At 35.5% G+C, this 51,390-nt stretch carries 39 protein-coding genes, 3 tRNA genes and 5 pseudogenes (1 of these 47 cut by a window edge); 29 read left to right on the top strand and 18 right to left on the bottom strand.

The genetic code is table 11. From position 1 onward, the window contains the following. The 3 genes in view from BOQ64_RS21890 to BOQ64_RS21900 are tightly spaced (at most 1 nt apart) and all read right to left on the bottom strand, a layout consistent with a single transcriptional unit that may run on beyond the window. A protein-coding gene (locus BOQ64_RS21890; RefSeq protein WP_185147095.1) for a hypothetical protein crosses the window boundary here: on the bottom strand, nt 1-1,118 show its 5' portion. The gene continues 1,138 nt to the left of window position 1, outside the view; 1,118 of the gene's 2,256 nt are visible here — the first part of the coding sequence; its start codon is at nt 1,116-1,118; its stop codon lies beyond the left edge, outside the window. Nucleotide 1,119: 1 nt separating this feature from the next. Beyond that, entirely contained in the window at nt 1,120-2,070 is a 951-nt protein-coding gene (locus BOQ64_RS21895; RefSeq protein WP_129058746.1) for a bifunctional metallophosphatase/5'-nucleotidase, read from the bottom strand. Beyond that, nucleotides 2,070-2,828 (bottom strand): 5'-nucleotidase C-terminal domain-containing protein, encoded by a 759-nt coding sequence (locus BOQ64_RS21900; protein WP_129058747.1) that lies wholly within the window; start codon nt 2,826-2,828, stop codon nt 2,070-2,072. The genes BOQ64_RS21895 and BOQ64_RS21900 overlap by 1 nt, the downstream gene beginning before the upstream one ends. 194 nt (nt 2,829-3,022) lie before the next feature. On the opposite strand from BOQ64_RS21900, the gene dapA reads away from it, so the two are divergent. The 4 genes from dapA (at nt 3,023) to BOQ64_RS21920 (ending at nt 5,787) form a co-directional block, all read left to right on the top strand. Then, nucleotides 3,023-3,895: a 4-hydroxy-tetrahydrodipicolinate synthase gene (gene dapA, locus BOQ64_RS21905; protein ID WP_129058748.1), complete on the top strand. Its 873-nt coding sequence runs from the start codon at nt 3,023-3,025 to the stop codon at nt 3,893-3,895. 74 nt (nt 3,896-3,969) lie between these two features. After that, a complete protein-coding gene (locus BOQ64_RS21910; protein WP_129058749.1) occupies nt 3,970-4,473 on the top strand; it encodes a GNAT family N-acetyltransferase in 504 nt (167 codons plus the stop codon). Nucleotides 4,474-4,766: 293 nt separating this feature from the next. Further along, nucleotides 4,767-5,348, top strand: coding sequence for a helix-turn-helix domain-containing protein (locus BOQ64_RS21915; RefSeq protein WP_129058750.1), 582 nt, complete (start codon nt 4,767-4,769; stop codon nt 5,346-5,348). Continuing rightward, nucleotides 5,341-5,787: a response regulator gene (locus tag BOQ64_RS21920; RefSeq protein WP_129058751.1), complete on the top strand. Its 447-nt coding sequence runs from the start codon at nt 5,341-5,343 to the stop codon at nt 5,785-5,787. Before BOQ64_RS21915 ends, BOQ64_RS21920 begins: the two co-directional genes overlap by 8 nt. Nucleotides 5,788-6,380: 593 nt before the next feature. Here BOQ64_RS21920 and recG read toward each other — a convergent pair. The 9 genes and pseudogenes from recG to BOQ64_RS21965 all read right to left on the bottom strand — a co-directional run bounded on the left by recG (nt 6,381) and on the right by BOQ64_RS21965 (nt 18,351). Further along, nucleotides 6,381-8,468 (bottom strand): ATP-dependent DNA helicase RecG, encoded by a 2,088-nt coding sequence (gene recG, locus BOQ64_RS21925; RefSeq protein WP_129058752.1) that lies wholly within the window; start codon nt 8,466-8,468, stop codon nt 6,381-6,383. Between the two features lie 124 nt (nt 8,469-8,592). Continuing rightward, nucleotides 8,593-9,129: a thioredoxin family protein gene (locus tag BOQ64_RS21930; RefSeq protein ID WP_317127671.1), complete on the bottom strand. Its 537-nt coding sequence runs from the start codon at nt 9,127-9,129 to the stop codon at nt 8,593-8,595. Between the two features lie 42 nt (nt 9,130-9,171). Continuing rightward, nucleotides 9,172-10,652: pseudogene (locus tag BOQ64_RS21935) on the bottom strand (peptide MFS transporter). A 43-nt stretch (nt 10,653-10,695) separates the two neighbouring features. Then, entirely contained in the window at nt 10,696-11,367 is a 672-nt protein-coding gene (locus tag BOQ64_RS21940; RefSeq protein ID WP_129058754.1) for a PDDEXK nuclease domain-containing protein, read from the bottom strand. Between the two features lie 58 nt (nt 11,368-11,425). Further along, complete coding sequence (locus BOQ64_RS21945; protein ID WP_129058755.1) at nt 11,426-13,180, bottom strand: peptide MFS transporter; 1,755 nt, start codon at nt 13,178-13,180, stop codon at nt 11,426-11,428. A 131-nt stretch (nt 13,181-13,311) separates the two neighbouring features. Continuing rightward, on the bottom strand, nt 13,312-14,967 hold the full coding sequence (locus BOQ64_RS21950; RefSeq protein ID WP_129058756.1) for a peptide MFS transporter: 1,656 nt from the start codon (nt 14,965-14,967) through the stop codon (nt 13,312-13,314). Between the two features lie 128 nt (nt 14,968-15,095). Further along, nucleotides 15,096-15,899, bottom strand: coding sequence for a hypothetical protein (locus BOQ64_RS21955; RefSeq protein WP_129058757.1), 804 nt, complete (start codon nt 15,897-15,899; stop codon nt 15,096-15,098). Between the two features lie 8 nt (nt 15,900-15,907). After that, nucleotides 15,908-18,037, bottom strand: a complete 2,130-nt coding sequence (locus BOQ64_RS21960) for a S9 family peptidase (RefSeq protein ID WP_129058758.1) — start codon at nt 18,035-18,037, stop codon at nt 15,908-15,910. An 89-nt stretch (nt 18,038-18,126) separates the two neighbouring features. After that, nucleotides 18,127-18,351 (bottom strand): bacteriocin-like protein, encoded by a 225-nt coding sequence (locus BOQ64_RS21965; protein WP_129058759.1) that lies wholly within the window; start codon nt 18,349-18,351, stop codon nt 18,127-18,129. 128 nt (nt 18,352-18,479) lie between these two features. Here BOQ64_RS21965 and BOQ64_RS21970 point away from each other — a divergent pair, with 128 nt between their 5' ends. Next, complete coding sequence (locus BOQ64_RS21970; protein WP_129058760.1) at nt 18,480-18,953, top strand: hypothetical protein; 474 nt, start codon at nt 18,480-18,482, stop codon at nt 18,951-18,953. Between the two features lie 11 nt (nt 18,954-18,964). After that, a pseudogene (locus BOQ64_RS24270) lies at nt 18,965-19,129 on the top strand (DUF6496 domain-containing protein); the annotation flags it as partial. A gap of 90 nt (nt 19,130-19,219) precedes the next feature. On the opposite strand, the pseudogene glgP reads toward BOQ64_RS24270, so the two are convergent. Beyond that, a pseudogene (gene glgP, locus BOQ64_RS21980) lies at nt 19,220-20,886 on the bottom strand (alpha-glucan family phosphorylase). A gap of 202 nt (nt 20,887-21,088) precedes the next feature. Between glgP and BOQ64_RS24275 the strand changes: the two are divergent. The 6 genes and pseudogenes from BOQ64_RS24275 to BOQ64_RS22005 all read left to right on the top strand — a co-directional run bounded on the left by BOQ64_RS24275 (nt 21,089) and on the right by BOQ64_RS22005 (nt 27,818). Continuing rightward, the gene (locus tag BOQ64_RS24275) at nt 21,089-21,574 is read left to right on the top strand and encodes a hypothetical protein (protein WP_228448524.1); all 486 of its coding nucleotides are present in this window, start codon (nt 21,089-21,091) and stop codon (nt 21,572-21,574) included. A 65-nt stretch (nt 21,575-21,639) separates the two neighbouring features. Further along, nucleotides 21,640-21,885 (top strand): hypothetical protein, encoded by a 246-nt coding sequence (locus BOQ64_RS24280; protein ID WP_228448525.1) that lies wholly within the window; start codon nt 21,640-21,642, stop codon nt 21,883-21,885. 160 nt (nt 21,886-22,045) lie between these two features. Continuing rightward, nucleotides 22,046-24,148, top strand: coding sequence for a T9SS type B sorting domain-containing protein (locus BOQ64_RS21990; protein WP_129058762.1), 2,103 nt, complete (start codon nt 22,046-22,048; stop codon nt 24,146-24,148). Between the two features lie 96 nt (nt 24,149-24,244). Then, complete coding sequence (locus BOQ64_RS21995; protein WP_129058763.1) at nt 24,245-24,835, top strand: DUF1572 family protein; 591 nt, start codon at nt 24,245-24,247, stop codon at nt 24,833-24,835. 66 nt (nt 24,836-24,901) lie between these two features. Beyond that, nucleotides 24,902-26,247: pseudogene (gene mtaB / locus BOQ64_RS22000) on the top strand (tRNA (N(6)-L-threonylcarbamoyladenosine(37)-C(2))-methylthiotransferase MtaB). A gap of 53 nt (nt 26,248-26,300) precedes the next feature. Then, entirely contained in the window at nt 26,301-27,818 is a 1,518-nt protein-coding gene (locus BOQ64_RS22005) for an FMN-binding glutamate synthase family protein (protein WP_129058765.1), read from the top strand. Between the two features lie 232 nt (nt 27,819-28,050). On the opposite strand, the gene BOQ64_RS22010 is transcribed toward BOQ64_RS22005, so the two are convergent. After that, entirely contained in the window at nt 28,051-28,794 is a 744-nt protein-coding gene (locus BOQ64_RS22010) for a hypothetical protein (RefSeq protein ID WP_129058766.1), read from the bottom strand. 55 nt (nt 28,795-28,849) lie between these two features. Here BOQ64_RS22010 and BOQ64_RS22015 point away from each other — a divergent pair, with 55 nt between their 5' ends. Beyond that, the gene (locus BOQ64_RS22015; RefSeq protein ID WP_129058767.1) at nt 28,850-29,287 is read left to right on the top strand and encodes an RNA-binding S4 domain-containing protein; all 438 of its coding nucleotides are present in this window, start codon (nt 28,850-28,852) and stop codon (nt 29,285-29,287) included. A gap of 12 nt (nt 29,288-29,299) precedes the next feature. On the opposite strand, the gene BOQ64_RS22020 is transcribed toward BOQ64_RS22015, so the two are convergent. Continuing rightward, the gene (locus BOQ64_RS22020; RefSeq protein WP_129058768.1) at nt 29,300-29,815 is read right to left on the bottom strand and encodes a shikimate kinase; all 516 of its coding nucleotides are present in this window, start codon (nt 29,813-29,815) and stop codon (nt 29,300-29,302) included. A gap of 115 nt (nt 29,816-29,930) precedes the next feature. On the opposite strand from BOQ64_RS22020, the gene BOQ64_RS22025 reads away from it, so the two are divergent. From BOQ64_RS22025 to BOQ64_RS22035, 3 genes are all read left to right on the top strand, one after another. Then, nucleotides 29,931-30,003: transfer RNA gene (locus tag BOQ64_RS22025), tRNA-Lys, on the top strand. Nucleotides 30,004-30,038: 35 nt separating this feature from the next. Further along, a tRNA-Leu gene (locus BOQ64_RS22030) sits at nt 30,039-30,121 on the top strand. A gap of 55 nt (nt 30,122-30,176) precedes the next feature. Next, nucleotides 30,177-30,249: transfer RNA gene (locus BOQ64_RS22035), tRNA-Lys, on the top strand. Nucleotides 30,250-30,485: 236 nt separating this feature from the next. On the opposite strand, the gene panC is transcribed toward BOQ64_RS22035, so the two are convergent. Then, nucleotides 30,486-31,334, bottom strand: a complete 849-nt coding sequence (gene panC, locus BOQ64_RS22040; RefSeq protein WP_129059859.1) for a pantoate--beta-alanine ligase — start codon at nt 31,332-31,334, stop codon at nt 30,486-30,488. A gap of 171 nt (nt 31,335-31,505) precedes the next feature. Between panC and BOQ64_RS22045 the strand changes: the two genes are divergently transcribed. The 8 genes from BOQ64_RS22045 (at nt 31,506) to BOQ64_RS22080 (ending at nt 41,785) form a co-directional block, all read left to right on the top strand. Then, nucleotides 31,506-32,276, top strand: a complete 771-nt coding sequence (locus BOQ64_RS22045) for a glycogen/starch synthase (protein WP_068939743.1) — start codon at nt 31,506-31,508, stop codon at nt 32,274-32,276. A gap of 13 nt (nt 32,277-32,289) precedes the next feature. Beyond that, entirely contained in the window at nt 32,290-33,918 is a 1,629-nt protein-coding gene (locus BOQ64_RS22050) for a DUF4270 family protein (protein ID WP_129059861.1), read from the top strand. A 32-nt stretch (nt 33,919-33,950) separates the two neighbouring features. Further along, complete coding sequence (glmS, locus tag BOQ64_RS22055; RefSeq protein ID WP_129058771.1) at nt 33,951-35,804, top strand: glutamine--fructose-6-phosphate transaminase (isomerizing); 1,854 nt, start codon at nt 33,951-33,953, stop codon at nt 35,802-35,804. A gap of 108 nt (nt 35,805-35,912) precedes the next feature. Next, the gene (gldK, locus tag BOQ64_RS22060; RefSeq protein WP_129058772.1) at nt 35,913-37,334 is read left to right on the top strand and encodes a gliding motility lipoprotein GldK; all 1,422 of its coding nucleotides are present in this window, start codon (nt 35,913-35,915) and stop codon (nt 37,332-37,334) included. A 61-nt stretch (nt 37,335-37,395) separates the two neighbouring features. Next, complete coding sequence (gldL, locus tag BOQ64_RS22065; RefSeq protein WP_065396532.1) at nt 37,396-38,088, top strand: gliding motility protein GldL; 693 nt, start codon at nt 37,396-37,398, stop codon at nt 38,086-38,088. Nucleotides 38,089-38,141: 53 nt separating this feature from the next. Continuing rightward, on the top strand, nt 38,142-39,734 hold the full coding sequence (locus BOQ64_RS22070) for a GldM family protein (RefSeq protein WP_129058773.1): 1,593 nt from the start codon (nt 38,142-38,144) through the stop codon (nt 39,732-39,734). Nucleotides 39,735-39,754: 20 nt separating this feature from the next. After that, nucleotides 39,755-40,693, top strand: a complete 939-nt coding sequence (gene gldN / locus BOQ64_RS22075) for a gliding motility protein GldN (RefSeq protein WP_129058774.1) — start codon at nt 39,755-39,757, stop codon at nt 40,691-40,693. A gap of 54 nt (nt 40,694-40,747) precedes the next feature. Next, nucleotides 40,748-41,785, top strand: coding sequence for an NAD(P)/FAD-dependent oxidoreductase (locus BOQ64_RS22080; RefSeq protein WP_129058775.1), 1,038 nt, complete (start codon nt 40,748-40,750; stop codon nt 41,783-41,785). A gap of 71 nt (nt 41,786-41,856) precedes the next feature. Here BOQ64_RS22080 and BOQ64_RS22085 read toward each other — a convergent pair whose 3' ends face one another. After that, nucleotides 41,857-42,288, bottom strand: a complete 432-nt coding sequence (locus tag BOQ64_RS22085; RefSeq protein WP_129058776.1) for an META domain-containing protein — start codon at nt 42,286-42,288, stop codon at nt 41,857-41,859. Between the two features lie 42 nt (nt 42,289-42,330). After that, on the bottom strand, nt 42,331-42,723 hold the full coding sequence (locus tag BOQ64_RS22090; protein ID WP_129058777.1) for a hypothetical protein: 393 nt from the start codon (nt 42,721-42,723) through the stop codon (nt 42,331-42,333). 611 nt (nt 42,724-43,334) lie between these two features. Here BOQ64_RS22090 and BOQ64_RS22095 point away from each other — a divergent pair. The 5 genes and pseudogenes from BOQ64_RS22095 to BOQ64_RS22115 all read left to right on the top strand — a co-directional run. Then, entirely contained in the window at nt 43,335-43,721 is a 387-nt protein-coding gene (locus BOQ64_RS22095; protein WP_129058778.1) for a hypothetical protein, read from the top strand. 146 nt (nt 43,722-43,867) lie between these two features. Beyond that, nucleotides 43,868-44,949 (top strand): annotated as a pseudogene (locus BOQ64_RS22100) (efflux RND transporter periplasmic adaptor subunit). Nucleotides 44,950-44,970: 21 nt separating this feature from the next. Further along, nucleotides 44,971-48,162 (top strand): efflux RND transporter permease subunit, encoded by a 3,192-nt coding sequence (locus BOQ64_RS22105; RefSeq protein WP_129058780.1) that lies wholly within the window; start codon nt 44,971-44,973, stop codon nt 48,160-48,162. Further along, nucleotides 48,134-49,591, top strand: coding sequence for a TolC family protein (locus BOQ64_RS22110; RefSeq protein ID WP_129058781.1), 1,458 nt, complete (start codon nt 48,134-48,136; stop codon nt 49,589-49,591). Before BOQ64_RS22105 ends, BOQ64_RS22110 begins: the two co-directional genes overlap by 29 nt. 271 nt (nt 49,592-49,862) lie before the next feature. Then, nucleotides 49,863-51,390 (top strand): T9SS type A sorting domain-containing protein (locus BOQ64_RS22115; RefSeq protein ID WP_164975866.1); only part of this gene is annotated, 1,528 nt, incomplete at its 3' end.

Consider the following 51,390-nt stretch of genomic DNA (forward strand, 5'->3'; position numbering starts at 1 on the left):
AGGGTTCCGGTAAAAGTTTTAAAGTAAGAAGGATAGATCCATTCTGCACCATTATAATAATAAAAACCTGGTTTTTTCGGGTTTATTACCGGTGTGTTATATCTTTCAGCTCTTGCTCCAGTGGAAACCAATAACTGATTATTATCGTATGTACTAATTTTATAAGCATAATTAAACTGTGGTCCGGATGGTTTGTAGCTGTGATTGCTTTCATCCTTTATTCCTGATAATACAGTTCCACCATATAGTTTTCCACTTGCCATGGTAGCAGTATTACACTGCTCTCCAAAATCTACAGCACTGGAATTGGTCCCATTAAGTCCAAAAGTATATACTCTGCTGTCTGTAACAACAACATTACTTGTGGTTACAACAACATCCTGAATATTTCCAAGACTGACAGGAAGCTGAATAGGAGCACCATTATTATAGACAAATGCAGCAGTAGCAGAAGAAAATGCTAATTCTGATTCTGAATCAATATGTTTGAAGGCTCCGGGAATTTCGGTTGTCCATGTAGAAAATACAGGAAACGTAGTATTCATTTCATGGCTCTTTAAGCCGGTATTTGTTACAGAATATACTTTGTTTCCAAATATTGTAGCTTCATTACTTGCTTCGTATACTCCACCGGTAAGAAAGAAGGCCGAGTCTCCAAATTCTTTTTTCTTTATATCGAATATAGATACCCCGTAACCTACAGAAATTACAGCTTTTTCTCCTGTTATAGAGATGTGGTTAATTTTTTTGTTTCCATTATATCCGGCAGCAATAGGAATGTCAATAATATACTTAACTTCATTGGGGGTAACTACATCTATTGCTCCGTTTTCATAACCAATAACTCCGGTTTTGCTTTTGGGATCATAATCGAAAGCTGTTATTCTTATATTATGAAGCCCGTTTGCTTTAGATAACTTCGTAATTTCTCCTGTTGATATTGTATAATAGAATATCCCGTTTTCTGTTGCAGCCACTATTCTTCCATTGTCTTCCTTCATGGCTAAGACATTGTTGTAGGAAAAGAGATCTGCCCATTTTTTTGATGAAATGACCTGAGCTTTTGTAAACTGCAGGGAGGCTAAAATACCAAGAGAAATTAGAGAGAGTTTTTTCATGTTATGCTATTATGCTGCTGTCTATTGCCTGATTGTTCCAGGAAATATGCTGTATGTTTTTGTTTGAATCAAAATAAAAATCTATTCTACCTAATAGAAGCCCTGCCCATCCCACCTGATTAACAAGAACGTTTTTGCCTTGTCTGTTGGTGAATGTCTGAGGTTCCGGTAAAAATGTATGAGTATGTCCACCCAGAATAATATCAATATTTTCTGTGTTGGCGGCTAAAATTTTATCGCTTATCTTATTCGGTTCATCATGGTAGTCATATCCTATATGTGAAAGACAAATGACAAGATCACATTTCTGGTCTTTTTTCAAGAACTCTGAATAGTGCTGAGCTGCTTCAATTGGATCAGAATACACCGTCTCTGCATATTGTTTCTTACCTACAAGACCGTCCAACTGAATTCCCACTCCAAAAATTCCAACCTTGATTCCATTCTTGTTGAAGATTTTATAAGGAGATGTTTTTCCATCCAGAATTGTATTCTTAAAATCATAATTGGAACAGATAAAAGGGAACTTCGCATTCGGAAGAACCTTTAAAAACCCTTCAAGACCATTATCAAAATCATGATTTCCCATGGTGGAAGCATCATACTTCATCATGGACATTAATTTGAATTCCAGTTCACCACCAAAAAAGTTAAAATAAGGAGTTCCCTGGAAGATATCTCCGGAATCAAGAAGAAGTACATTGCTTTCCTGATTTCTGATTTGCTGAATTAAGCTTGCCCTTCTTGCAAAGCCCCCTTGATTGGGATTTTTTGTATAGCTTGCATCAAAAGGCTCTATTCTGCTGTGCTGATCGTTAGTATGAAGGATGGTTAGTTTATTTGCGGATTTTAAATCAAGAATTTTTAACTCTTCCGCCATCATCATATTGGGAGCTAAAGCCATTGCTAAAGATCCACCACCTATTGCTTTTAAAAAACTTTTTCTATCCATTACTTCTTACCGATAAAATTTAAACGAACATCCGTAGGAGAAACTATTTCAGGATTTCTCTTGAAATAATCAATATATAAATCTCTAAGCTTAACTCCCGTAGGAATTGATTCACCTTTTGAAAAGAATTTCATATTATCACCACCTAAAGCCAGATAATCTGAGGTTGCAATATAGTAATCTTTGTTAGGATCTACTTCTTTCCCGTTAATTAAAGATTTGGATAGTTGTCCGTTTTTTGTTTCAATATATAAATGGGAGACTGGATTGTTGACCTGTGTTTTAGCATAGTATTCAAAAAGTCCCGGTAAATCTGCGCCTTTCATTTTTACAATAATCAGTTCATTCTCAAAAGGCATTACTTCGAAAAGGTTTTTCAGCATAATATCACCTTTTCCAATTGTAGTACGGATTCCACCAATATTGATTAGCGCAGCGTCTACATTTTGTTTAAGATGAGTTTTCGTCCATTCATCCCCGCCTTCAAGAGTATAATCTGCTAAAAGATTTCCCAGGTTGCTGTTATCTCCCTGCTTTGTAAGGTCTGTATTGGTGTGAGAGATTTTCTGATTCATCTCTTTATCCAATTTCTTCTTATAAGGTTCAATAAATTTTACAAACTCATCATCATTCTTTAGCTCATTATTAATAGAAATGTTTTTCTGGGTCTTTACATTCACAAGCTGCGGCGCAGAAGCCGTTTTGCATGCAGTAAGAGATGCCAGAGCAATTCCTAATAACAAGAATTTATTTTTCATATGCTGTAAATTATTTTTGTAAAGATCATATGCAATCACTGATTACTTCGGTGTTTTTGTAAACAATTTCTGTTATAGTAATTTCATAATATCTTTTAGTATATGCAAATATAACTATATGTATAATAAAACATTATTATTTATTATAAATTCTTATTGTAAATGATTAAATTTGGCAAAAATAATTCGAACAGATGAGCATTTTAAAAGGAGTAGGTGTTGCGTTGGTAACACCCTTTAATGAAGATTTATCCGTTGACTTCGACAGTTTAACAAAACTTGTTGAATATAATATTGAAAACGGAACCAATTATTTGGTAGTATTGGGAACTACAGCTGAGGCTGCAACGCTTTCTGATGAAGAGAAGAAACAGGTAATTGAGCATATCATTAAGGTGAATAATAAACGTCTTCCTTTGGTTTTAGGAATTGGCGGTAACAATACTCTTGAAGTCAAGAAACAGATTGAAGAAGCAGATCTTTCTGCATTTGAAGCGGTACTTTCTGTATCTCCATATTACAATAAACCTAATCAGGAAGGTCTTTATCAACATTATAAAGCCTTAGCTTCTACAGGTAAAAATATTATCATTTATAATGTTCCGTCCAGAACCGGGCAGAATGTTGATGCAGATACGACACTTCGTCTTGCAAAGGAATTCCCGAATCTATTCATGATTAAAGAGGCATCTCCAAATATCTTACAGTATTTTGATATCCTTAGAAAGAAACCGGAAGGATTCTCTTTGGTTTCAGGTGATGACGAATTCACTCTTCCTGTAACCTTAGCAGGTGGTGATGGCGTAATTTCTGTAATAGGGCAGGGGTATCCGAAAGAATTCTCTACTATGGTGCAATTGGCCTTTGAAGGAAAGGTAAAGGAAGCGTATGAGATTCACAATAAATTGGTGGATATTACCCGTCTTATTTTTGCAGAAGGAAATCCTTGTGGTATTAAAGTCGTGTTAACAGAAAAAGGAATCATTAAGAATTATCTGAGACTTCCTTTAGTTCAGGCATCAGAAGGACTTTATGCTAAAATTAAAGCTGAGATGGCTAACATTTAATTATTAAACATCATACAATACAAAAAAGTGAAAAGTTCAGGCTTTTCACTTTTTTTAATCATAATCCATAAAATATGAAATTAATACAAGCAACAGGAAAGGATATTCCCCTGATTCAGGATCTGGCAAGAAGATCATGGGAAAATGCCTATGCAGAGATCCTTTCCGAAGAACAAATGGAGTATATGCTTTCCGAAATGTATTCGGAACAGGAAATTGAAAGTCAACTCCAGAATCCTGATTACCACTATTATCTGATTGAAGATGAAAATAGTAACTCTTACGAAGGATTTATCGGGTACGAACACAATTATGAAGGTAAAACTACAAAGCTGCACCGCATTTATCTTGTTCCGGAAAGTAAAGGGAAGGGATTTGGAAAAGGGGCACTTCTGTTTTTAAATAAAAAAGTATCTGAGAATGGAAATAATAGAATTATCCTTAATGTGAATAAAAATAATGCTGCCAGAAATTTCTATGAATCTCAAGGCTACAAGGTGTATGATGAAGGTGTTTTCGATATCGGAAACGGATTTGTGATGGATGATTTTTTAATGGAATTTCTAATTCACGGGTAATTGACTTAAAATTTTGTAACTTTATCACGTAATTCTATAACAGGTGATTTCTTTTTTTGAATCATCTTTGTTTCAGAACCAAATCACTTATAATAATACATTCATATGCTTGGTTTTGAGCTGACATAGCTTTTTATCAGTATATTTTTTTCATCCTTAGTGTTTAAATTCCTGTATTTTCGGATACAGGAGTTTTTGCGTATATATGTTATGTTAAAAAAATATCTCCTATTTCACATTTAATTGAAATAAATTATTATATTTACTAAAAAAATAGGCTTACTTATACCAGGATGAAAATGTACGTTAAATTTGATTTCAATGCTCTTTGTAAAAAGGTATTGGACGAAAAGCTGAAGGAGCACGGGCTGAAATACCGGTTGCTGAACTTCGGTGAGGTGGAGTTCTATGAACCTTTTACTCAGGAACAGCATAATCTATTCAAGAAAAATCTTGGGGATTATGGTATTGAGATCATAGAAAGCCAGAAAACGGCTTTGGTACAGAAAATAAAAGATACTATTGTGGAGCTTGTCTTTTCTGAAGAGATAATTCCCGTAAAAGCATCCATTTATATTTCTGAAAAACTGAATCACAGCTATGGATATCTTTCCAATCTGTTTTCAGAGGTTGCTTATACTTCTATTGAGAATTTTATTATTCTCCAGAAAATAGAGCATGCAAAAGCTCTGATTATTAGAAATAAGCAAAGTCTTACCGAAATTGCCCATAAACTGAATTATTCCAGTGTGGCGCATTTAAGTACTCAGTTTAAAAATACGACAGGAATTACTCCCTCACAGTTTCAAAAGATCATAGGAAAAAGAAGAAGAGCCCAAAGCATGGTAACAAACCCTAAAATGCAGTATGAATAAAGAATTTCTGAACGTAATTATAACAGATAACGATGAAAACACCTTAATTTTTTTTAAAAATATATTCAAAGAGCTGAAGATCTCTATAAAAGTTCAATGTTTCAATAATGGAAAAGGTTTGATGGAGTATCTCAATAACAATGATGCTGTAGTTCCCGAAATTGTTTTTATTAATTATACTATTCCCGGAAAAAAGAGCATGGAATGTATTGATGAACTGAAAGCCAATCCAAAGTTCAGTAATATGGTGACTGCCATTTATAGTGAAGAGATCTCCGAAAATGAAATTGAAGAAGCCTTTGTAAGAGGAAACAATATCTGTATAAGAAAACCTTCCGATTTTGGAACTTTAAAAAAAGTACTTACGGAAGTTATTACCATCAATTGGCAATATCATACCTCTGGTTTGAATAAAGAGAATTTTATTCTAAAGATTTGATTAACATGTTGTTTTAAACTTTCATTTTAAAAGAATGAAATGTTATTTATTGTATAATATTCACATTAAAGTGAAAATTTTATAACTAATAACTGAAATAATATAAAAAAGAAGACAGGTAATATGCAGACATTTGTAAATGTAAACCTAGTGACACAAATTAGATTATATACATGAAGATACAGATGAATGAGAAGTAATTGTTTCTACAGTAAAAATATATAAATCACGATGTAAACAAAATGGGTTATATTCATTTCCAATTTTAAAGCATAGAAGATCTTTAAACAAAACGGTACAATCATGAAAACTCGAAATAGTTGGAGATATTTTTATTCGTTTCATTCCCTCATCTCCACTAGACACAGTTAGTTTTTATAATAAGCAAGTTGGAAAAATAATTCATTTTGTTTTTTTATAATTTATTTTAATAGTGATGACTTATCTTCAAATAATATATAGATATTTTCACACCACATCACAAAATATTAAGTATAAGCTATTAAAATAAATTTTTAAAACAGACCAAAAGTAATTTCTTCTAAATAACAGTTTTATAAGGGGACCGCAGGAAGTTTTTTTCTGCGGTTTTTTTATGAAATTTTACTCCATTTATTTTTCCCTTTATAGTACTTTATATAGTAATTTTTAATAATCAGATTGTCTTGTCTGGACAGCATAGGATCAGCTTCAAGGATTTTATCAACTGTATTTTTAGTTGTCTTAATAATAGCTGAATCATTTACCAAATCCAGTCTTTTAAAATCAACCACACCACTTTGTTGGGTTCCTAAAATATCACCGGGACCACGAAGCTGCATATCAACTTCAGAAATTTTAAAACCATCATTGGTTTCAGTCATTGTTTTAATACGGGTTCTGCTTTCCTTGGATAGCTTATCGGAAGTCATCAGAATACAGTAGCTCTGTTCAGCACCTCTTCCTACACGTCCTCTGAGCTGATGAAGCTGTGAAAGGCCAAACCTCTCAGAACTTTCAATAACCATTACTGAAGCATTCGGAACATTTACCCCTACTTCAATAACAGTAGTAGCCACCATAATTTCAGCTTTTCCTGAGGCGAAATAAGCCATAGCAGCATCCTTTTCATCCGGTTTCATCTTTCCATGGAGCATGGTAACATTGTAATCTGAAAAGAAATCCATAACGTGTTCCAATCCTTCCATCAGATTTTTGTAATCCAATGTTTCAGATTCTTCAATCAACGGATAAACAAAATACACCTGTCTTCCTTTTTTGATCTCATCCTTGCAGAAATTATACACATACAGCCTGTCTTTTTCACGTCTGTGAGCTGTGATAATTGGTTTTCTTCCCACAGGCATTTCATCAATCACAGAAACATCCAGATCAGAATAGAAACTCATTGCCAGTGTTCTGGGAATAGGAGTTGCCGTCATCACCAGAATATGAGGTGGAATTTTATTTTTAGCCCAAAGTTTAGCCCGTTGTGCCACTCCGAATCTATGCTGTTCATCAATAATAGACAACCCAAGATTCTTGAATTTAACCTTATCTTCCAAAACAGCGTGAGTCCCTACAAGAATAGAAAGTGTCCCATTTTCCAGCTCTTCGTGAATAATTCTTCTTTCTTTTGCTTTGGTAGAACCAGTCAGTAACCGGACATTGATTCCTGTTTTTTCCAGTAAATCTTTTATTCCATTATAATGCTGCTGGGCAAGAATTTCAGTAGGTGCCATCATACAGCTCTGAAAACCATTATCCATAGCAATCAGCATCGTTAATAAAGCTACCATTGTTTTTCCGGAACCTACATCTCCCTGTAAAAGCCTGTTCATCTGAATCGGCCTTTTCATATCCATCCGGATTTCTTTTAAAACTCTTTTTTGAGCACCGGTAAGTTCAAACGGAAGATGATTTTCATAAAAATCATTAAAATGATCCCCTATAATAGGAAACGGGTTGCCATAAGACTGTGTTTTATGATGAAGTTTTTTTAAACCATATCCTAATTGAAAAAAGAAAGATTCTTCAAATTTCAGTCTGAAATCTGCCTTATCAAAATGTTCCTGGTCCTTAGGGAAATGTACATTCAGAAAAGCATGCTGTCGTGGCATAAACTTAAAAGTCTTCATCAGATATTCAGGGAAATTTTCCTCAATAAGATTTGGAATTTCTCTGCAGATATTTCTTAAAGCATTTTGAAAAAACCTTTGGTTAAGACCTCTTTTTGTCAGTTTTTCAGAACTTGGATAAATGGGTTTTAAACGGGTTTCTCCTTCTTTCTTTTCCTCAGCCTCAATTTCAGGATGTGGCATGGAAAATTGGCGGTTAAAAACATTGATTTTCCCGAAGATATAAACTTCGCGATTAATAGGAAGCTGTTCTTTCAGCCATTTTGAATACTGGAACCATACAAGATCCATACTTCCTGTATCATCATTGAATTTAGCTGTTAATCTCTTTGTTTTTCCAGTCTGAATTTCCTGAACCTGGGTAATCCTGCCTTTAAACTGAATTTCCTGACTGGTTTCCTCATGAAGCTGAGAAACTTTATAGATTTTACTTTTATCCAGATAGCGGATAGGATAGAAGTTCAGCATATCTTCTACAGTGGATAATCCTAACACACTTTTGATGAGTTTGGCTCTTTCCGGACCTATTCCTTTTACATATTCTATGGAAGTTTCTAAAGTCATTTCTTATCTCAGATTCGGGAATCGAATATAGTATGAAAAACAAAAGTCCGAATTTCGGTAAAATAAAAAAGACTTCCAAAAAAATTGAAAGTCTTAGTTTATATCGGTATTAAAACCTGAAAATTTAATTACTCTTTGATTTTAGATTTGAACTTTTTCTGATAATCTTCCCACTGTTCTCTGGTACGGATCTTTTTAAAGAGATCCTTTGAATCATTTCAAGGTAAGGTTCCAGCTCTTTCGCAGATAACTCTCCCTGAAGAATGGTGATTGGTTCACCATGTTCATCCAGAAATACAGTACTTGGAACAGCACCTACATTCATATATTGAGTGAATTCATGTAAAGAATTTCTCCCTTTTTTATGTTCTGTGTTAGGATTGGAAAATTTTCTTCCAAAGATTTCAATACTCTTTTTTTCTTCTGCATCAAATTTCACAGGATAGAAATTTTCATTTAAAATCTGTGAAAGTACCGGATGTCCGTAAGTTTTTTTATCCATAATCTTACAGGGGCCACACCAGTCTGCATAAAAATCAATAAGAATCTTTTTAGGATTTTCTTTCTGCGCTTTTAGAGCCTCTTCAATAGTCATCCATTTAGTCTGTGCAAAACTAAAATTTAATAATAATAAGAGTACTATGCTTAAAATTTTTTTCATAATTTGATATTTACGTAAAAATAAGCATAATAACTTATTTTTTTATTTTACATCCTGCATTAATTTTTTCACCAGTGAAGAAAGCAATATTAATACCACTCCTGCAATTAATGCATAAATACCCAGTGTTTTATATCCGTCAGTATAAGCAAGTAGCTTACTCATATTGGTATTTCCTGTATTGGCTTCAGATAAGCTTGCTCCAATTTTTCCTGCAGCAAACTGCCCAAATGCACTTGCCAAGAACCATAGCCCCATCATCATTCCGAACATTTTTTTAGGAGATAATTTGGTGATGATAGACATCCCGATTGGGCCTAAGCATAACTCACCAAAAGTAATAACAAGCCATGTGAAGGTAAATAAGTTAAGTGAAGATTTTCCATCTGCACCAGCAAAATATCTTAAACTGTAAAATAAGAAGAATCCTCCTGCCAGGAATAAAAATCCAATTCCGAATTTATTAATGGTATTAGGTTCAAGTTTCTTTTTGTTTAAACCAACCCATGCTAAACCGATCAGTGGACTGAAAATGATGATAAAGAATGAATTAGCACTGTTGTTAATGACATTTGGATCCATACCAAATCCCAGTAAATTGTGTACAAGGTTATCTTTAGCAAATAAAGATAGAGATCCACCACTTTGTTCATATATGGAATTGAACACGAAGTACATGAATATAAATATAAATGCTGCGATCAGTTTCTTTTGATAAGAGGAAGTCTGTTTTAAAGTTTCCATGATGAAATAGCCTACAGCAGCAATCCCAATGAGATACATGAAATAATCTGTAAAGCTTGTGTTTTTAACCATGATGAAAATAAGAGGCATACTTAATAATGCTCCAATGTATACCAATACTTCACGTAAAGTTCTTTTTGATTTAGGAATAAACTGTAATGGAGAGTCTCCGATAGGTCCCAATGTTTTTCTGGTAGCAAAAAAGTAATCAGACCTAAAATCATTACAATGGCAGCTGCTAAGAAACACCATGACCAAGAATGATATTTTCCAAGATAAACACATAAAGCTCCACCTAGAAGTCCTCCAATATTGATTCCGGCATAGAAAAGACCATACCCTGCATCTCTTCTTGGATCATCCTCTTTATAAAGTTCCCCAACCATAGAGGAGATATTAGGTTTAAAAAATCCGGTACCTATAATGGAACAGGTAATCCCGAAATAAAAGAAGTCATGGGGAGAAAGGGCAATAATTAGATTACCAACAGACATAATAATACCACCAAAAACTAAAGATTTTTTAAAGCCTAAGATTTTATCAGCAAAAATACCTCCTATAAAAGTAAAAGCATAAATAAAAGCCTGTATGGCTCCATATTGTAAATTTGCTTTGTCTTCTAACAGTCCCAATTGATCTACCATGAAAATGGTAAGAACACCTCGCATTCCATAAAAGCAGAAACGTTCCCACATTTCTACGGTGAATAAAGTCCAAAGCTGTTTTGGATACTTTCCTTTAAAGTCTTGTATTTCTTCTAGAGTTAAGCTCATAACGATATATGATTGTTTTAATTAAGGGTTTTTATTATCCTGATCCAGTTCAAAACGAATTCTGTTCTGATCGATGATTTGTTTTAATTCTTCTTCTTCTTTTGGGAGATACAGCAGGTGTTCCAAATTCCAGTAAAAACTTTTGAATATGGTCAATAATGGCAGTTTCAATTTCTTTTTCAGAAAACTGTTCATCAGCTTTTATACCAAGAAATTCAAAAATGTAGGGATCTTTTAAAACACTGTGGATATTTTCGGGTGTAGATTCTTTGTGTTTTAAAACTCTTTCGTAGGCTAGTGAGTTCATCTGCCTTTTTAGATCTCTTGAACTCCAATTATTTTGAATGGTTTCATCTATATAATAATTGATTTTCTGAGTATTATCTATTTTGAATAAGAGCCTGTAATGAGTCCAGCTCAATTCGTGACGCAGTGCGTCACATATTGGAAATGTCTGATAAAATGAGCGCATATTTCTCAAATTATTTTCGTCAAACCCTTTTCCAAACTCTAAAGTAAGCTTCTGAGAAAGATTTTTTAAGGTGTATTTTCCGTATTCAGCACGTTCTTTCCCTTGTTGTTCATCTTCAACAATAAGTTTTCCAATCTGCCAGTAAGTAAGCAGTAGTGTAGAATTCGCAATTCGAAAAACCTTTTCGCGCGACTGTCTAATGATCTCCTTTACGGATTGGAATAAAGAATCTTCGGAAATTTCCATCATACGAAAATAAAAAAACCTCTGACTTAGCAGAGGTTTTATTCATATTTTGTTAATGCAATCAGTTTACACCGTGCATCATTTTCTTTAAGATAGGTGAAAGTAGACCTAAAATTACAGAAGCAATACCACAAAGTACAACGAATACCATGAAGAATTCAAATAAATTGTGAATCTCAAATCCTACGAAAGTAGGGTTGTGTAATGGTAATTGAGCTTTTTCGAATGCAGCAACCTGCTCCGTAGTTAAAGTTACTTTTTTATCTAAAACATCCTGTAAGTTTACTCCAATTTCCTGAGCTTTTTTGAATTTATCACCTGTAGCAGGGATAAGAGCTCCTAATGAACCTGCTAAAGCATATCCGGCAGCATTAGAAATGAAGAAAACACCATATAATAATGAAGCAAATCTTTTTGGTGCTAATTTACCTACCAGAGAAAGTCCGATTGGAGATAAACAAAGCTCACCACAAGTTTGGATAAAGTATAAAAGCATTAACCATTTGATAGCTAATAAACCTGAACTTCCAAGATCTTTTACATTGTGTGCAATGATGAAATAAGAAAGAGCTATTAATGCCAGCCCCATTGCTTGTTTGAATGGAGATACAGGCTCTTTTCCTTTTGCTCTTAATTTATCCCAACATAAACTGAAAGGAACAGCCAATAGAACTACGAAAATTCCGTTGAAAATCTGAACCATTGAAGGCGGCATATTCCATCCCAAAATGTTTCTGTCTGTCTGGTTATCTGCAATAAATGTTAATGAAGATCCTGCCTGCTCGAAAGCTGCCCAGAAGAAGATAATGAAAAACGAAACAATATAAATTACCCAGATTCTCTGTCTTTCAACCTTATTTTCAGCAGAAGTCATGATCAGGAATGCAAGGGAAATACCAGCTGCATAGATGAAAGGATAGATAATCCCTTTAATCATTTGCCCCATTTCCATTGAGTTAAACCCAATTTCTCCAACCAATAAATATCTGAATACAAAGAAAAGAACAGCAAATATACCTACAGTGATTCCTAAAGATACCCCTGAGAATTTAGCGGTCTGAGATTCTCCTTCTTCAAAATCTGCAGTACTGTTATTTTTTGGTAATCCTCCAATAGGTCTTCCTTCCGGAGTTACAACGTATTTGTTTTTAAGGATAAAGAATGTTACCGTTCCAATTAGCATAGCTATTGAAGCTGCTAAGAATCCCCATTTGAAAGCAAAGATATCTCTTACTCCGGTTGTAGCATCTTTTACGTCTCCTACGTAAGGGCAGATAAACTGACCTAAGAATGCTCCAATGTTGATTCCCATGTAGAAAATGGTGAATGCAGAATCCAGTTTGGATTTTTCCTGCTTTGGATAAAGACTTCCTACCATTGAGGAAATGTTCGGTTTGAAGAATCCATTACCAAAAATGATAACGAATAATGCCAGCCACATAATAAGCTTCGCGCTTCCAAGATCCGCAGAGAACGTTGAAGCACTGATGAATAATAAAAACTGACCAATTGCCATAAGAGATCCACCTACGATAATGGCAAATCTGTTTCCGATATATTTATCAGCAATAAATCCTCCTAGAAGCGGAGTTAAGTAACACAAAGCTAAAAATCCACCATAGATGATCGCCGCATCAGCTTCTTTTATTAATAAGGAATTTACCATAAAGAGCGTCAAAAGTGCTCTCATTCCATAAAAGTTGAAACGCTCCCACATTTCCGTTCCGAATAGAACCCACAATCCTTTTGGATGTCTGGAATTCTTATTCTCTACAAATTCATCCGGTTTCGGACTCAATGCTTCAATATTATCCATTCTATTGTTAATTTTTGTTAAGACTGACAAATATAGTTTATTTTGGGTTTTTGGCAAGGTTTTAATTTTATTTTTAAATAAAAAAGCTGCGGACCCAGTCCGCAGCTTTCTATTCTTTATAAGATCAGGGATTAATGCCCTTTTTCCTTCATAATTTTATTTAATCTTTTTAGCATGGAAAGGCCTAAAAGAGTAGCAAATATTAACAAAGCGAAATTCACAAGGAAGTAATTTGTTTTGTTTTCATAGTTATACCATGTACTTGCCAAGATACCTGAAAGCTTGTTTCCTACAGAGTTGGCAAGGAAGAATCCACCCATCATCAAAGCTGTAATCCTTGCAGGAGAAAGCTTAGATACGAATGAAAGCCCCATTGGTGAAAGACATAATTCTCCAATGGTAATTACTCCGTAACTGGCCACCAGCCATAAAGGAGAAACTTTTACAGAGCCGTTATCTCCGGCCATTACTGCTAAAACCATTACCAGACATGATAATCCGGAAATGAACAGTCCTAAAACGATTTTGGTTGGGGTTAAAGGTTCTTTACCTTTTCTTCTTAATAAAGCCCAAAACCCTACCACAACAGGAGTTAATGCAATTACCCAGAATGGATTAATAGACTGGAATAATTCAGTATTGTATAAGTAGACCTTATTTTCAGGGTTTTTCTCAAGCACAGCACGCTGTTCCTGAGAGATATTTTTAAAGTAAACATCCTTTCCTGTTTCTTTCTTAGTGTCTCCGTTATCCTCTTTCTGAGAACGGAACTGATTGTCATAGACAGGAACTTCTTTGTCTTCGTAACTTTTTCCATCAACCATATAGATTCCTTCCAAAGGTTTTTCCAAAGATGCAGGAACACTTCTGTCAGTGTAGTAATTAGCCCATCTCGTTAAAGCTGTACCATTCTGCTTGAAAACCGCCCAGAAAAACATACTGATCAAGAATACGGAAAGTAACGCTCCAATGGATGCTTTTTCATCAGGTTTAGCTTTAAAGTAAAGAGAAGCATAGAAGTAAATAACAGGAATACATGCAAAAATGAAGGCATCCGTACTGTCACTTCCAAAAATATTGTTAGGAATAAACCATCCCAATGCTCCAGCAGCAATAGCAGGAACAAATACTTTCATCATAATCTCAGAAAGCTTCGTATCACCTTCCTGTACAGGTTTCATCTGTGCAGCATGGATGTAGTGCTTTCTTCCGATGGTAAAAATAACCATACCAATCAACATCCCAACTCCGGCAGTGATGAATGCTTCACCCCAACCGAATTTATTACGCATAAATGCAGCAATAATGTTACAGATAAAGGCTCCGATGTTAATTCCCATGTAGAAAATATTGTACCCGGAATCTTTGTTGGCTTTATAGGGCTCTTCAGAATAAAGATTTCCTAAAAGGGTAGAAATGGTAGGTTTAAAGAAACCATTTCCAATGATAATTAATGCCAGAGAAGCATAAAATAAAGGTAAATCCTTGAAAACACCCATTCCGATGTATCCTGCAGCCATTAAAATACCTCCAAGATAAATAGACTTAATATATCCTAAAACCCTGTCGGCTAAGAAACCACCAATAAAAGGAGTAAGATAAGTTAATGCAATATAGGTTCCGAAAATGTCATCTGCAGTTTTGTCCGGCAGTCCTAAACCTCCTTTCATTCCGGCAGGTTCAATAACATACAGAACAAAGATTCCAAGAATCAGGTAGTACCCGAAACGCTCCCACATTTCTGTAAAGAAAAGGTAAGGTAGCCCTTTAGGATGTTTTGTCTTCATATATTCAAATTTCAATTGCCCCAAAAATAGGTTTTTAATTCCAATTGATAAAATAAATAATATATCCCTAAATGATTAATGAAATGAATAAAAAAATCCCTTTCAAAATTGGTGAAAGGGATTTATATTTAATTCTGATTTTTAGATGGTACAGGTGGTGGAACAGGGGCTTCTACATTAATTTTCTCAACATATTTCTCTGTTTTTATTTTGATCACACCATTGAGGAAGTCCTGCAGATCCTTTTCATTAGATGCAAAATTCTTTTCCGGAGAGCCAGCACTTATTTGTGCACAAGCTTTATCCTCAGTAATCAGATAGTAGTGGATAACATCGTAATCCATGTCTATATCATGATATCTGATGTAAAATACCTCGTTTCCGTTTACTTTTCTGAATTCCGTTTTTTTGATTTTATAGTGACTGGGATTCATTAGAAAACCTGTCAGAACAATATCTTTTACATTTTTCAAGGTGGCTTCGCCTTCTAAAGAAAAACTTCCAAAAGAAGCATATAAATCTTTATTCAAAGCTCCCTGAAGCGAAAATTCTCCACGTGAATATTCTTGCTGTTCCTGGAGAATAGTCCATTTTTTAGGATCATAATAAAATCCGGCATCCACTCTCTTACTTTGAGCTAATGATAAAGCAGTTTTGGAAGTTGTATAAGCTTTACTGTTCATAGCAGTATTTTCATACAGGCCTTCCGTCGCTTTGTTCATGAACTTCCATGTGTTGTCTGAGGAAATAATGACTTTCTGATCACCCGCTGTAAAGGCTTCCATGGTGGAAAATTCTCCAAGGTCGCCTCTACTGGATTTCCATGTTTTATCTTCAAGAAGCATAACCTCCTGACCATCATTGGTGATTGCCGTCTGTGAAAACAATACAGACCAACACAATAAAAATGATAAGTAAAGAGCAGGCTTCATCAATTTTCTTATAAATTGTTCAGAATAAAATCAGTCATTTTCTGATACAGTTGCGGTCTTGTCTGGCCACCATAAATTCCGTGGTTCTTGTCCGGATAAGCCATGAAATCAAACTGTTTCTTATTTTGAATCAAAGCTTCGGAGAACTCCATAGAATTCTGGAAATGTACATTGTCATCAGCTGTACCGTGGATTAAAAGGAATTTTCCTTTCAATAATTTTGCATACTCAGTAGGAGAGTTTTTGTCATATCCATCAGGATTTTCCTGAGGGGTTCTCATGAATCTTTCTGTATATACTGAATCATAATATCTCCAGTTGGTTACCGGTGCAACTGCAATACCCATTTTGAAAACATCCGCTCCTTTTGTCATTGCTAAGCTTGTCATGTAACCACCAAAGCTCCATCCGAACATTCCGATTCTTGTTTTATCAATATAAGATTGGTTTCCGAACCATTTTGCAGCGGTAATCTGGTCTTCAATCTCATATTTTCCAAGGTTCATATAAGTCACTTTCTTATATTTTGCTCCTTTGTAACCTGTTCCGCGTCCGTCTACGCAGGCAACGATATATCCTTTCTGTACAAGGTGGTTGAACCACATCGCATTTCCATTGTCCCAAGAGTTAGCAACCTGCTGAGATCCCGGCCCGGAATATTGGAACATAAATAGTGGATATTTTTTATTAGGATCAAAGTTTTTAGGCTTCATTACCCATGCATTCATCTGATCACCTACTGCGTTTGGAATGGTGATGAATTCTTTTTCAACAAAATTATCTGCTTTTAATTTCTGAAGCTGATCGTTATTGTTTTGAAGCTCCTTCACTGTTTTACCATTTCCGTCTTTTAAAACATAGGTATGAGGTTTTGCAGCCGTAGAAGAAGTTTCGATGAAATAGTTGTAGTTTTTACTGAAATTTGCAGAGTTATTTCCTTCTGCATTGGAAATCAGCTGAGATTTTCCGTTTTCGATATTTACTTTAGAAACTACTTTATTGATGCTTCCTTTTTCTGTAGTCTGAACGTAGATTTCTTTAGATTTTGGATTAAAACCATAATAATCTGTTACTTCCCAGTTTCCTTTGGTAACCTGTTTCTTTAATTTTCCATCTTTATCATACCAATATAAATGACGGTTTCCATCTCTTTCAGAAGCCCAAAGGAAAGAATCATCATCAAGGAATTCAATAGTAGGACTATCTGTTTCAATCCATTTATCATCCGTTTCTGTGAATAATTTCTGTACTGCTCCAGTTTTAGTATTTACCTTTAAAACATCTGAAGCATTTTGAATTCTCTCTGAAGTAATCAGAACCATTTCATCTGCTTTTGCAGTCTGGAAAACATTCTGAATATAATAGTTTTTGAAAGAACCTAAGTTCAATGGCATTACTTTATCAGTATCAAGACGATATAATTGTGCTGAAACTACAGAGTTTTTCTCTCCTGCTTTAGGATATTTGTAACGCATCTCAGCCGGATAAAGATTCTTACCATAGATAGGAATATAAATCTCCGGAACCTGGCTCTCATCAGATTTTACAAATACAATAGCATCAGAATTTTTCGTCCACTCATACTGTTTTGCATGTCCGAATTCTTCCTCATAAACCCAGTCTGCCAAACCGTTAAGAATAGCATTTTTCTTACCGTCTGTAGTAATTTGAGTAATTTTTCCGGATGTTAGATCTTGATAGTATAGGTTGTTGTCAGCAATGAAAGCTACTTTTGTAGCATCAGGTGAAAAAGTAGGTTCCTGAACAGGTTTTCCTTCATTTAAACTGATTACCTTTCCTGATTTTAAATCTTTCACTTCAAACTTTCCAAGGAAAGAATGTCTGTAAATAGGCTGGCTTTCTTTCTGTAAAAGAATTTTAGACTCACCATTAGAGAATACATAGCTTTCAAAACTTCCATCCACGATGTTTCCTTCTTTTTGAGAAGTTTTATATGAATATTTTGCAATTCCTGAAGGTTCAATAACAAGATAGTTTTCCCCGTTTTTCATGGAAGTAATCCCAGCAATACCTTTACCACGGTAGTATCCTGAATATATTTTATCTAAAGTGATTTCCTGTGCTGACACATTGTGAAATGCCGCTGCTATAGTCAAAGTTAAGAGTAGTTTTTTCATTTCTAATTTTAATGCTTCCAAATTTAATGAATCTTAGTTACATGACCATATAAAACAAAAATCAGGAAGCAGAGTCCTGATTTCTTATACTAATTGGCTACATGAATAGTCCCTGTATCTCCATTTCCAGGTGGATTGTAGTCCTGTGGAGCGCAGAAAGGATAGACAGCAGTACATGACGACTCTTCAAATCCTCCGATCCACCACGTTCTGAGCTTACAGGTTTGTGGATCTACACATCTGGTCATTCCGGGTAGAACACCGCCCTGAACTTCTTTTAATTGTTCTCTTAAAATTCTTTTTAAATTTTTCATGGTATATATTTTTGACTGAAGGTCTAAGGTAGTTAAAAAAATCATCTGATAGTGAATTTTATTAAAAAAGACAATTTGGCAAAAAAATTGAATGTATATATCTACCAATCAAATCAAAAAGAATAATTATGGAAACGAATGCATACAACCAGAAACTGAACCGTTATGTATTGAACGACCGAATTGTTTATACAGGTTTTTCCAGTTTTGATGACGCTCAGCAATGCGCCGGCAAAAAAGGCGGAATATTAGTGGAAGTGGGGTTTAAAGACGGAAACGATAACCCCGAAATTACAGATGAAGCCGGTTTGATAGAGAAAAAACTTCATTACTATGTGTATGCAGGCGATGAGTATAAATTTATCCATTCATCTGATCCCGGATTTAGAAAATACGCAGATGAACTGCAGAAAATTAAGGCAAATAATGATACAACAAGTCCGGATGAAAGGTATTTTGCCAATTTTGAGATCGAAAATATAGAAGATCCGATTATTGTGCTCAAAAATGATCATTTTCAGTCGGTAACATCAAGAGAACGTTCAAAATATTTGAAACACGCCAGAGTTTATGAACTGGGGGTATCCCTGCCTAAATCTTAAAAATCCTTATCATGAGCAAAACCAGATATTCAGATAAAGCTCAGGACAAAGTAGGAAAAGTAATGCACGAATTCAAGGAAGGAAAGCTGAAATCTTCTTCCGGAAAAAAGGTGACAGACAGAAAACAGGCTATAGCTATTGGGATTTCTGAAGCAAGAGAAGAAGGCCTGAAAGTGCCACCGAAAAAAAAAGTAAATAATTTCAATACAAAATGCCCGGAAATTTTCCGGGCATTTATAATATATATGGTAAATCAAAGTAACAGATTAGCTGTTGGTTTGATTATAAAGTATTCTATAATACTCATCTGCCATTCTATCACTGTTAAACTGATCTTTTACATCGTTCATTGCGTTGTGCTGAATTTTTCTCCATTGATCCGGATGATCGTAATACATAGGGAGAATTTCGTTTTCAAGGATTTCGTATAATGTATTTAAATCATAATTGTCCTGTTCGTAGATGCTCATATTCAGATAATCTGCTTTTGGAACTACGAAAGAATTTTCTCCATGCCTGGCAAATTCCGGGATCCAGCCATCATCTGTAGATAAGTTTACGGATCCGTTCATAGCAGCAGTCATTCCTGAAGTTCCTGATGCTTCTCTCGGAACTCTGGGATTGTTAAGCCAAAGATCAGAACCCTGTTTTAATGATTTACTTAAAGAAAGTTCATAGCCCGTAAGAACAGCCATATTTTTGTTATTCTTACTTTCTTCCACCAAAGTATTGAAAGTAGAAATTGCTGAATAATCCATTGGATAAGGCTTTCCTGCCCAAATAATCTGCACTGGGTATTTCGGATTGTTCAGTAGCCTGTAGAATCTTTCTTTATCATGTAAAAGAAGATCAGCACGCTTATACCCTGCAAATCTTCTGGCCCATACAATGGTGAAAATATTAGGGTTGAAAAGGTTTCCTGTTTGGTCTGCTACAATGCTGAACAGTTTTTTCTTTAAATGTTTTTTACGGTAATCGAAAACGGTATCATCATTCTCATCTTTCGCATTGTAAAGTGGTTTATCTGCCCAATATTTAAATTCCTGTGCATTGGTAATGGAAGTAATTTCACAGATTCCGGGATATTTATTCCACATAGCACGGGAAACTACTCCGTGAAGCTGAGAGACACCATTGGCAATTCTTGCCATTTTCAGGGCACAGAGAGAATGGTTGAAACGGTCATCATCTGCACCTTCAATCGCTTTTACTTCTTCCATGCTGTAGCCGGAGAAATAGGTCATATCATAGCATAGCTTCAAATTATGTTTTTCATTTCCTGCTTCTTCCGGAGTATGAGTGGTGAAAACCAGTTTTTCTTTCACCTTATTCAGATCTCCGTTATATTTTCTTAATAAATAGAATGCTGCCGGAAGTCCATGGGCTTCATTTAATGATAAACATCTCTTTCGATATTCATTTCATCCAGTAATTTAGCACCACCTTTTCCAAGTAAAATATACTGAGCCAGTTTTGTAGACTCATTAGCATCATAAAGCTTGTGGCAAATGGTTTTTGAAACATGATCATTTTCAGGAACATCTGTAGACAGGAAAAACATTGGGGCAGTGTTGAAAATTTCAGGATCAAGATACCATACCTTTACCCAAACAGGGGCACTGTGAATTTCTATTTGAAATTTTATTCCTGTATCCTCAAGAAAACTGTACATTTTTCTGGTCCATACCGGTTGTAAAGTCTGGTCATGGTTTCTGGCCTGATCATAATATCCGAATTTCCAAAGAATACCAATTCCAATAAGATCCTGTTTTAGGTTATAAGCACTTCTCATGTGAGATCCTGCTAAAAAGCCAAGTCCACCGGAGTATATTTTCAGTACCTGCTCAAGGGCAAATTCCATCGAAAAATAGGCGGTTTTTTTTGAATATTGGGGATTGATGTTATAGGGTATTTTAAAATTCCTGAAATCCATAGAATACTGGTTTGTGTTTGAAAAGACAAAGGTATTAATAATGAAAATAAACTTTATATTAATTAATGGATAAATTAACTTTAAAAGTACGCATTGAATAGTTTTTTTACTTATCTTTAAGAGTGTAAATTTTTGATTATCAAAAACTTTTAATGGTGAAAACCAATGGCTGCATGTGTTTAATTAAATAAAAAAATCACACATGAAAAAGACATTTTCTGATGAAGATTTGATCAAGAATCTGAGTTTATATTACCTGAATCGGCATTTGAAAAAAAAGCCCATAGAAAAATACCACCGTACCATAGATGAATCCCCGCTTCATGATCGGGAAAAATACCGAAAAAAATCAGAGATTCTTCTACTCAATTCTTTTATGCATCATTTTCCTGATGTGAAATTTGAAAATTTTACCTGCGAAAGTCCGGACTTTATCGCAAAACTGAACGACAAAAAAATCGGAATAGAACTTACCGAAGTAATCAATCATCTGGAAATGAAAAAAGTGGAGAGCACTTTAAACAAAATGTTCCGTCAGGCAGAAATATTATTAGAACAGGAAGACACTACGAAATATCGTGGTGTTTATTTTTTAGAATTTCACCCTAATATAAAGTTTGATAATCTTGAAGAACAGGAAGAAAATATCATTAATATTTACAGAAGCATAAAAAAAATAAAGGAGTAGGCTGTGTAAAAAGTGTAAGAAAATCTTTTCACCGTAGAAATGTTTTTATTACTCATGAGTATAGTATGAACCTTTTTGATGAGCTCTGCTCAGATAAAATTCTGGATCTTATTGAGAAGAAAAATGAAAAGTTTCCTTATTACGATACTTCAGTAGACGAATGTTGGCTGGTTATTGTTTCTGATATGAATTCTATTGCATCAAGGTATACATTTATTCAGGATAAAGATCACCTGAAAGAAGTAAAAAGCCCTTTTCATAAAATTTTTCATCTTGAAAATCTCTGCGGAAATATTACAAGCATAAAATAACAGCTTTGAATATTGACTTTTTAATCAATTGTAGATATTTTTTTAATATCATAAAAAAACATCACTTTTTATTATTTGTGATTAAATAATAGGTATATTTGGTGTAGGTTGGATATTGATCTGACTTAAAAACACTTAGCCACAAAAAACAAATATATCTATGAGAAAAATTTTACTATTTATTCTTTTATACATTTCCCATTTTTTATACTCTCAGCAGGATTGTGCCACGGCACTGGCTGTTTGCGGGAACTCGAATATTACTTACAGCCCTTCAGGATATGGTACTATTAAAGAAATGGTAAACTCCGGGACATGTATAGATATATCAGGAGAACATAACTCGATCTGGTATAAAATTACGATTGCCACAGGAGGGACTCTAACATTTAATCTGGTTCCCAATAATCAGGATGCGGATTATGACTGGGCAATTTTTGGCCCCAATGTGAATTGCGGAAGCCTGGGATCTGCTATACGCTGTAATGCCGCAACAGTTATTGGGGTAGGTGCTGCAACAGGTTTAAATATGACCAGTACCATAACAAATGCAGCTGGTGGTTCTACCACACCTTATTGCCGGTATCTTGATGTTTTACCAGGAGAAACGTATTACTTATTTATTGATAACTGGGTAAGCAGTACAAGTAGTACAACAGCTCCTTTCGCCTTAACATGGGGTGGAACAGCCACTTTGGCATCTCCGTTTACAGATCCTGCAATTCAACCTAATCCTTTTATGCCACCGGGAATTCCAGCGGCTAATCCTGCCGACCCAAGAGAGGTTGTTATCTGTGGAAATCCTCTTGTATTTGACTTTGGAACACTGTCTGCCGGTATTATTAATGGAAACCCCGGTTTTAGTGTAAGTTATCATAATAGTGCTAACGATGCGTTATCGGTAAATAATCCTATTACAGCTCCAATAATGGTAAATACTTCAACAGTTTACTATTATAGCATCAGTTATACAGATCCTACCAACCCAAACAGCCCTCTTAATAAATGTAAACAGACAGGGGTGTTTAAGTTTAAAGATGGATCTATTGTTGTAAAAGATGCAACATTAACTGAGTGTAACAATAATAATGCAGGAACAGCACTTTTTAACCTTACAGCAGCTGATGTTACAGCTGCCCCTAATGTATCGAAAAAATACTATAACAGTATGTTTGATCTTAATGCTGGAATTAATGAGATCACTAATCCAAGTGCATTTATCTCTGCAGAAGGAGCAGTTTATGTAAAAGTTGTTTCAGAATACGGATGCAGTGGTATTGCGAAGATTACACTGAAATTTCATCCTGTAGTTGTTGTTAAAGAGGCTACACTTACAGAATGTTTCCTGGAATCCAATCCAAGTACTGCTTCTTTTAATCTTGCAAATGCACCTGTAACCAACCCGGCCAATACCAATAAGAAGTATTACCCTTCCGAAGCGGATGCCATCAATCAGACTAATGAAATTTTGAATTCTATGAATTATATTGCTCCAAACGGAGTGGTGTATGTGAGAGTTACAAATAATGAAGGATGTTATGCGGTTGTTAAAGTTACCCTGGTAGTAACTCCACCGAAGTATTCAGATATGCTTAAAGATAAAGTAATCTGTATAGAAGATAAAACCACGCTGGATGCAGGACCCGGATTTAATAGCTATCAGTGGAGTACAGGAGCAACTACCCGAACTGTTAATGTAGGAGTTGGTGTATATTGGGTAAAGCTTAAAACGAGAGAATGTTATACTACACAGACTGTAAAGGTAATGCCAACTGAGCAGCCTGTTATTTCCAATATTGAAGTGGGAAGTAATACAATCACAGTAACTGTAATAGGCGGTACTCCACCTTATAAATATTCTTTGGACAATATTCTCTGGCAGGATTCCAATATTTTCAACAATCTCCCAAGAGGTGAGTATAAAATCTATGTAAAAGATGATTATAATTGTGCTCCTATAAAGGTTGAAATTGTTGTTCCGAACCTGGTTAATGTAATTACTCCCAATGCTGACGGAGTAAATGATGTCATTGATTATTCCGCATTATCCGGTAAACAAAATCTTATGATTCATATTTTTGACAGATACGGAACTAAGATTCATCAGGCTGATAAGCTTAACGGCTATAAGTGGGACGGCACAGTAAACGGAAGAAGAGTTCCTACCGGAACCTATTGGTATTCTGTATTGTGGAATGAAAATAATAACAGAAATACACCCGTCAAATTTACAGGTTGGGTATTAGTTAAAAACCGGGAATAATGTGATAGGGCATAAATGAAATGAATAGATAAAACCACTTCTGAAGAGGTGGTTTTTCTGTTTGAATTTTTTACATTAGTTATCAAAATAGAAAGAATGAAAGACCTGTTTGTTAAACATTTTGAATATTATAAATCCCTCGGAGATAAGTCGTTTAGTCAACTGTCAGATGAGCAGATTTTCTGGCAGTATAATGAAGAAAGTAATTCCATTGCAGTCATAGTACATCATATTGCAGGAAATATGCTTTCGAGATGGACTAATTTTCTTACTGAGGATGGTGAAAAATCGTGGCGTCACCGCGATGAAGAATTTGTAAATACTTTTAAAACTAAAGATGAGGTTCTTGATTTCTGGGAAAAAGGATGGAAATGTTTTTTTGATGCTTTAGATCAGATTAATGAAGGTAACCTTTATTCTACAATCTATATACGAGGCGAAGGACATTCTGTTATTGATGCCGTTTTCAGACAACTTGCTCATTATCCATATCATATCGGACAGATTGTTTATATCGCTAAAATGATTAAAAATGAAGACTGGAAAACACTTTCTATTGCCAGAAACAAATCTCAGGAGTTTAATACTGAAATGAAAAATAAATTTTCCAGAGAAGAACCGGATGCTAATTCATCTCCTGTTTGCTTTCAAAATAGCCCGGAAGTAAGAGATGAATATAAACAATAGATTGAATCAATCTTGGATTATTATTAAAATTACTATCTTTGCACCCATAAAATTCAGAAGTAACACATGTCTGCTTTTCAAAGAACTGCCGCGTATCATACACTTGGCTGCAAATTAAATTTTGCAGAAACATCTACTATTGCCCGTCAATTAACAGATGCAGGTTATGATAAGGTGAGCTTTGATGAGAAGGCTAATGTGTATGTAATCAACACATGTTCAGTAACTGAAAATGCTGACCGTGAGTGTAAACTTCACGTAAAAAGAGCAATGAAAGCCAATCCTGACGGGCTGGTAGTTATTGTTGGCTGTTATGCACAGCTGAAGCCTGAAGAAATTTCTCAGATTGAAGGAGTAGACCTTGTTTTAGGAGCTAAAGAAAAATTTAATATTCTTAGCTACCTTGATGATTTGGAAAAATCAGACAACGAAGGAATTGTTCATTCATGCGAGATTGAAGAAACCGATTTCTTTATCGGAAGTTATTCTATTGGCGACAGAACAAGAGCGTTCCTGAAAGTTCAGGACGGATGTGATTACAAATGTACTTACTGTACTATTCCATTGGCAAGAGGAATTTCGCGTTCAGACACCATCGAAAATGTTCTGAAAAATGCTTCAGAAATTGCTGCAAGGGACATTAAAGAAATTGTTCTTACCGGAGTAAACATCGGTGATTACGGTAAAGGTGAGTTTGGAAATAAGAGACACGAACATACATTCCTGGATCTTATCTCAGAACTGGATAAAGTAGACGGAATTGAAAGAATCCGTATTTCTTCCATTGAGCCTAACCTTTTAAAGGATGAAAGTATAGAACTGGTTTCTAAAAGTAGAAGCTTTGTTCCGCATTTCCATATTCCGTTACAATCCGGAAGCGATGATTTATTGAAAAAAATGAAACGTCGTTATCTTACCAAATTATACAATGACAGGGTAAATAAAATCCGTGAGGTTATGCCTGATGCTGCCATTGGTGTAGATGTGATTGTTGGATTCCCGGGAGAAACAGAGGAGTTATTTATGGAAACTTATAATTTCCTTAATGAGCTTCCTATCACTTATCTTCACGTATTTACTTATTCTGAAAGAGAAAATACAGAAGCAGCTGCAATGGAAGGTGTAGTTCCGGTAGCTGAAAGAAAAAACGTAATAAAATGCTGAGAATTCTTTCTGAAAAGAAAAAAATGGCATTTTATCAGACACAACTTGGAAAAACGCTTCCTGTACTTTGGGAGCATGAAAATAAAGACGGGAAAATGTTTGGCTTCACAGAAAACTATGTGAGAGTCCAGAAAGACTTTGATCCTGCATCCGTAAATCAAATCGAATTTCTAAATTTAGAAAAAATCCTGTCAGATGGCACGGTTTCTGTGCAATCTTCCTACCAAAGTTTTTTAGCAAAAGCATAGGCTCTTTGCAAAATTTCTACTAAATTTATTTTTAAACTTTAAATACTACATTCATGAGAGATAAGTTTTTATCTTGGGGAATTGTATTAGTAGCTGCTACATGGATTGTAGCACTGCTGATAAAAGCGCATTACTGGATACCGACGCTGCTATCCGCTATTTATGCATTGGGTGTGTACAATGCTTACCAATCGAAACATGCTATTCTGAGGAACTTCCCGGTACTGGGGTACTTCAGGTACTTTTTCGAAAGTATTTCACCCGAAATGCAGCAATATTTCATTGAAAGGGAGACAGACGGGAAACCGTTCCCAAGAAATCAGCGTTCTGCAGTATACAGAAGAGCTAAAAATATAAGTGATACAGTAGCTTTTGGAACACAGTTGGAAGTAAATCACAGAAAGTATGAGGGTATTAAGCATTCTATTTATGCAAAATCCCCATCAGAAGAACTTCCGAGAGTTTGGGTAGGAGGAGAGCAGTGTACACAGCCTTATCATGCTTCATTATTTAATATCTCAGCCATGAGTTTCGGAGCATTAAGTGACAGAGCACAGATTTCACTGAACAGAGGAGCTAAGAAAGGAAATTTCTTTCATAATACGGGAGAAGGAGGGATTTCACCTTATCACCTTGAAGGAGGAGATTTATGTTGGCAGATTGGTACAGGATATTTCGGCTGTCGTGATGATGAAGGAAAATTTAATCCTGAGCTATTTACTAAATATGCAACGCTTCCTAACGTGAAAATGATTGAAATCAAATTATCACAGGGAGCAAAACCAGGACACGGCGGAGTTCTTCCGGGAGTCAAAAACACACCGGAAATTGCGGCAATTCGTCACGTAACACCTGGAATGACTGTTATCTCACCACCATCACATACTGCATTTTCTGATGCTGCAGGGCTGTTGAGGTTTGTACAGGAATTAAGAGAGCTTTCAGGAGGGAAACCAGTAGGTTTTAAACTTTGTATCGGAGATACCAAAGAGTTTGAAGATGTCTGTGTACAAATGAATGTGTTAAAAATTTATCCAGATTTTATTACTATTGATGGAGCAGAAGGAGGAACAGGTGCAGCACCGCCGGAATTTTCAGATGGAGTGGGAATGCCTTTGGAGCCAGCTCTGATCTTTGTTAACAGAACTCTTAATAATTATAATCTGAGAAATAAACTTAGAGTTATTGCCAGTGGTAAAGTGCTTACAAGTTTAGATATCCTAAGAGCAGTAGCAATGGGCGCAGATATGTGTAATAATGCAAGAGGATTTATGTTCTCTTTGGGATGTATTCAGGCTTTAAGATGTAATTCAAACAACTGTCCTACGGGAGTTGCTACTCAGGATAAAATGTTGATCAAAGGATTGGATGTTACGGATAAAGCAGAAAGAGTATATCATTTCCATAAAAATACCCTTCATACCTGCAATGAACTTATAGCTGCAGCAGGAAGAAGCTCTTATGAAGAAGTAGATGCTACTATGTTTATGAGAGGAGATGAATTTGATCACCTTGCAGATCTTTATTTCCCGGATATTTTAGGAAATGTAAAACAAAAGGCAAGATCTTAATAGCAGAAAAGATAAACTGTTTAAAAGCTATTTTAAACATAAAAAACAGATTAGAACATCTCTAATCTGTTTTTTTTATGATTTATTTTTTACAAATAATATAAGTTGACTTTTAAAGGCTTTATTATATCTGGAGAGAGGTGGTTTAATCTAAGGAATTCATAATATAGTCAGGTTCTTTAAAAACTGTTATATAAATAAAAAACCACCCGGCTAAAGGTGGTTTATATTTTTATTTTTCATTACTAAGTCTTGCTCGGCTTCCATAAATCTGGAAGTTAAAAATAAATGAATTGTTTCTGTAAGATAAACCTAGATAAGAATAATGAGCGTTTCTTGCAAATGCAGCTCTTGATGGAACGATAATTACTCCTTGCAGGTTATAAGGTGCTTCATTCGGTAAATCAAAACCACTGAATTTTTTTAATGCTTCTTTAAGTCCTGCTATTTCATAGTAGCTTCTTAGTTTTGCAGCATCAGTAGTTGCAGCATCAAGTGTACTTTGCTTTACGTAAAAATACATAGGATCATTCAAAGGAATTGTACTCCCATCTATGGTGTTTAAGAAAGGAATTTGGCTAGAAAGTACAGGATTTCCGTTGTTATTAATAGCTAAATAAGCATAGCCTCTTCCCATTATTTTAATAACACTGTCATCTTTAATCTCCTTTGCATCACTTGGTGCAGGTTGTGCTCCTTCTCTTACAATATACTTTGTTCCTGAAGGAAGTGTCACAACGTTCAATTCTGATAATTTTTTTTCTTTATCATCAGAAGTATCTGTGGCACTGAAAGCTTTTATATTTCCTTGGGCATCCAGATAATTCTCATCCAGATATTTTGCAATAGCCTGATCATCATAGCTATTTTGTACATTAATGTCTGCCGGTTCTTTATAGGTTTCTGTCTCATCACTTTTATTACACGCAGAAAAACACACAGATCCTACAAGGATATATAAAAATATTTTTTTCATTTCAAAAAACTTTAATTACTTTACAAATAATATAACGGCAAAAGTATAAAAAAATATGAGAATAGATAAATTTTTATGGAGCATTCGTTTTTATAAGACGAGAAGTATTGCAGCTGAGGAGATTAAAAAGAATAGAGTTTCTATGGGAACGTCTGCCGTAAAGTCATCTAAGGAGGTAAAAGAAGGAGATGTTATTAAAATCCGCAAGAACCAGATCGATTATAAAATAAAAGTATTACAGATTCCTAAAAGTAGAATAGGAGCTAAACTGGTTCCACTCCATATACAGGATGTAACTGATAAGGAACAGTACGAATTGCTGAAACTTCGTAAAATGACTCAGGATTACTATCGAAACAAAGGAGAAGGAAGACCTACAAAAAAAGACAGGAGAGATATGGATGATTATGTAGGCAACGATGTTGATGCTGATTTTACGGATTGGGATGACTTCTTCGGTGAAACAGATAACGAAACCGAAGATGAAAATTAAAAATAGAAAGCTCTAGAGATAGAGCTTTTCTATTATTTCTTTAACAATATCTTCAGGTTCTCTGGAATCAGTACCTACGCTAAGCTGAGCTTTACTGTAAAACTGATTTCTTTCAAATAAATGTTTGGCAATAAACTCCGGGAGGTCCTCATCAGAAATATTGGCAATTAATGGCCTTTTTTCTTTCTGTTTGGAAAGTCTTTCAACCAAAGTTCCTACAGAAGCTCTTAAAAAAACACTTTTGGAATTATGATTGATGATTTCCATATTATTATAATAAACAGGAGTTCCGCCCCCAAGGCTTAATATTACATTTTCTTCTGAAGCCAAGATTTCCTCGAGAGCTTCTCTTTCCAGTTTTCTAAAATAAATTTCTCCTTTCTTTTCGAAAATCTCAGGAATGGTTAATTTATTTCTTCTAGAAATCTCTTTATCAAGATCTATGAGTTTGAAATCTATTTTATCGCTTAATATTTTGGAAATGTGGGATTTGCCACTGCCCATGTATCCTATTAGTGAAATTATCATGAATTTTTTTTAAACAAATTTGCGAAAAAGTTTTGAGATAAAGAAAAAAGTCATATCTTTGCACCACTTAAAACAAGGGACATTGCTTAAATGAAAACTTGTTTATGAAGTGGCCGACTCGGTAGCTCAGCTGGTAGAGCAATACACTTTTAATGTATGGGTCCTGGGTTCGAATCCCAGCCGGGTCACTAGCAATAAATATTACAAATCTTGTGATTTTATTGCCTGCGTGGTGAAATTGGTAGACACGCCATCTTGAGGGGGTGGTTTCCTAAGGATGTGCTGGTTCGAGTCCAGTCGCAGGCACTGCAAAGAAAATTTTATAATTAATATTGAAATTTATTTCATTTTAATTGTGGCCGACTCGGTAGCTCAGCTGGTAGAGCAATACACTTTTAATGTATGGGTCCTGGGTTCGAATCCCAGCCGGGTCACAAGTTTACTGAAAAGTAAATTTTTTCATATTAATATTTTGTGATTTGGTGTTTCAAAGGCTTCCTTCCGGAGGCCTTTGATTTTTTGTGTTAAAACAGGACATAAACGTATTAAAAATATTCTGCTTTTCCTTTAAGTATTTTGTGTTGTTGCTCTTGTATTTTTGTTGAAAAAAACTCTGACCATTGATTGATCAGAGTGTGTTTATTAAGGGATAAGCTTTGTAGTGCGTATACTAGTCCAAATGCATATTGTCAATTAATCTGACTCCATCAACTACTACTACAATAAAAGCTCTGAATTTTCTGTCTTTATAGAAAAAATCGGTTTCCTGTAGAGTGTTTTCGTCCGCAATCAGAAAATATTCCAGTTGCATCCCCTGTTGACCGTCAAAAATATCCGTTACTCTTTCTTTGATTTCAGGAATGCTAACTGTTCTGAACCAATCGTTAACCTTGTTTAGGGTTTCATAAATAATTTTAGAAGCTTCTTTTCGGTCTTCATGAAGTCTCTGGTTTCTTGAACTCAACGCCAGTCCGTTATCAGCTCTGTAAATCGGAACACCTTTTATATTAACGGGAAGGTGTTTTTTATTAACCATTTTTCTGATAATAGCCAGTTGTTGGAAATCTTTTTCTCCAAAATAAGCATTGTCAGGTTGTACCTGTCTGAATAATTCCTCTACAACAGTTCCTACACCGTCAAAGTGTCCCGGTCTGGATTTTCCTTCCATTTCATTTTCCAGGCCATCAAAATCATAATGTTGGCTTTCTGCTTTTTCAGGATAAATATCTGTTACTTCAGGAATGTAAACCGCGTCTACTAAGCCAGACTTTTCCAGAATCAGGATATCTCTGTTAACATCTCTTGGATATTTCTCAAGATCCTCAAGATTGTTAAATTGGGTTGGATTTACAAAAATTGAAGAAATAACAAGGTCATTCTCCTTTTTTGCTTCTTCATACAGGGAAAGATGTCCCTTGTGCAGAGCTCCCATCGTAGGGGCAAAGCCAATTCTTTTTCCCATTTCCTTCTGTCTTTCAATGAAATCCTGAAGGATTTTCCTGTTTTTTATAACTTCCATAGTTTATTTTAATACTTATTCAAAAATACTAAAAATATCATATAATAAAATGTGTTTTTACCAATTTGGTAAAGGGAATTTTCGTAAAAAAATGTTAATTAAAATAATGTTGGATGTTTTTTTGTAATTTTGCACATTAAAGCATTTTTACAAAAATTAGATAGAAAGTTTATGCCGAATCAAAAAATACTGTACATTACTACAGAGATGTATCCATACCAGGAAGATACAAATATGGCCGCTGTGGTAAACAAAATGGCGCTTAAGATGCACAATGAGGGCAATGATGTAAGAGTTTTTATGCCAAGATTTGGACAAATAAGTGAGAGGAAATTCCAGCTTCATGAGGTGATCCGTCTTTCAGGGATGAATATTATTATCAATGACCTGGATCAGCCACTTATCATTAAAGTAGCGTCTCTTCCGGGGGAAAGACTTCAGGTTTACTTTATAGACAATGAAGAATACTTCAAAAGAAAACAATATTATTTCGATGACGAAGGAAACCCTTTCGATGATAACGACGAAAGAGCTATTTTCTTTGCAAGAGGAGTAATTGAAACCATCAAGAAACTGAACTGGGTACCGGATGTTATTCATTTAAATGGATGGATGTCTTCATTTGTTCCAATTTATCTTAAAACTTACTACGAATCAGATACTTATTTCAAGGATGCGAAAATTGTTCTTTCTCTATATAATGAGAAAGAAGCGGAACTTGATAAAAAGATCGATGAAAAGCTGAAGTTTGATAATATTTCAGGATTAAAAGCGTTAGATAACCCAACGATCAAAAGTTTTGTTATCGAAAGTATGAACTATGTGGATACTGTTGTGAAAGGAGATGAATTCCTTGATGAAGACCTTGATAAGGCTTTCAATGAAACAGCGACTCAAAAGTCGGAGTATCTTGACGTAGATTCTATAAATCAACTTTATTAAAAACACATTTTTAATGACTCATACTCTTAAAAGGACTTTCGCCATGCTTCTTTTGGCGGTTTTCGGAAGTGCAATTCTTTATAACTGTGAACCAGACCCGGATTCTCTTGGTCAGCAGCTCTTTGATAAAGACGCAGCAGTTGGTAACGAAAATTTATATAGTGTTATTGCCTACAATATCAATAACAATGACTCTATCAAAAGTGATGCAACAAGACTTTTTGCTACAGGAGGAGCTTCTGTGGCTGTTTTGGGAGCATTTAAAGACGATCAGTTCGGAATGCAGAAAGCATCTTATGCTACTCAGTTGAGAATGCCAAGCAGCTTTGATTTTGGAGATAAACCAGTAGTAGATTCTGTTGTATTAGTGGTAAGAACACCAGCCAATACTGCTGATGATACTTATTATTTCACAGATAAAGTAATAGCACCTGGTGCTTATGAAAAAAGTGATTTTCCTGTTGGTAATGATAAAGTGGCTGTTTCAATAGAGAAAAAAACATATCCGGTTCGTAAATACGGTAAGACTGATGGCGATTTTAAGTCTATGAAAATTAATGTACACGAAGTTACTGATTTCATAGATGCAAGTAAAAAAGAGTTCACTTACTCTAATGGAAAAGTAAATATAAATACAGACAAATTGCTTGGATCAGCCATATTTGATGGATATGTAAGTACTGTAACAGTTACTAAAAAATCAGATAATTTGAATGTTTTTGATGGTAAATTAGGTTTTAGAATAAATTTGGATAAAACTTTCTTCCAGACAAATATACTTGATCTAAAAGGAGATCCTAAGCTTCAGGATGCTGCTAACTTTACAAGACATTTCAAAGGAATTCAACTTTCTGTTGAAAATACTGACGGTTATCTATTCCAGTTTGCTCCTAATGATATGGAAGTTATCATGTACTATAAATCTGATAGAACAGCTAATGGTACTGTAACGAGATCACAATCTGTACTTAATTTTGATTTGGGAAGCCTTAATGCTCATGTTGGAAAGTATGAATATGCAAGAGGAGGTTACCCTGCTGACGATGCAGTAAAAAATGCAGATACAAAAAATGGTGATGCATCTCTTTTTGTTCAGGGAATGGGAGGAGCTTCTATTGGATTGAAAATTGAAAAATCTACAATTGAAGATTTAAAAAAAGCATTTAATGATAAAAAAGCAGGGATTGTAGGTGCTAAAATTAGAGTATTTGTAGATAAGAATAAAACATTTAATAATGCTGAGTCTGTAACGGCAGACCGTAAGTTTACACTTCTACCGGATGTTGATGCTAAGGGAAAACCTGTCTTTACATCGGATTTATTGAAAGGATTCCCTATGTATACTTACGGCAAGGCAACGATAGAAAATGTTGAATATGAATATTATGACTTCGTAGTCACACAAACCCTTAAGGATATTGTTGAAAAGCCTGAGGTATTAGCTGCGGATAAAATGCTGTATCTTAATTTAGGCGCATTTGTGAAGAGCACTAATGGAGGTGTTTATGGTCCAAATTATACAACCAGAGCTACTGATATGAACAGAGTTGTTCTGTTTGGAGTTAAAAGCACTCCTATCGATCCTAAAAAGCCGGATGAGAGAGTTCAGCTTAGGGTTACTTATTCAACAGCTAAACAATAAATAAAACACAATAAACACAAGATAAAATAAATATGTGCGGAATAGTAGGATATACAGGTTTTCAGGATGCTTATGAGATCGTAATTAATGGTCTTAGAAGACTGGAATACAGAGGGTATGATAGTGCCGGAATTGTTTTAGAAGGTTCAAACAACAAGCTTGAAGTAGAAAAAACAAAAGGTAAAGTGGAGGATTTGGTGAATATTTCCAAGCAATTAAAAGGAACAGCCAAAATTGGTATGGGACACACCCGTTGGGCTACCCATGGAGTTCCTAGCGACAGAAATTCTCACCCGCATTTGTCAAATAACGGAAAAATAGCACTAGTACACAATGGTATTATTGAAAATTATGATACCATTAAAACGATGCTTACAGAAAAAGGATTTACTTTCAAGTCTGAAACAGATACTGAAGTATTGGTGAACCTTATTCAATATTTCATGGATCTTAATCCTGAAATTGATTTCCCGGCAGCTGTGAGATATGCTTTAAATGAAGTATATGGAGCATATGCTATCACAGTGCTTCATGAAGACTATCCTGGAGTATTGGTAGTGGGAAGATTAGGATCTCCTTTAGCTATCGGATTGGGTGATAAAGAATATTTCATTGCTTCTGATGCTTCTCCTTTCGTAGAATTTACAAAAGAGGCTATTTACCTTGAAGAAGGGCATATGGCTACCATTTCTCTTGAAAATGGAGTAGATATCAGAACAATTAATGACAATTCTAAAATTGAGCCTGAAATTCAAGAACTTAAATTAAGCTTAGAGCAGATTGAAAAAGGCGGATATGAGCACTTCATGCTGAAAGAGATCTTTGAACAGCCTAAATCTATTCATGATACAATGAGAGGAAGACTTATTGTAGATGAAGGAGTGATTAAGATGGCAGGGATCTGGGACCATGTGGAAAAGTTCAAAAATGCTAATAGAATTATTATCATTGCTTGTGGTACTTCATGGCACGCAGGTCTTATTGGAGAGTATCTTATCGAAGAATATGCAAGAATTCCGGTAGAGGTAGAATATGCTTCTGAATTCAGATATAGAAACCCTATTATTACTGATAAAGATGTTGTAATTGCTATCTCTCAATCAGGAGAAACTGCAGATACAATGGCAGCTTTAAAACTTGCAAAAGAAAAAGGTGCATTTATATATGGTATCTGTAACGTAGTAGATTCATCTATTGCAAGAATTACAGATGCTGGTTCATATACCCACGCTGGTCCTGAAATTGGAGTAGCTTCTACAAAAGCATTCACAGCACAGTTAACTATTCTTACTTTAATTGCATTTAAATTAGGTAAGCACAATGGAAACTTAGGAAATGCTGAATTTATGAGCTTAATTGCAGAGCTTGATGCTATTCCTAAAAAGATTGAAGAAGTATTAAATACTACTCATGAGCTGACTCAAAATATTGCGAAAGATTTTGTGAAAGCTACTAATTTCCTTTACTTAGGAAGAGGATACAACTATCCTGCAGCCTTAGAAGGAGCATTAAAACTAAAAGAAATTTCTTATATCCATGCAGAAGGGTATCCGGCAGCGGAAATGAAGCATGGACCAATCGCTCTGATTGATGAGAATATGCCAATTGTTATTATAGCACCTAAAAAAGGACACTATGATAAAATTGTAAGTAATGTTCAGGAAATCAAAGCAAGAAAAGGAAAAATTATAGCTGTTGTTAACAAAGGTGACCGTCAGGTTAGCGAAATGGCAGACTATGTTATTGAAATTCCTGAAACCTCAGAATGTTTCTCTCCAATTGTGGCTTCAGTGCCATTACAATTGCTTGCTTATTACATAGCAGTATACAGAGGAGCGAACGTGGATCAGCCAAGAAATTTGGCAAAATCTGTAACTGTGGAATAAAAATTAGTTGTAAATAAAATAAATTTAGATTTCTTTCGTTATTTCAAAATAAATCTTAAAAGTTTCTTAAAAAAATTATATATTTACGGCTTAATTATAAAAATTAACATGAAAAGGATATTTCTTTTATTATTGTCTGCGTCGGTAGCATCGGTATCTTGTTCAGGTGGTGGCAGCTCTTCTGTAGGGAAGCCAGGAACAAAAGGAGAATTGATACCAAGAGAAAAAACTAAATCATTTGTTGCGGAAAGACCATACGGAATGGTTGCAATTCCTGCAGGTTCATTTGTTGCTGGTTTAGCAGACCAGGATCCAACAAATACACCTGAAAAAGCATCATTGAAGACAGTTACTGTTTCTTCTTTCTTCATGGATGAAGCAGAAACTACCAACTCAGAATACAGGGTATTTATCAACTATGTAAGAGATTCTATCGCAAGAACTCTACTTGCTGAAGCTGCCGGAGAAGGTGGCGACGAAGGCGGTCGTAGAGGAGCCAGCATAGGAGATTATGCATACCTTGCTAAAAAAGAAGAAAATTTAACACCTTATCAGGAATATATGGAAGGTCAGGGTGGTCGTGAAGACGGAACCTATGACGCAAGCAAGAGATTAGACTGGAAAATTCCTTTGCACTGGAGTACTTCAAAATATCCGGATGTAGAATACGCAGAAGTTCTGGAATCTATGTACTTGCCTGCTTCTTCAAGAATTGGAAACGAAAGAATTTTAGATGTAAGTAAGTTGAAGTATACGTACCGTTGGGGAGATATGGACGCTGCACTTGCAGATAACGAAAGAGGAGCCAATTACCTGAAAAGCCAAAGTATCGCGATTTATCCCGATACTACGGTTTGGGTAAAAGATTTCCACTTTGCTTACAATGAGCCATTGTTTGAACAGTATTTCTGGCACAAGGCTTACAAAAACTACCCTGTAGTGGGTGTAACCTGGGATCAGGCGAGAGCTTATTGTAACTTCAGATCTAAATTGAAAACTGATTATAACGAAAGTTTAAAAAGAAAAAAACAAAGACCATTGCAGTTCCGTCTTCCTACCGAAGTTGAATGGGAATATGCTGCAAGAGGAGGTATGCAAAATGCCACTTACCCTTGGGGAGGTCCATATTTAATGGATGACAGAGGTTGCTACTTAGCTAACTTCAAACCTAAGAGAGGTAATTATATGGAAGACGAGAAAAAAGGTACTTATACATATACAGCTCCGGTTAAGAAATTTAAGAAAAATGGGTTTGGGTTGTATGATATGGCTGGAAACGTTTCTGAGTGGACAGTATCTGCATTTAACAATTCTTCATACGGATTCTCTTCTACATTAAATCCTTCTACTAAAGATACAAAGGATACTAAAAAATCTGTAAGAGGTGGATCTTGGAAAGATATAGGATATGCGTTAATGACTGGGGCCAGAGATTGGGAAAGAAAAGATTCTGCTAGAAGCTATATCGGATTTAGAACTGTACAGGACATTCCTGAAGCAGCTGTTAAGCCAAGAAGAGTTAACAGATAACAAAACCAAAACAATTATTTTTCAATACAATTTTATTTAACATTAAAAAAACTAACTCAATATGTTTAAGACGAAAGATGCTTGGATGAATTTCTTCTATTCATTCGGTGCTGCAATTGTAATTCTTGGAGCTTGGCTTAAAATTACTCACATAACCCTGGGACCAATTAACGGTAATATTGCTCTTACTGTAGGGCTTATTACAGAGGCGATTATCTTTATCATCTTTGCATTTGACCCTCCAAAAACTGAAGAGTCTTATGCTTGGGAAAATGTTTATCCTGAACTATTAGATAAACATGCTAACCCAAATCCATTACACTCAAATGTAACCACTAGAAATACAGGTAACCAATTTGCTGAACTTGAAAATTCTCTTTCTACTAAATTGGATAAAATGCTTGAAGATGCAAGATTAGATGTTCAATTATTTGAAAGACTAAGAACTGGAATTGACAAGTTTTCAAGTTCTGTAGATCAAATCAACCAAACTGTTGACGTTTCTGCTTCTACTCATAAATATAATGATCAGTTGAACAAGGCTGCTCAGCATATGGAAAGTATGAATGCATTATATGCAATGCAGTTGGAAAGCGGTAAGAAACAGGCAGAATTTGCTACTAAATATGTTTCTGACATGCAGAAATCTGTTGAACATTCTGAAAAATTCAATCAAGAGCTACAAGGTTTAACATCTAATCTTAATAACTTAAATAGAGTTTATGGTGGTATGCTAACTGCTATGAAGTCTTAATTCCTAACCATTTCTGAACTTAAACTATTTAATCAAAAAACAAAGAAAAGAGAATGGCACAAGGAAAACAGACCCCTCGTCAGAAGATGATCAACCTGATGTATCTGGTGTTCATCGCGATGATGGCCCTAAACATTGATGCAGAAATCATCAGATCATATTATGATTCAACAATAGCCTTAAACGAAACAAGACGTTTAACGGAAAATAAAAACGAAAAGATTTTTGAAAAAACACTGGAAGCTAAAGCTCAACAGGTTCCGGATACTTATGCAAAACCTTGGGAAGATTATAAAACCTTAAAATCCAAGATTGATGCATTGGTGAAACATGCTCAGGAGATCAAAGATCTGTTAAAAAAACAATCTGAGTTTCATGATAAAGATCCTAAAACCGGAAAAGAGATTGATGTAAGTGAAAACTTCGCTGCGCTAAACAACAACGAAGCAACTACTGAATATTTCTTTAAAGAAGGAGACGAAAATTCACCATCAAAAAATGCTTTAGATTTAAAAGGTAAAATTGATGATGTAAGAAATTATATTAATACTACTTTTGGTAAGAACCCTCAGCTAGTTGATTTAGTTGAGAGAGCTAACAGGTCTCTTATTGCAGAATACCCTAAAGGAAAATCTCCAAATGAGAAAACTTGGTTCCAAAATAAATTTTATCATCAGCCACTCATTGCTGCTATATCTAATTTGGAAATTATCCAAAATGATGCCAGAAATGTACAGTCTGATGCATTAGCTTTAATGCTTCAGGAAAAAGTAGATGCGAGTATCAAATTTACAAGCTATGAGCCTATTGTTTCCGGACCTACAGATATTCAGGCAGGTAAGCAGGCTGAAGTAAAAGTAATGTTGGGTACTTATTCTAACAGTAATAAGATCAGCATTTCCGGAGTAAGCAAGCAGGAAAATGGTAAAGGTATTATTCCTATTTCAGGAGCAGGTATCGGAGAACATAAATTATCTGGTACAATCACATTAACGGATGCTTCAGGTAAGCCACAATCTTTCCCTTGGACGCATACTTATAATGTAATTGCAGGACCTAGAGAAGTAAAACTTGAAAAAGGATTATTACTTTCTGCTGATAAGATGAATGTAATGTATAGAGGATTGGAGAACCCTGTATCTGGATCTATCTTAGGTGCAGACAACTCTAAACTTTCATTATCAGCTCCGGGAGCTACTGTAAGAAATACAGGACCTGGTAAATGGATTGTAAAACCTTCAACAGGGACTACAGTGAAAATTACATTATCTGGAATTGATCCTTACGGAAAAACAGTATCTCAGGTATTTGAATATAGAATTAAGAATGTTCCGCCACCACAAGGGCAGATGAGAGGACAGAATGTATTGTCGATGCCGGCAACTTCTATTCCTAACCAATCTGTACAGGCTGCTATTCCTGATTTCGACTTCCCTGTTTCGTTTAACGTAACACAGTTCATGGTAAGAGTACCTGGTAGAGCAGCACTATTGATCCACGGAAATACATTAAGTGAAGCAGCAGGATTAATCAAGAATCTGAGAGCAGGAGATGTAGTATCTATCTTCGATATCAAAGCAACAGCTCAAGGATTGGAAGGTCAACAGATTAAAAACATTACTCCTATAATTATTAATGTTCAATAGGACTAAAATTGTAATTTATTATGAAAAAATATATTAGCACCCTTTTAGTATTAGTTTCGGGATTTGCATTTTCCCAGACTATTCTGAACGCTTCTTCTCCAGAAGAATTCAGAAACATGAGAGCGGAGAACAAACAAAAAGTTGGTGATACTATTATTGATAAAACAGTAAAGCCTCTTGAATATGGATTTGTGGAAGACAAAGACATTCTTAAAAGTATGTTTGTTTGGGAAATCATTGATATGAATGATAAAATCAATCAGCCATTTTACTATGATAACCCTGATGGTCTTCTTTCTACACCAACAAGATCTCTATACCAGTTACTGTTAGATGCAGCTTTAAGTGGTAAAATTGAGCAGGTGTATGATGATGAAAACTTTACTTTAAAGCTTTCACCGGAAGGAATCCAGAAAAGATTGGAGAACGTTAGAATCAACGATGCAGCTATCGATATTCTAAACTCTGGAAGACAATTAACAGAACAGGAGAAAAAAGAATATACCGATGTATTTAAGACGACTACTGAGAAAGTAAAAGTTCTTAAAATTATGGGTATGTGGTTCGTAGATAAGAGAGACGGACAGATGAAATACAGACCTCTTGGTATTGCAGCAATGGGACCAGATCCAGCAGTACAGGGAGTTATAGGTCCAGATGGTAAGCCAATTGCAAGCAATGATGATCTTATCGACCTATTCTGGATTTTCTATCCGAATGCGAGAGATATCTTAGCAAACAATTATGTTTACAATAGAAAAAACTCTTCTGCAGATCTGTCTTTTGATGATATCATCAATGCAAGAAGATTCTCTTCTGTAATCTACAAATCTTCAAGCGGTTTAGGAGACGGTACTATTAAGGACTATATTCCTAAAGATGCTGATGATCAGTTAGAAGAAAGCGATAGAATCAAGTCGCAAATCCTTGAAATGGAAAATGATATGTGGAATTACTAAATTTCACTTGATATTTATAGAAAACCTGAGTATTTTTACTCAGGTTTTTTTATTATGAGAAATGTAGATTATATTATTGTAGGAGACGGATATGCAGGGCTTTTTTTAGCTCATCAGCTGATAAAGAATAATAAATCCTTTGTGATCTTTTCTGAGGGAAGAAAAAGTGCCTCACAGGTTTCAGCGGGGATTATCAACCCTGTAGTTCTTAAAAAGTTTACCACATTCTGGAAAGCTCAGGAGCAAATTGACTTTCTGAAGGACAGTTTAAAAGAAATAGAATCATATACTGGTGAAAACTATTTGATAGATGCCTCTATTCATAGAATCTTTCATGATGAAAATGAACAGAAACTTTGGCTTAAAAAATCTGGAAACGAAGAATTATCTAATTTTTTAGATGAAAAATTTGAGTCTTTAAATGTGGTAAAAAACGATTTTCTTGCAGGAAAGGTAAATCAGTCTGCCAGATTGAATGTTAATGGATTTTTCACTGGTTTATTCAATTATTTTGAAAAAAATGGATTTCTTATCAGTGAAAAGTTTGAATACGCCAAATTGAATCCATCAGAAACAACTTACAAAGATTTTAATTTCAAAAATATTATTTTCTGTGAAGGAATGGGAGTGAAAGACAATCCTTATTTTTCAGATATCACAGTAAATCCCAATAAAGGGCATCACATTAAAGTTGAACTTTCTCAACCTATTCCGGAAAATATAACCATTAAAAAGAAGCATTTCCTTTTCCCAACAGGAAATGGACTTTATTTCTACGGAGGAACTTATGATCGGGAACAGTTACACCATCATATTGATGATTCGGCTGTTAATCAGTTAGTAAATGGACTTTCAGAATTCTATCCTTATGATTTTGAAGTAAAAGAAGTGAATTTTGGATTCAGACCTACGGTAAAAGACCGAAGACCAATTATTGGAAGACATGAAACCTATAATAATTTATATGTTTTTAATGGACTTGGTGCAAGAGGGATTCTGAACGGGTGCTATTTTGCAAGAGACCTGTTCCGTTTTATGGAAGAAGGTATTCCATTGCATGAAGAAGTTTCATTGAATCGCTTTAAATCATAATCTGAAATGATAAATAAAAAAGACGTCCCTATACAAGGACGTCTTTTTATATTAAATCTAATTATTTTTTCTTATTCAAGAACAAATTTGGCTAAAGGAGCCATTCTTGCTTTATTCAATGTCAGCGTGTTTCCGTTAACAGAATAGTTGTCTGCAGCAAGGATTGCTTTTGTAAACTGATTTTCGATATCAAGATCCTCACAAGCCATCATGGTAGACATTCCCTGATTGAATTTGATTCTCATCACATCCTGCTTGATTTCAAAAGTACCACCCAATCCATTACATCCTGCATGACCTTCATATCTCATTCCCTCCATGTTAAGTTTGAAATAAGGATTGTTTTTTGTGTTCTTTAATTCAATCGGCTTACCGTTAAGCTCTGTTAATTTCCATTTTTTTCCTGTAATATCTGTTGTTGGTTTCTGTGCAGTCTGTGTTTGGCAAGAAACAAGAAATACAGCCAGGAAAAGAGCGGATAAATAGTAATACAAGCTTTTCATAAATTTTAAATTTTAATTTTACTTTTACTTTGTGTACATATGCTAATACGATGCCATTTTTGCAGGACCTGATTCTTTTTTTGCCTGTTTAAGATGGAAAAGCACCATATCTACATTCTTTTTTAAAAAAGTGATATTTCCTTTAATTTCAGAGTATTGATACTCTTCATTAGAGGCTGTATACTCTGGTAAAGCAGCACTTTTTTTAAGGTCATAAGTTTTACCGTTTAAATGTATCGTTGCTGTATTTTTAGAGCGGTTGATTGTAACTTCTATTTTTTCTCCATAGCTGTCAACATAAACATTTTTTGAAATGTCATCTGTATTTTCTGGAGTAGCAGCGGTAACGGTTTCTGCATCTTTTCCGGGGTGTTTACACGCTGTTGAGGAAAGAACTGCCAGTCCCAAAAGGACTGTTGTTAATAATTTTTTCATAATGATAAGTGATTTTAAAGTGTTTCATGAATTATGGTGTTAATACTATATAAAATTACAAATATTTTTAATAAATATATGTTAATTTTTCATAAACTAACAATATGTTTTTATTTGTCAACGTTTGTTTGATTTTTTTAAAACATTCTTCAGTGAAACAGAAACTGATTATTTATTGTAAGAAATTTGGGATTGAAGAGGTTGAAACTGGTTTTTTAACCGATTTATTATCAGTTGTATAGAGGGAAGGTTTTACGTTGTTCATTTGTTGTTTAAATTTTTTGCAAAAATAATTCAAAAAAGAGAGAATAACAATATGCTTATATTAATAATTCGAAATCATGATAAAGTTTAGTTTTCGCGTTACTATTTTTCAAAAATTATAAATCTGTTAACAAAAAATGTCTGAAAACAAGACTTAACTCAGCCAGAAAAGAGAGAATCAAGTGATAATATTGTATTGATAAAAACATCAGTTACTTGTAAATGTCTGTTTTTCATGATATTTAATATTTGATAAGTTTTTGAATTCAGGTTATTTAAAGAAGCGTTAAATTTTGTTAATCTATTATGATGATATAATAATCTAAGTGTACATTTGCGACTTCAAAATGAGAAACTTTATAGTATATTTTTTAACCGGTCTTTTTCTGCTATTTGTAGTAGAAAGTAGATTGAACGTTAAAACGCTGCGAAATGACTATTCCGGTCATGTTTCTCATCATCTTCCTAAAAGAGCTAATAAGCTGAATCAGACTTTTGAAAAACTATCTATTCAGCAGATGGCAGATTCCATAGACAGTTCAACTTTAGAGCTTACGGAAAATGACTTTCAGCTGTCTGATGTATTTCAGGCGATTGTTGTATTTGCCGGGGTTTTTAGCCTGATCTATATTTTCGGATTAAAAAGTAATAAACAGTTCAGACCGGATATTCACGGTTTTATTTGGGGGCTTACGGCCAAAAAGTTTATTCTGATCCGTTCCATAAGAATTTAAAATTTCATTTTTTTCAATACGTTTCTGCCTGATTTCAGGTGGGGATGCTCTGCGTTGTGTATGCTGGTAATCATCACATTGCGCTATTCTCTATTACCATTTATTTCTATCAAAACATTAACGATTTATAAAACTCTAGAATTATGATAAAAAGAGTTGCCTCAGGTATTGCACTTAGTGTCCTTTTACTGGCTGTAAGCTGCAATAAGAAAAAGAGGAAAAAGAAGAAGCAACCACTTATCCGGTAACATCTCCGGTAGTGATGGACACTGTAATTAATAAGGAATATGTAGCTCAGATTCAGTCTGTAAAAAACATTGAAGTAAGAGCACAGGAAAAAGGATTCCTTGAGAAAATTTTTGTGGATGAAGGGCAATATGTACAAGCAGGACAAACTCTGTTTCGTATTATGCCTAAACTGTATCAGGCAGAATTATTAAAAGCAAAAGCAGAAGTAGAACAGGCTTCTATTGAACTGAAAAATGCCAGCACATTAGCTGGAAACAATATCGTATCCAAAAACGAAAAAGCAATGGCTAAAGCGAAACTGGATGCAGCCAATGCTGAAATGAAACTGGCACAGATTCATTTGTCTTTTACAGATATTAAAGCTCCGTTTTCAGGAATTATCAACAGAATTCCTTTGAAATTAGGAAGCTTAGTAGATGAAGGTGATCTGTTGACATCCTTGTCAGACAATACAAGTATCTATACGTATTTCAATGTTTCTGAGCCGGAATATCTCAGTTACCAGACTCACGCAGCAGATAGAGGAAGCAATCAGGTATCTCTGATTACTGCCAATGGTGAAACTTATTCTCAAAAAGGAGAAATTCAGACTATTGAAGGAGAGTTTGATAATGAAACCGGAAATATTGCCTTCCGTGCCAAGTTTCCTAACCCAGATAAGCTTTTGAGAAACGGAGAAACCGGAAAAGTACAGATGACGATGCCAGTTCACAATGCGCTCATTATTCCTCAGAAGGCTACGTATGAAATTCAGGATCAGAAGTATGTATTTGTTATCGATAAAAACGGTACTGCGAAATCCAGAAATATTAAAATTGCTTACGAACTTCCTGACTTATATGTGGTAGCTTCCGGAATTTCAAAAGGAGATCAGATTCTTTTGGAAGGTGTTCAGAAGGTGAAGGATGACCAAAAAGTGAAAACAAAATTCCAGGATCCTAGAAAAGTCCTTCAGTCATTGAAATTAAAAGCAGAGTAGTGGTCTCTAAAGTGAAGTAGTATGTTTAAGAAATTCATCCGCAGACCCGTTCTGTCTATTGTAATCTCATTGATTATTGTGTTTATGGGGATTCTGTCATTGGTAAAACTTCCGGTGACTCAGTTTCCCTCTATTTCTCCGCCTAAAGTAAATATTACCGCAGAATATCCCGGAGCCAACAACGAACTATTGATTAAATCTGTTGTTATTCCTCTGGAAAGAGGGCTAAATGGGGTTCCTGGTATGAAATATATGACCTCGGATGCCGGAAACGATGGAGAAGCCTCTATTCAGGTGGTATTTGACCTAGGAACTGACCCTAACGTTGCAGCGGTAAACGTTCAAAACCGTGTATCTTCTGTAGTTAATAAATTACCACCTCTGGTAGTTCGTGAAGGGGTTAAAATTACCCGTGAAGAACCCAATATGTTGATGTACATTAACCTGTACAGTGATGATCCGAAAGCCGATCAGAAGTTCCTTTTCAATTATGCAGATATCAACGTAATGTCTGAATTGAGAAGGGTAAGTGGAGTTGGTTTTGCTGATATTTTGGGAACACGTGAATATGCAATGCGTATCTGGCTTAAACCGGATAGGTTAACAGCGTATAACATTTCAGCAGATGAAGTGATGGAATCTCTGAATGATCAGAGTTTGGAAGCGTCTCCGGGAAAAACCGGAGAAAGCTCAGGAAAACGTTCTCAGTCATTTGAATATGTATTGAAATATCCGGGTCGTTTTAATAATGAAAAAGATTATGGAAATATCATCCTAAGAGCCAAACCGGATGGTGAATCAATACGATTGAAAGATGTTGCAGATATTGAGTTCGGAAGTTCAATGTATGATATTTATTCCACATTGAACGGAAAGCCTTCTGCAGCAATTACCGTGAAACAGTCTTATGGATCTAATGCAAGTGATGTTATTAAGAATGTAAAAGCATTAATGGCTGATCTTGAAAAAAATAACTTCCCGAAAGGAATGCATTATGATATCAGTTATGACGTTTCCAGATTCCTGGATGCTTCAATGGAAAAAGTAATTCATACCTTATTTGAAGCCTTTATACTGGTAGCTATCGTGGTATTCCTTTTCCTTGGAGATTGGCGTTCAACTTTAATTCCTGCATTAGCGGTTCCGGTTTCATTGGTAGGAACCTTTGCTGTGATGTCAGCATTTGGAATTACCTTGAATATGATCTCGCTTTTTGCCTTGGTAATGGCTATTGGGGTTGTGGTAGATGATGCTATTGTAGTTATTGAAGCCGTCCATGCCAAGATGGAAGAGAAGAACCTTTCCCCTTTGAAAGCTACGGAAGAAGCAATGCATGAGATCAGCGGTGCAATTATCGCAATTACTCTGGTAATGGCTTCTGTATTTATTCCGATTGCGTTTATGTCCGGACCGGTTGGTGTATTTTACCGTCAGTTCTCGATTACGATGGCATCGTCCATTATTCTATCGGGGGTTGTGGCTTTAACCTTAACACCGGCATTATGTGCTTTAATCCTGAAAAACAACCACGGAAAAGCTAAAAAGAGAACACCAATTACGATTTTCCTTGATAAATTCAATAACCTGTTTACAAAAGGTGCTGGGAAATATGAAGGGATGCTGAAGAAGACAGTTACCAAAAAAGGAATTACATTACCATTATTATTAGCATTCTGTGCCTGTACATTCTTCCTGAGTAACTCACTTCCTTCAGGATTTATTCCGGCTGAAGACCAAGGGATGATTTATGCAATTATTCAGACTCCGCCAGGATCTACTTTGGAAAGAACGAATCAGATTGCCAAAGAATTATTGAGGGAATCTGAAGATGTTGATGGGGTAAAATCTGTTTCTTCATTGGCTGGTTATGAGATTTTAACAGAGGGAACCGGATCCAACTCAGGAACCTGTTTGATCAACCTTAAAAGTTGGGATGAACGTAAAGAGTCTGCGGCTGAAATTATTGAAAAGCTGGAAGAAAAAGCCAAGAATATTCCGGGAGCCAATATTGAATTCTTCCAACCGCCATCTATTCCAGGGTATGGAGCGGCAGGAGGTTTTGAGCTTCGTCTGCTGGATAAAGCGGGAAGCGGTGATTATCATAAAATGGAGCAGGTGAGTAATGATTTTGTGAAGGAACTGAAAAAGCGTCCGGAACTTGGGTCTGCATTTACGTTCTACTCTGCCAGTTTCCCTCAGTATATGCTTCGTGTGGATAATGATCTTGCAGAACAGAAGGGCGTTACCATTGCAAAAGCTATGGATAATCTGTCAACCCTTATCGGTTCAAACTATGAAACCAGTTTTATCCGTTTCGACAGGCCTTATAAGGTGATTGTTCAGGCAGGACCTCAATACCGTGCATTGCCAACAGATCTTTTAAAACTGTATGTAAAGAATGATAAAGATCAGATGGTGCCTTATTCAGACTTTATGCATCTTGAAAAAGTATACGGATTGTCTGAGATTACAAGACATAATATGTATAACTCAGCAGAGGTAAGTGGAACTCCGGCACCGGGATACAGTAGTGGACAGGCGATTAAAGCGATTCAGGAAGTGGCGGATAAAACACTTCCGAGAGGTTTTGGTATTGACTGGGCGGGGATTTCCAAAGATGAAGTAAGCCGTGGAAATGAAGCGGTATTTATCTTCCTGGTATGTCTTGGATTTGTGTATCTGATTCTTTCTGCACAGTATGAAAGTTTTATTCTTCCTTTACCGGTGATCTTATCTCTTCCTACAGGTATTTTCGGAGCTTTTTTATGCCTGAAATTATTAGGATTGGAAAACAATATCTACGCTCAGGTAGCTATGGTAATGCTTATTGGGCTTTTAGGTAAGAATGCTGTATTGATTGTTGAATTTGCTGTACAGAAGAAAGCGGAAGAAGGAATTCCGGTAGCAAAAGCTGCCATTGAAGGAGCTGCTATTCGTTTCCGTCCGATTCTGATGACATCATTTGCTTTTGTTGCGGGATTAATTCCGTTAGTAGTGGCAACAGGCCCCGGAGCAATAGGAAACCGTACAATTGGAACTGCAGCAGCCGGGGGTATGTTAATTGGAACTGTTTTCGGACTGATGATTATTCCAGGATTATATTACATCTTCGGAACCATTGCTGAAAAATCCAGGCTGGCAAGATATGAAGAAGAAAATCCTTTAACAGAACAAACTGAACCTTATGAACACGATGGAAAATTCGAAGACTAAAAATATCATAACAGCCATTGCCTTATCTCTTGTTTTAGCAAGTTGTAAGGCTCCAATGGCGACCGTCATAAAAGACGAGGTAAAAACAAATATACCTCAGAACTTCAATCAGGAAGAACCACAGGATGCAAATAATAACAGTGGAACTACTCCGTGGAGACAGTTTTTTACTGATCCAAATCTGGTAAGCCTTATTGAAACAGCCTTAAAGAATAACCAGGAGCTTATGATTACGCTTCAGGAAATTGAAATTGCCAAAAGTGGGGTTTTAGCAAAAAAGGGTAGGCTTACTCCAACGGTTTCTGCCGGAATAGGAGCCGGATTAAAAAAAGCTGGCCGTTATACAAGTGAAGGAGCCGGAGATGCTACCACAGAAATAGAACCGGGAAGAGAAATGCCAGATCCCCTTGGAAATTTTGAAGGAGGTTTAATGGCTAACTGGGAAATTGATATCTGGAAAAAATTAAGAACAGAAAAAGAGTCTGCAGTGGCTCATTATCTTTCTACAGTAGAAGGGAAAAACTTTGTTCTTTCTAATCTTATTGAGGAAGTTGCAGATAATTACTATGAATTATTAGCTCTTGATAATCAATTGGATATTATTCAACAATATATCAAACTTCAGCAAAGGGCATTGGAAGTTTCCAAAATTCAGAAAGAGGCAGCTGCTGCAACAGAATTGGCGGTAAAGAAATTTGAAGCAGAATTAGCAAAATCTAAAGCTTCAGAATATACCATTCGCCAACAGATTACGGAAAAGGAAAACGAGATTAATGCTCTGTTAGGAAGGTATCCACAGCCGATTGTTAGAACAAAGGAAAACTTTATGTCAACTATTCCGCCAACGGTTTATACGGGAATTCCTTCACAATTGCTGGCTAATCGTCCTGATATTAAGCAGGCAGAATTGGAATTAAAGGCTTCAAAGCTTGATGTAGAGGCAGCAAGAAAAGAGTTTTATCCATCATTGGAAATTTCTGCAACCTTAGGATTGGAAGCATTTAAGCCTTCTTATCTGGTAAAAATGCCGGAATCTATTGCATATAACCTTGTAGGTGAGCTGGCGGGTCCATTGATTAATAAAAGCGCTATCAAGGCTAACTTTCAGACAGCAGATGCTAAACAGGTACAGGCATTATATGAATATGATAAAACTATTTTAAATGCTTATCTGGACGTAGCCAATCTGATGTCGAAGATTAAAAATATAGACCAGTATTATCAGTTGAAATCTCAGGAAACAAAAGCCCTGGATCAGTCTATTGATATTGCGAACCAGTTGTTCAGGAATTCCAGAGCAGATTATCTTGAGGTTCTTCTGAATCAAAGAGATGCTTTGGATGCTAAAATGGAACTTATAGAAGCGAAACAAAAACAGTTAAGTACCGTAGTGGATATCTATAAAAGCCTGGGTGGTGGCTGGAAATAAAGAAACATCATAATTCAATCAGTAAACAGTTAATGTTTTGAGGGTTGGCTCTTCGGGGCTGGCCCTTTTTTGTTTTTGTTACGACAGCTTCTGTCGCAATGCTGTATTAGCTTTGTAGAAGATAATGTGAGGTGATAAAAATGTAATAAGATATCCTCATGATTAGAAATATTTTATATTAAATCGCATTCATGTGATTTGTGTGAACTAAAAAAAGTTAAATTTGTACCAATTTAAAAAGCTAATCATTAAACTCAAAAATAACACGGGAATGAAAAAGATTTATCTCAGTGCATGTACTGTATGCACCATTCTTGGGCTGTCAGCTCAGGAAGTTCTCTGGCAAAAAGATATCAAATCCTCAACTCAGGATTTTCTAAGTCAGGTCACTACAACAATAGATCAGCAGTATTTGATCACAGGAAGCTCAATACAGAGTGACAAACTCCAACAGGGAAGCAGACAGAATAACGGTTACGATTTCCACCTGGTTAAACTGAACCAACAGGGAGAAGAATCCTGGGAAAAATATTTCTCAGGCAATAACCATGATTATCTCTCTGCTACAGTATCTACTCAGGATGGAGGATTTCTCTTGGCGGGAACATCGTATTCCGGAAAAGGATTGGATAAGAAAGACGATTCCAAAGGCGGATCAGATATCTGGCTGATCAGAATTAATGAATTTGGAGATGAGCTATGGCAGAAAACCTTAGGAACAAGTTCCGATGAAGAAGCAAGAGCAGTGATTCAGACTACCGATCTGGGCTTTTTTGTAGCCGGAAATGTACAGAACTCATCCAAAGGTTATGGTTCCAAAGATGTATGGATCACCAGACTCGACAAAGATGGAAAAGAACTCTCACAACTTGTCTTAGGGGGAAAAGGGTTGGATGAAGTGGAGAAAATGATTCCAACAAAGGATGGTGGAGCCCTATTGGGAATTTACTCAAGGAGTTCCGAGGTTCGTGTTTCGGGATCAGGTGATACTCCCCGTGGAAGCACATCATCTTCCGAATCTCGTACCTCGCATCCCGTATCCCGCACCGCAAAATCCACAGAAAATTTCGGTGAAGGAGACTACTGGATCATCAAACTGGATAAAACCGGGAAAGTAGAATGGGAAAAGAACTTTGGGGGGAAAGGAGACGATCATATCAGAACCTTGGCTTTAACTTCAAACGGTTACATAATCGGTGGCGAATCCCGTTCCGAAAGATCCGGTAACAAAACGGTAGGGATTGAAGAAGGAACAGACCTATGGCTGATTTCTTTAAATGAAAGAGGAGATGAACAGTGGCAAAAGTCTTATAATTTCAAGAATCGTGATATTCTGATGGGAGCAAGCGTGATTCATTCTGCAGATGGCAAATCCTCAAAAGGAATTTTATTAGGTGGTTACACTCAGGCCGAAGGAAGAATAGAAAAAGATGATGAAACTTTCTGGATGCTGTATTTAGATGGCAACGGAAATGAACAGTGGCGAAAGCATGTAGTAGGAGAATCCCGACAAAAAGAAGAACGGCTTTCAGATGTAAAATTAAATAAAGACGGTTCTATTGTTCTAGCCGGAACGAGTGCTAAAGAATTAGGCAAGGAGAACTGGAAGATTGTAAAGCTGGGAGATAAGCAGGTGAATGATCTGATAGAAAAATATGACATCAAGATCTATCCAAACCCAGTTTCAGACTATGCTTACGTAGAAATTGGCTATGATTTCAAAGAAGCTGATATTATGCTGTATGATATGAGCGGAAGACAGCTTCAGAACTTTAAAACGAAGAATAGAGTGACTAAAA

Origin of the sequence: Chryseobacterium sp. CH25 (assembly GCF_004119455.1) — a bacterium.
Taxonomy (GTDB): domain Bacteria; phylum Bacteroidota; class Bacteroidia; order Flavobacteriales; family Weeksellaceae; genus Chryseobacterium.

Bases quoted from the DNA above. Each gene is read 5' to 3' on its own strand.
- BOQ64_RS21950 (WP_129058756.1), bottom strand. From the start codon at position 14,967: ATGAAGACAAAACATCCTAAAGGGCTACCTTACCTTTTCTTTACAGAA.
- BOQ64_RS22015 (WP_129058767.1), top strand. From the start codon at position 28,850: ATGAGAATAGATAAATTTTTATGGAGCATTCGTTTTTATAAGACGAGA.
- BOQ64_RS21945 (WP_129058755.1), bottom strand. From the start codon at position 13,180: ATGGATAATATTGAAGCATTGAGTCCGAAACCGGATGAATTTGTAGAG.
- gldK (WP_129058772.1), top strand. From the start codon at position 35,913: ATGAAAAGGATATTTCTTTTATTATTGTCTGCGTCGGTAGCATCGGTA.
- BOQ64_RS22105 (WP_129058780.1), top strand. From the start codon at position 44,971: ATGTTTAAGAAATTCATCCGCAGACCCGTTCTGTCTATTGTAATCTCA.
- BOQ64_RS22045 (WP_068939743.1), top strand. From the start codon at position 31,506: ATGCCGAATCAAAAAATACTGTACATTACTACAGAGATGTATCCATAC.
- BOQ64_RS24275 (WP_228448524.1), top strand. From the start codon at position 21,089: ATGAAAAAGACATTTTCTGATGAAGATTTGATCAAGAATCTGAGTTTA.
- gldL (WP_065396532.1), top strand. From the start codon at position 37,396: ATGTTTAAGACGAAAGATGCTTGGATGAATTTCTTCTATTCATTCGGT.
- gldN (WP_129058774.1), top strand. From the start codon at position 39,755: ATGAAAAAATATATTAGCACCCTTTTAGTATTAGTTTCGGGATTTGCA.
- BOQ64_RS22110 (WP_129058781.1), top strand. From the start codon at position 48,134: ATGAACACGATGGAAAATTCGAAGACTAAAAATATCATAACAGCCATT.
- BOQ64_RS22005 (WP_129058765.1), top strand. From the start codon at position 26,301: ATGAGAGATAAGTTTTTATCTTGGGGAATTGTATTAGTAGCTGCTACA.
- BOQ64_RS21940 (WP_129058754.1), bottom strand. From the start codon at position 11,367: ATGATGGAAATTTCCGAAGATTCTTTATTCCAATCCGTAAAGGAGATC.
- dapA (WP_129058748.1), top strand. From the start codon at position 3,023: ATGAGCATTTTAAAAGGAGTAGGTGTTGCGTTGGTAACACCCTTTAAT.
- BOQ64_RS21920 (WP_129058751.1), top strand. From the start codon at position 5,341: ATGAATAAAGAATTTCTGAACGTAATTATAACAGATAACGATGAAAAC.
- BOQ64_RS21990 (WP_129058762.1), top strand. From the start codon at position 22,046: ATGAGAAAAATTTTACTATTTATTCTTTTATACATTTCCCATTTTTTA.
- BOQ64_RS21955 (WP_129058757.1), bottom strand. From the start codon at position 15,899: ATGAAGCCTGCTCTTTACTTATCATTTTTATTGTGTTGGTCTGTATTG.
- BOQ64_RS22070 (WP_129058773.1), top strand. From the start codon at position 38,142: ATGGCACAAGGAAAACAGACCCCTCGTCAGAAGATGATCAACCTGATG.
- BOQ64_RS21895 (WP_129058746.1), bottom strand. From the start codon at position 2,070: ATGGATAGAAAAAGTTTTTTAAAAGCAATAGGTGGTGGATCTTTAGCA.
- panC (WP_129059859.1), bottom strand. From the start codon at position 31,334: ATGGAAGTTATAAAAAACAGGAAAATCCTTCAGGATTTCATTGAAAGA.
- BOQ64_RS21970 (WP_129058760.1), top strand. From the start codon at position 18,480: ATGGAAACGAATGCATACAACCAGAAACTGAACCGTTATGTATTGAAC.
- BOQ64_RS21930 (WP_317127671.1), bottom strand. From the start codon at position 9,129: ATGAAAAAAATTTTAAGCATAGTACTCTTATTATTATTAAATTTTAGT.
- BOQ64_RS21900 (WP_129058747.1), bottom strand. From the start codon at position 2,828: ATGAAAAATAAATTCTTGTTATTAGGAATTGCTCTGGCATCTCTTACT.
- BOQ64_RS21995 (WP_129058763.1), top strand. From the start codon at position 24,245: ATGAAAGACCTGTTTGTTAAACATTTTGAATATTATAAATCCCTCGGA.
- BOQ64_RS21915 (WP_129058750.1), top strand. From the start codon at position 4,767: ATGAAAATGTACGTTAAATTTGATTTCAATGCTCTTTGTAAAAAGGTA.
- BOQ64_RS22050 (WP_129059861.1), top strand. From the start codon at position 32,290: ATGACTCATACTCTTAAAAGGACTTTCGCCATGCTTCTTTTGGCGGTT.
- BOQ64_RS22085 (WP_129058776.1), bottom strand. From the start codon at position 42,288: ATGAAAAGCTTGTATTACTATTTATCCGCTCTTTTCCTGGCTGTATTT.
- BOQ64_RS21965 (WP_129058759.1), bottom strand. From the start codon at position 18,351: ATGAAAAATTTAAAAAGAATTTTAAGAGAACAATTAAAAGAAGTTCAG.
- BOQ64_RS21960 (WP_129058758.1), bottom strand. From the start codon at position 18,037: ATGAAAAAACTACTCTTAACTTTGACTATAGCAGCGGCATTTCACAAT.
- BOQ64_RS22080 (WP_129058775.1), top strand. From the start codon at position 40,748: ATGAGAAATGTAGATTATATTATTGTAGGAGACGGATATGCAGGGCTT.
- BOQ64_RS22020 (WP_129058768.1), bottom strand. From the start codon at position 29,815: ATGATAATTTCACTAATAGGATACATGGGCAGTGGCAAATCCCACATT.
- BOQ64_RS22010 (WP_129058766.1), bottom strand. From the start codon at position 28,794: ATGAAAAAAATATTTTTATATATCCTTGTAGGATCTGTGTGTTTTTCT.
- BOQ64_RS21910 (WP_129058749.1), top strand. From the start codon at position 3,970: ATGAAATTAATACAAGCAACAGGAAAGGATATTCCCCTGATTCAGGAT.
- glmS (WP_129058771.1), top strand. From the start codon at position 33,951: ATGTGCGGAATAGTAGGATATACAGGTTTTCAGGATGCTTATGAGATC.
- recG (WP_129058752.1), bottom strand. From the start codon at position 8,468: ATGACTTTAGAAACTTCCATAGAATATGTAAAAGGAATAGGTCCGGAA.
- BOQ64_RS24280 (WP_228448525.1), top strand. From the start codon at position 21,640: ATGAACCTTTTTGATGAGCTCTGCTCAGATAAAATTCTGGATCTTATT.
- BOQ64_RS22090 (WP_129058777.1), bottom strand. From the start codon at position 42,723: ATGAAAAAATTATTAACAACAGTCCTTTTGGGACTGGCAGTTCTTTCC.
- BOQ64_RS22095 (WP_129058778.1), top strand. From the start codon at position 43,335: ATGAGAAACTTTATAGTATATTTTTTAACCGGTCTTTTTCTGCTATTT.